General features: G+C 64.2%; 54 protein-coding genes and 1 riboswitch (1 of these 55 only partly in view). Of the genes, 34 read left to right on the plus strand and 20 right to left on the minus strand.

All coding sequences use genetic code 11. From position 1 onward, the window contains the following. Positions 1-213: 213 nt before the first annotated feature. From groL to FJ936_RS17235, 3 genes are all read right to left on the minus strand, one after another. The gene (groL, locus tag FJ936_RS17225) at positions 214-1,869 is read right to left on the minus strand and encodes a chaperonin GroEL (protein WP_015318388.1); all 1,656 of its coding nucleotides are present in this window, start codon (positions 1,867-1,869) and stop codon (positions 214-216) included. 65 nt (positions 1,870-1,934) lie between these two features. After that, positions 1,935-2,231: a co-chaperone GroES gene (gene groES, locus FJ936_RS17230; RefSeq protein ID WP_006203049.1), complete on the minus strand. Its 297-nt coding sequence runs from the start codon at positions 2,229-2,231 to the stop codon at positions 1,935-1,937. 164 nt (positions 2,232-2,395) lie between these two features. Then, positions 2,396-3,406: a class I SAM-dependent methyltransferase gene (locus FJ936_RS17235; RefSeq protein ID WP_246680487.1), complete on the minus strand. Its 1,011-nt coding sequence runs from the start codon at positions 3,404-3,406 to the stop codon at positions 2,396-2,398. Here FJ936_RS17235 and FJ936_RS17240 point away from each other — a divergent pair. Then, positions 3,365-4,132 (plus strand): hypothetical protein, encoded by a 768-nt coding sequence (locus FJ936_RS17240; RefSeq protein ID WP_246680488.1) that lies wholly within the window; start codon positions 3,365-3,367, stop codon positions 4,130-4,132. The genes FJ936_RS17235 and FJ936_RS17240 overlap by 42 nt on opposite strands. A gap of 18 nt (positions 4,133-4,150) precedes the next feature. On the opposite strand, the gene FJ936_RS17245 is transcribed toward FJ936_RS17240, so the two are convergent. After that, positions 4,151-4,777, minus strand: coding sequence for a TetR family transcriptional regulator (locus FJ936_RS17245; RefSeq protein WP_140717615.1), 627 nt, complete (start codon positions 4,775-4,777; stop codon positions 4,151-4,153). Between the two features lie 124 nt (positions 4,778-4,901). On the opposite strand from FJ936_RS17245, the gene FJ936_RS17250 reads away from it, so the two are divergent. The 4 genes from FJ936_RS17250 to FJ936_RS17265 all read left to right on the plus strand — a co-directional run bounded on the left by FJ936_RS17250 (position 4,902) and on the right by FJ936_RS17265 (position 9,565). After that, positions 4,902-6,089, plus strand: a complete 1,188-nt coding sequence (locus FJ936_RS17250; protein ID WP_140793615.1) for an MFS transporter — start codon at positions 4,902-4,904, stop codon at positions 6,087-6,089. Between the two features lie 5 nt (positions 6,090-6,094). Then, positions 6,095-7,396: a D-arabinono-1,4-lactone oxidase gene (locus FJ936_RS17255; RefSeq protein WP_140793613.1), complete on the plus strand. Its 1,302-nt coding sequence runs from the start codon at positions 6,095-6,097 to the stop codon at positions 7,394-7,396. Beyond that, the gene (locus tag FJ936_RS17260) at positions 7,393-8,538 is read left to right on the plus strand and encodes an alanine racemase (RefSeq protein ID WP_140617149.1); all 1,146 of its coding nucleotides are present in this window, start codon (positions 7,393-7,395) and stop codon (positions 8,536-8,538) included. Before FJ936_RS17255 ends, FJ936_RS17260 begins: the two co-directional genes overlap by 4 nt. A 76-nt stretch (positions 8,539-8,614) precedes the next feature. Beyond that, positions 8,615-9,565 carry a helix-turn-helix domain-containing GNAT family N-acetyltransferase gene (locus FJ936_RS17265; protein ID WP_140793611.1) on the plus strand — a complete coding sequence of 317 codons (951 nt, stop codon included), beginning with the start codon at positions 8,615-8,617 and terminating at the stop codon, positions 9,563-9,565. A 7-nt stretch (positions 9,566-9,572) separates the two neighbouring features. Here FJ936_RS17265 and FJ936_RS17270 read toward each other — a convergent pair whose 3' ends face one another. The 6 genes from FJ936_RS17270 to FJ936_RS17295 form a co-directional block, all read right to left on the minus strand. Further along, the gene (locus FJ936_RS17270; RefSeq protein WP_141906821.1) at positions 9,573-10,406 is read right to left on the minus strand and encodes an AraC family transcriptional regulator; all 834 of its coding nucleotides are present in this window, start codon (positions 10,404-10,406) and stop codon (positions 9,573-9,575) included. Positions 10,407-10,576: 170 nt separating this feature from the next. Continuing rightward, positions 10,577-11,629: an ABC transporter permease gene (locus tag FJ936_RS17275; protein WP_140793607.1), complete on the minus strand. Its 1,053-nt coding sequence runs from the start codon at positions 11,627-11,629 to the stop codon at positions 10,577-10,579. Next, positions 11,626-12,423 (minus strand): ATP-binding cassette domain-containing protein, encoded by a 798-nt coding sequence (locus FJ936_RS17280; RefSeq protein WP_140793605.1) that lies wholly within the window; start codon positions 12,421-12,423, stop codon positions 11,626-11,628. The genes FJ936_RS17275 and FJ936_RS17280 overlap by 4 nt, the downstream gene beginning before the upstream one ends. Before the next feature lie 86 nt (positions 12,424-12,509). Beyond that, a complete protein-coding gene (locus FJ936_RS17285) occupies positions 12,510-13,523 on the minus strand; it encodes a substrate-binding domain-containing protein (protein ID WP_141906822.1) in 1,014 nt (337 codons plus the stop codon). Positions 13,524-13,620: 97 nt separating this feature from the next. After that, a complete protein-coding gene (locus FJ936_RS17290) occupies positions 13,621-14,526 on the minus strand; it encodes a sugar phosphate isomerase/epimerase (protein WP_210245825.1) in 906 nt (301 codons plus the stop codon). A gap of 2 nt (positions 14,527-14,528) precedes the next feature. Next, a complete protein-coding gene (locus FJ936_RS17295) occupies positions 14,529-15,560 on the minus strand; it encodes a Gfo/Idh/MocA family oxidoreductase (protein ID WP_141906824.1) in 1,032 nt (343 codons plus the stop codon). 169 nt (positions 15,561-15,729) lie between these two features. Between FJ936_RS17295 and FJ936_RS17300 the strand changes: the two genes are divergently transcribed. The 8 genes from FJ936_RS17300 (at position 15,730) to FJ936_RS17335 (ending at position 24,002) form a co-directional block, all read left to right on the plus strand. Then, entirely contained in the window at positions 15,730-16,755 is a 1,026-nt protein-coding gene (locus tag FJ936_RS17300) for a LacI family DNA-binding transcriptional regulator (protein WP_141906825.1), read from the plus strand. Between the two features lie 64 nt (positions 16,756-16,819). Beyond that, positions 16,820-17,027: riboswitch (cobalamin riboswitch) on the plus strand. A 140-nt stretch (positions 17,028-17,167) separates the two neighbouring features. Beyond that, positions 17,168-17,536 (plus strand): DUF1636 family protein, encoded by a 369-nt coding sequence (locus FJ936_RS17305; protein ID WP_246680489.1) that lies wholly within the window; start codon positions 17,168-17,170, stop codon positions 17,534-17,536. After that, complete coding sequence (locus FJ936_RS17310; protein ID WP_141906826.1) at positions 17,533-18,321, plus strand: ABC transporter ATP-binding protein; 789 nt, start codon at positions 17,533-17,535, stop codon at positions 18,319-18,321. The genes FJ936_RS17305 and FJ936_RS17310 overlap by 4 nt, the downstream gene beginning before the upstream one ends. Positions 18,322-18,366: 45 nt before the next feature. Beyond that, the gene (locus FJ936_RS17315; protein ID WP_141906827.1) at positions 18,367-19,314 is read left to right on the plus strand and encodes an ABC transporter substrate-binding protein; all 948 of its coding nucleotides are present in this window, start codon (positions 18,367-18,369) and stop codon (positions 19,312-19,314) included. Beyond that, entirely contained in the window at positions 19,314-20,363 is a 1,050-nt protein-coding gene (locus tag FJ936_RS17320; protein ID WP_246680490.1) for an iron ABC transporter permease, read from the plus strand. Before FJ936_RS17315 ends, FJ936_RS17320 begins: the two co-directional genes overlap by 1 nt. A gap of 156 nt (positions 20,364-20,519) precedes the next feature. Next, a complete protein-coding gene (locus FJ936_RS17325) occupies positions 20,520-20,999 on the plus strand; it encodes a MarR family transcriptional regulator (protein WP_141906828.1) in 480 nt (159 codons plus the stop codon). Then, complete coding sequence (locus FJ936_RS17330) at positions 20,996-22,174, plus strand: HlyD family secretion protein (protein ID WP_141906829.1); 1,179 nt, start codon at positions 20,996-20,998, stop codon at positions 22,172-22,174. The genes FJ936_RS17325 and FJ936_RS17330 overlap by 4 nt, the downstream gene beginning before the upstream one ends. Before the next feature lie 295 nt (positions 22,175-22,469). Beyond that, on the plus strand, positions 22,470-24,002 hold the full coding sequence (locus FJ936_RS17335) for a DHA2 family efflux MFS transporter permease subunit (RefSeq protein WP_140617140.1): 1,533 nt from the start codon (positions 22,470-22,472) through the stop codon (positions 24,000-24,002). A gap of 47 nt (positions 24,003-24,049) precedes the next feature. On the opposite strand, the gene FJ936_RS17340 is transcribed toward FJ936_RS17335, so the two are convergent. Together FJ936_RS17340 and FJ936_RS17345 are read right to left on the minus strand one after the other, a co-directional pair. Next, positions 24,050-24,580 (minus strand): CAP domain-containing protein, encoded by a 531-nt coding sequence (locus FJ936_RS17340; protein ID WP_181763147.1) that lies wholly within the window; start codon positions 24,578-24,580, stop codon positions 24,050-24,052. 70 nt (positions 24,581-24,650) lie between these two features. Then, on the minus strand, positions 24,651-25,874 hold the full coding sequence (locus FJ936_RS17345; protein ID WP_141906864.1) for a pilus assembly protein TadG-related protein: 1,224 nt from the start codon (positions 25,872-25,874) through the stop codon (positions 24,651-24,653). A gap of 250 nt (positions 25,875-26,124) precedes the next feature. On the opposite strand from FJ936_RS17345, the gene FJ936_RS17350 reads away from it, so the two are divergent. Next, a complete protein-coding gene (locus FJ936_RS17350; protein ID WP_141906830.1) occupies positions 26,125-26,949 on the plus strand; it encodes a DUF2189 domain-containing protein in 825 nt (274 codons plus the stop codon). A 3-nt stretch (positions 26,950-26,952) separates the two neighbouring features. On the opposite strand, the gene FJ936_RS17355 is transcribed toward FJ936_RS17350, so the two are convergent. Next, positions 26,953-27,585, minus strand: coding sequence for a LysE family translocator (locus tag FJ936_RS17355; RefSeq protein ID WP_141906831.1), 633 nt, complete (start codon positions 27,583-27,585; stop codon positions 26,953-26,955). A gap of 124 nt (positions 27,586-27,709) precedes the next feature. Next, positions 27,710-29,695: a TadE/TadG family type IV pilus assembly protein gene (locus FJ936_RS17360; protein WP_181763148.1), complete on the minus strand. Its 1,986-nt coding sequence runs from the start codon at positions 29,693-29,695 to the stop codon at positions 27,710-27,712. A 258-nt stretch (positions 29,696-29,953) separates the two neighbouring features. Here FJ936_RS17360 and FJ936_RS17365 point away from each other — a divergent pair, with 258 nt between their 5' ends. Both FJ936_RS17365 and FJ936_RS17370 read left to right on the plus strand, forming a co-directional pair. Continuing rightward, positions 29,954-30,814 (plus strand): TIGR01459 family HAD-type hydrolase, encoded by an 861-nt coding sequence (locus FJ936_RS17365; RefSeq protein WP_140720939.1) that lies wholly within the window; start codon positions 29,954-29,956, stop codon positions 30,812-30,814. A gap of 6 nt (positions 30,815-30,820) precedes the next feature. Continuing rightward, positions 30,821-31,801 (plus strand): bifunctional riboflavin kinase/FAD synthetase, encoded by a 981-nt coding sequence (locus FJ936_RS17370; protein ID WP_015318364.1) that lies wholly within the window; start codon positions 30,821-30,823, stop codon positions 31,799-31,801. A gap of 29 nt (positions 31,802-31,830) precedes the next feature. Here the strand turns inward: FJ936_RS17370 and FJ936_RS17375 are convergent, their stop codons facing one another. Continuing rightward, positions 31,831-32,385, minus strand: coding sequence for an HdeD family acid-resistance protein (locus FJ936_RS17375; protein ID WP_015318363.1), 555 nt, complete (start codon positions 32,383-32,385; stop codon positions 31,831-31,833). 188 nt (positions 32,386-32,573) lie between these two features. On the opposite strand from FJ936_RS17375, the gene FJ936_RS17380 reads away from it, so the two are divergent. The 3 genes from FJ936_RS17380 to FJ936_RS17390 all read left to right on the plus strand — a co-directional run bounded on the left by FJ936_RS17380 (position 32,574) and on the right by FJ936_RS17390 (position 37,531). Then, positions 32,574-33,386, plus strand: a complete 813-nt coding sequence (locus tag FJ936_RS17380; protein ID WP_140792034.1) for a MipA/OmpV family protein — start codon at positions 32,574-32,576, stop codon at positions 33,384-33,386. Positions 33,387-33,669: 283 nt separating this feature from the next. Continuing rightward, complete coding sequence (gene ileS / locus FJ936_RS17385) at positions 33,670-36,654, plus strand: isoleucine--tRNA ligase (protein ID WP_140792035.1); 2,985 nt, start codon at positions 33,670-33,672, stop codon at positions 36,652-36,654. Between the two features lie 205 nt (positions 36,655-36,859). Further along, a complete protein-coding gene (locus FJ936_RS17390) occupies positions 36,860-37,531 on the plus strand; it encodes a hypothetical protein (protein ID WP_015318360.1) in 672 nt (223 codons plus the stop codon). Positions 37,532-37,565: 34 nt separating this feature from the next. Here the strand turns inward: FJ936_RS17390 and FJ936_RS17395 are convergent, their stop codons facing one another. Continuing rightward, entirely contained in the window at positions 37,566-38,015 is a 450-nt protein-coding gene (locus tag FJ936_RS17395) for a nucleoside deaminase (RefSeq protein ID WP_041163474.1), read from the minus strand. 180 nt (positions 38,016-38,195) lie between these two features. Between FJ936_RS17395 and FJ936_RS17400 the strand changes: the two genes are divergently transcribed. The 5 genes from FJ936_RS17400 to FJ936_RS17420 all read left to right on the plus strand — a co-directional run bounded on the left by FJ936_RS17400 (position 38,196) and on the right by FJ936_RS17420 (position 44,536). Continuing rightward, the gene (locus FJ936_RS17400) at positions 38,196-40,208 is read left to right on the plus strand and encodes a pseudouridine synthase (RefSeq protein ID WP_140792037.1); all 2,013 of its coding nucleotides are present in this window, start codon (positions 38,196-38,198) and stop codon (positions 40,206-40,208) included. Further along, positions 40,205-40,759, plus strand: coding sequence for a 16S rRNA (guanine(966)-N(2))-methyltransferase RsmD (gene rsmD / locus FJ936_RS17405; protein WP_015318357.1), 555 nt, complete (start codon positions 40,205-40,207; stop codon positions 40,757-40,759). Before FJ936_RS17400 ends, rsmD begins: the two co-directional genes overlap by 4 nt. Before the next feature lie 119 nt (positions 40,760-40,878). Further along, positions 40,879-42,267: a pitrilysin family protein gene (locus FJ936_RS17410; protein ID WP_015318356.1), complete on the plus strand. Its 1,389-nt coding sequence runs from the start codon at positions 40,879-40,881 to the stop codon at positions 42,265-42,267. 2 nt (positions 42,268-42,269) lie between these two features. Then, positions 42,270-43,667: a pitrilysin family protein gene (locus FJ936_RS17415; protein ID WP_181171420.1), complete on the plus strand. Its 1,398-nt coding sequence runs from the start codon at positions 42,270-42,272 to the stop codon at positions 43,665-43,667. Further along, complete coding sequence (locus FJ936_RS17420) at positions 43,664-44,536, plus strand: patatin-like phospholipase family protein (RefSeq protein WP_015318354.1); 873 nt, start codon at positions 43,664-43,666, stop codon at positions 44,534-44,536. Before FJ936_RS17415 ends, FJ936_RS17420 begins: the two co-directional genes overlap by 4 nt. An 83-nt stretch (positions 44,537-44,619) precedes the next feature. On the opposite strand, the gene efp is transcribed toward FJ936_RS17420, so the two are convergent. Then, positions 44,620-45,189, minus strand: a complete 570-nt coding sequence (gene efp / locus FJ936_RS17425) for an elongation factor P (protein WP_015318353.1) — start codon at positions 45,187-45,189, stop codon at positions 44,620-44,622. 114 nt (positions 45,190-45,303) lie between these two features. Between efp and epmA the strand changes: the two genes are divergently transcribed. Then, positions 45,304-46,350, plus strand: a complete 1,047-nt coding sequence (epmA, locus tag FJ936_RS17430; protein WP_140792041.1) for an EF-P lysine aminoacylase EpmA — start codon at positions 45,304-45,306, stop codon at positions 46,348-46,350. Between the two features lie 24 nt (positions 46,351-46,374). Here epmA and FJ936_RS17435 read toward each other — a convergent pair whose 3' ends face one another. Continuing rightward, on the minus strand, positions 46,375-46,791 hold the full coding sequence (locus tag FJ936_RS17435; protein ID WP_015318351.1) for a VOC family protein: 417 nt from the start codon (positions 46,789-46,791) through the stop codon (positions 46,375-46,377). A 175-nt stretch (positions 46,792-46,966) separates the two neighbouring features. Here FJ936_RS17435 and FJ936_RS17440 point away from each other — a divergent pair, with 175 nt between their 5' ends. The 6 genes from FJ936_RS17440 (at position 46,967) to lpxK (ending at position 52,559) form a co-directional block, all read left to right on the plus strand. Further along, a complete protein-coding gene (locus FJ936_RS17440; protein ID WP_140792043.1) occupies positions 46,967-48,310 on the plus strand; it encodes a TldD/PmbA family protein in 1,344 nt (447 codons plus the stop codon). Continuing rightward, positions 48,297-49,100 (plus strand): 3'(2'),5'-bisphosphate nucleotidase CysQ, encoded by an 804-nt coding sequence (locus FJ936_RS17445; protein ID WP_140792045.1) that lies wholly within the window; start codon positions 48,297-48,299, stop codon positions 49,098-49,100. Before FJ936_RS17440 ends, FJ936_RS17445 begins: the two co-directional genes overlap by 14 nt. Before the next feature lie 76 nt (positions 49,101-49,176). Further along, positions 49,177-49,422: a DUF4170 domain-containing protein gene (locus FJ936_RS17450; protein ID WP_140661886.1), complete on the plus strand. Its 246-nt coding sequence runs from the start codon at positions 49,177-49,179 to the stop codon at positions 49,420-49,422. A gap of 5 nt (positions 49,423-49,427) precedes the next feature. Next, positions 49,428-50,219, plus strand: a complete 792-nt coding sequence (locus FJ936_RS17455; RefSeq protein WP_015318347.1) for a lysophospholipid acyltransferase family protein — start codon at positions 49,428-49,430, stop codon at positions 50,217-50,219. Next, a complete protein-coding gene (gene waaA, locus FJ936_RS17460) occupies positions 50,216-51,532 on the plus strand; it encodes a lipid IV(A) 3-deoxy-D-manno-octulosonic acid transferase (RefSeq protein ID WP_015318346.1) in 1,317 nt (438 codons plus the stop codon). Before FJ936_RS17455 ends, waaA begins: the two co-directional genes overlap by 4 nt. 1 nt (position 51,533) lies before the next feature. After that, positions 51,534-52,559 carry a tetraacyldisaccharide 4'-kinase gene (gene lpxK, locus FJ936_RS17465; protein WP_140720912.1) on the plus strand — a complete coding sequence of 342 codons (1,026 nt, stop codon included), beginning with the start codon at positions 51,534-51,536 and terminating at the stop codon, positions 52,557-52,559. Positions 52,560-52,655: 96 nt separating this feature from the next. Here the strand turns inward: lpxK and FJ936_RS17470 are convergent, their stop codons facing one another. Beyond that, positions 52,656-52,889 carry a DUF2093 domain-containing protein gene (locus FJ936_RS17470; RefSeq protein ID WP_140617125.1) on the minus strand — a complete coding sequence of 78 codons (234 nt, stop codon included), beginning with the start codon at positions 52,887-52,889 and terminating at the stop codon, positions 52,656-52,658. Between the two features lie 114 nt (positions 52,890-53,003). On the opposite strand from FJ936_RS17470, the gene FJ936_RS17475 reads away from it, so the two are divergent. Continuing rightward, the gene (locus FJ936_RS17475; protein WP_140792047.1) at positions 53,004-53,606 is read left to right on the plus strand and encodes a hypothetical protein; all 603 of its coding nucleotides are present in this window, start codon (positions 53,004-53,006) and stop codon (positions 53,604-53,606) included. 59 nt (positions 53,607-53,665) lie between these two features. On the opposite strand, the gene FJ936_RS17480 is transcribed toward FJ936_RS17475, so the two are convergent. Next, positions 53,666-54,592 carry a LysR substrate-binding domain-containing protein gene (locus FJ936_RS17480; RefSeq protein WP_140792049.1) on the minus strand — a complete coding sequence of 309 codons (927 nt, stop codon included), beginning with the start codon at positions 54,590-54,592 and terminating at the stop codon, positions 53,666-53,668. A 90-nt stretch (positions 54,593-54,682) separates the two neighbouring features. Between FJ936_RS17480 and FJ936_RS17485 the strand changes: the two genes are divergently transcribed. Beyond that, positions 54,683-55,576, plus strand: coding sequence for a DMT family transporter (locus tag FJ936_RS17485; RefSeq protein WP_140792051.1), 894 nt, complete (start codon positions 54,683-54,685; stop codon positions 55,574-55,576). A gap of 480 nt (positions 55,577-56,056) precedes the next feature. Continuing rightward, positions 56,057-56,058, plus strand: a 2-nt sliver of a protein-coding gene (locus FJ936_RS30710) for a hypothetical protein (protein WP_210245826.1). 241 nt of this gene lie beyond the right edge of the window; only 2 of the gene's 243 nt are visible here; its start codon straddles the right edge of the window (only 2 of its three bases are visible, at positions 56,057-56,058); the stop codon falls past the right edge of the window.

Raw genomic sequence — 56,058 nt, forward strand, 5'->3', positions numbered from 1 at the left:
ACTCAAGCCCGCTTGCGGGCTTGAGCAACTTGGATTCATGGGCGTGCTTTATGGACTTCTTAGAAGTCCATGCCGCCACTCAAGCCCGCTTGCGGGCTTGAGCAACTTGGATTCATGGGCTTGCTTTATGGACTTCTTAGAAGTCCATGCCGCCACTCAAGCCCGCTTGCGGGCTTGAGCAACTTGGATTCATGGGCGTGCTTTATGGACTTCTTAGAAGTCCATGCCGCCCATGCCGCCCATGCCGCCGCCGCCCATGCCGCCAGGCATGCCGCCGCCAGCCGAATCCTTCTTCGGAGCTTCGGCGATCATGGCTTCGGTGGTGACGAGCAGGCCGGCGACCGAGGCCGCGTCCTGGAGGGCCGTGCGCACGACCTTGACCGGATCGACGATACCCATGACGATCATGTCGCCATATTCGCCGGTCTGGGCGTTGTAGCCGAAGGTCGCGCCCTTGTTCTCAAGGATCTTGCCGGCAACGATCGAGGCTTCCGCACCAGCGTTGGCCGCGATCTGGCGGGCCGGAGCCTGCAGCGCACGACGCACGATGTTGATGCCGGCGGCCTGGTCGGCGTTGACGCCGGTCACCTTGATGTTGGCCGAAGCGCGCAGCAGGGCGACGCCACCGCCAGCAACGATGCCTTCTTCCACGGCCGCGCGGGTCGCGTTGAGGGCGTCATCGACGCGGTCCTTCTTTTCCTTGACTTCGACTTCCGTCGCACCGCCGACGCGGATCACCGCAACGCCGCCGGCGAGCTTCGCCAGACGTTCCTGCAGCTTCTCCTTGTCGTAGTCCGAGGTGGTCTCCTCGATCTGCTGCTTGATCTGGGCGACGCGGCCCTGGATCTCGGCTTTCTTGCCGGCGCCGTCGACGATGGTGGTGTTCTCCTTGGAGATCGACACCTTCTTGGCGCGGCCGAGCATGTTGAGGCCGACATTCTCGAGCTTGATGCCGAGGTCTTCCGAAATGACCTGGCCACCGGTCAGGATGGCGATGTCTTCCAGCATGGCCTTGCGGCGATCACCGAAGCCCGGCGCCTTGACGGCGGCGATCTTCAGGCCACCACGCAGCTTGTTGACGACCAGCGTGGCGAGCGCCTCGCCTTCGACGTCTTCCGAGATGATGAGCAGCGGCTTCGAGGTCTGCACGACGGCTTCGAGGACCGGCAGCATCGCCTGCAGGTTGGAGAGCTTCTTCTCGTGCAGGAGGATGTAGACGTCCTCCAGCTCGGCAACCATCTTGTCGGCGTTGGTCACGAAGTAGGGCGAGAGATAGCCGCGGTCGAACTGCATGCCTTCGACGACTTCGAGTTCGGTCTCGGCGGTCTTGGCTTCCTCAACCGTGATGACGCCTTCGTTGCCGACCTTCTGCATCGCTTCCGCGATCATCTTGCCGACCGACTCGTCGCCATTGGCCGAGATCGTGCCGACCTGGGCAACTTCCTCGGAGGTCTTGATCTTCTTGGCGGCCTTGCCGAGAGCAGCGACCACTTCGGTGACGGCCAGATCGATGCCGCGCTTCAGGTCCATCGGGTTCATGCCGGCCGCAACCGACTTGTGGCCTTCCTGGACGATCGACTGCGCCAAAACGGTCGCGGTCGTGGTGCCGTCGCCGGCGATGTCGTTGGTCTTCGAAGCAACTTCGCGGACCATCTGCGCGCCCATGTTCTCGAACTTATCTTCAAGCTCGATTTCCTTGGCGACGGTGACGCCGTCCTTGGTGATGCGCGGGGCGCCGAACGACTTGTCGATGACGACGTTGCGGCCCTTGGGACCGAGCGTGACCTTCACCGCGTCGGCGAGGATGTTGACGCCGCGCAGCATGCGCTCACGGGCATCGCGAGAGAATTTTACGTCTTTGGCAGCCATGTTTTAGCTCCTGGCAGGGGCTCGGATAGAGCCCGAAAAATTCAAGTTGAGGGTGAGGCCGATAATCAGCCGATGATGCCCATGATGTCGGATTCCTTCATGATCAGAAGGTCTTCGCCATTGAGCTTGACTTCGGTGCCCGACCACTTGCCGAACAGGATGCGGTCGCCGGCCTTGACGTCCAGCGGGACCAGCTTGCCAGCTTCGTCACGAGCGCCGGAGCCGACGGCGATGATCTCGCCTTCCTGCGGCTTTTCCTTCGCCGTATCCGGGATGATGATCCCGCCAGCGGTCTTGGATTCGGATTCGACCCGGCGAACGACCACGCGGTCATGAAGCGGGCGGAACTTCGACTTTGCCATTTTTTCTTCCTCGATGAGAACGGTGAGAAACAGTTCCTCCGTCCGGCGGCGCCGGACACATAGTTAGCACTCACCAAAGGCGAGTGCTAACGTGGCGCTGAAATAGGCCGCCGACCTGCCAGAGTCAAGGCGCGCGGAGCGCCTCTTGGTAGGATGGCGATGACTTATCGAAGCTTGGCCGAACCGAGCACCAGGAGCGGACAACGTTCCGCCAGGGGATAACTGCCGCTTGGCACGACGCGCACCTGGTCGAACCAACCGCGCGCCTCATCCTCCAGCATGGCCAGCGTCGCGAAGCTGTACTTCGTTTCGGAGCCCGCATAGACGTCGATCGTGTTGATGGATGCCATGCTCCATCCGGTGCATGCGGCAAGGGCCTCCCGATTCGGAAACAGCTTGTCGAATGCCGCACGGATTGCTTGCACATCGACGCTGCTGTCGCAGTCGCCGGTCGTGCACGCCATGGCTATCCGCCATTTGAGCGCGTGGAAATTCTCGATTCCGCCGGCCAGGACCAGAGCTTCGATGCCGCGCAGGTCATCCGCGGTTTCCGGCCGAGCGAACACGCGGATCGCCGCACGCCGGCCAGGCTTTAGCACCCTTGCGATTTCACCGAACAGCGAACCGCGCGCGGCCTTGGTGTCGACCGCCGACAGGCAGCCGTCGCCGATGACCGCGTCGAAACATTCCCGCTCGACCGGGAGGTCAAGCCAGTTGCCGGCCATCGCCCTTCGCGAGATGTTGTCGCCGGCCCATACGCCGGAAATCATGGCAGCCGATTGATCGATCGCCAGCATCGATCTGCCTAGAACCGCCAGTTCAGGTGTCACCCCAAGCAGAAGGACATCGGCATTTCCGAGATCGAGTTCGCGCTCGAATATGCCGACGGTTTCCGGCGTCGGCCGGAGCGGGGCGTCCAGGAGCTTCCAGTGCCGATGATAACTATCCCAATGATTCGTCATGCAGACCCGTTGGAGCCCAGGAAAGTCTGGCATTGATTGATTAGAGCCGCTTAATGGAAGTGGGGATGGAAGCCAAGGGGTTAGCTGGTGGCGCGCATCATTGTCATAACGCATGAGCATGACCGGTTCCTCGGTCGCGGCGGCCTTCTGCTGCGCCGGAATAGCCGTTACATGCTTTTCGATATTCTGGAGGACCTGAAGAGGCGGGGCCATTCGGTCCGGATTCAGCCTGGCCTCTCCGTACAATCCAGCGCCGATGTCGCGGTTCTGCACGTCGATGCGACAACGACGCCGGCAGATTATCTCGACTATGCGCGGCGTTTTCCCTTATGCCTCAATGTCGGGGCCGCCGACATATCGAAACGGCGGGTAAGCGGAGCGCTTCTGGCCGAGGGCGACGGCTGGCTGGGCCCGGTCATCGTCAAAAGCAATCTCAACAACCAGGGCATTCCGGAGACACGGCTCAATCGGCGGTCGAGGCGTGCCGGCCAACCGGCATCCTTTGCGCACGTGCCAGCCATGCCGTCCTACGAGGTCTACCAATCCCGGGACGACGTTCCCGATGGCGTCCTCGATCGCGATGATCTGGTCGTGGAAAAGTTCATCCCGGAAAAAGAACCTGACGGCTTTGCGGTGCGCTTCTGGGTGTTTTGCGGAGAGCGCGAGCGCTGCACCCGCTACGTCTCGCCAAACAGCCTGGTCAAGGCATCGGAAACGATCCGGCGCGAGCCCGCCGCTGTTCCCGACGAACTGCGCGAACGGCGGCGTGAACTCGGCTTCGACTATGGGAAATTCGATTTCGTCATGCATGAGGGCAGGGCTGTTCTCCTCGATGCCAACAAGACGCCCGGCCGCCCGCAGAACCTGGTGAAGATGTTCGCGGCCGGCGCTTCCGACCTGGCCGATGGTTTCGAAGGCCTCATCCGCCGGGCGAGATAGGTCCCCGGTTGCCGGTCGCTAAAGAAACAGCCGCAACTGGGTGTGGATGATCGATCGGTAATCCTCGATGGTCCGGCGGCTTTCCACTTCGCCTTGCGCAAGCGCCAGGCGCACAACGCCGCCGGCGAGCTGGAAGATCAGCAGAACCATGCGTTCGAATTGCTCGTGCTTTTCCGGCTCGAGCAAGGCGATGACGTGGTCGCAGAACATCTTGGCCTGATGCCGGGTTTCGGCGATGTCGAGGTTCTTGAGCGCCTTGTCGGCCTGGATGGCGTTCTGCAGATCCTGGATGGCCGGATCGCCGGCGACCCGGCTGAGGTAGTCGTCAAGCAGCCGGTCGGACGCGGCGATGACGTCCTTGGCTTCGCGGACATCGGCGACGATCGCCGTCAATCGCGACCGGCTGACCTCCGAGAACCGCTCATAGAGCATCGCCAGGATCGCCGACTTGTTGGGGAAGTAGTGGTAGACGGTGGCGATCGGCCCGCCCGCCAGCATGCCGACCTCCTTCATGGTGACGGCGTCGATGCCTTTCTCGCCGATCAGCCGCATGGTGGTCGACAGGATGGCGTCGATGCGCTCGCGGCTGCGCTCCTGCTTGGGCCTGCGCCTGGGCTCGGTGATCGTTCGACTTGCTTGCGTCATGCACCGATCTTTCGCACGAGTTCCCAAATTCCGGTTGACAAGAAATATGATCAAGTATCAGTTTCTGGAATGCTGACAGACTGTCAGCTTTTTTGCTGTGCGGCAAGGACGTTGGGAGGCGCCTATGGCTTCGACAAGCGCTGATCTTCAGGGCGAAGGCGACTGGCTGGTCGGCAATCCCAGCGGCGGGCAGCTCGCCTCGGCCCTGTGGATCGGGTCGGTCGGCCTGCTCATTCTCGGTCTGCAGCCCGTCCTGCTCGGCGCCCTCTATACCGAGGGCCATGTCAGCGGCGACGAACTGGCGCTGGTCGCCACCGCCGAGATGATCGCCATCGCCATCGGTTCGGCGATCGTCGCGATGCTGCTTTCCGCCCACAACATGCGGTGGAAAAGTGCCGTCCTCCTGCAGCTCTTGGCGCTGGCCAATGTGTGGACCGCCTATGCCGCCGGCGCCCACACGCTGATGGCGGCCCGCGCGCTGGCCGGCCTTGCCGAAGGCGGCCTTGTCGCGGTCGCCACCGAACTGATTGCCCGTTCGCGGCGCGCCGAACGCATCGGCGGCTATTTCGTCACCATGCAGACCCTGGCGCAATGCGCACTTGCCCTGGTGCTGGCGCTCTATGTCATTCCAGCCGCCGGGTCGGCTGGCGGCTTCCTCGTTCTTGCCGTCGTCTGCGTCGCGTCGCTGGTGGTCGCCTTTGCTGTCCCTGCCGATTATGCCGATCTGCCGAAGGACGAAAACCTCGCCAATGTGCTGACGGTTCCCTCGATCACCGCGCTGTTGTCGGTCTTCTGCTACTTCATGTTCTTCGGCGCCGTATGGGCCTTTCTGGAGCCGCTTGGCGCCCAATTCGGCATCGATGACCGCACCGTCGGGCTGATCGTCTCGGCCAGCCTCGCGGCGCAGGTGCTGGGCGCGATGACGGCGACCGTGTTCGAGGCGCGCATCGACTATCGCCTTGCCATCGCGGCGATCGGCCTCGCCGCGCTTGTCGCCTCGCTCGTGCTTGCCAGCGGGCCCGGCCTCACGATGTTCTGGGTCGTCGCCCTGATCATGGGTTTTATCCTGCTGTTCATCGTGCCCTACCAGATCCGGCTGGCGATCACCGCCGACGAGACCCGCACCGCCGTGCTGCTGGTGCCGGCCGCCCAGCTTTTCGGCCTGGCGATCGGACCGGTCGCGGCGTCGCTGCTCATCGACGGCAAGGAGTTTCGCCCGGTTCCCGAGTTCGCCGCCGCAAGTGCTGTCGCCAGCGTGGCGTTGCTCGGCCTGTTTGTCCTGGCGGCGCGGCGTCGCCGCGCGATTGCGTGAGCCCCATGTCGAACAGCTGGAGCAACTGGTCCGGCTTTGTCACCGCCGAGCCGCGGCTGCTTGCCAGTCCGGCCGATGCCGGCGAACTCGGCGATCTCATTCGCACCGCACCCGGCCCGGTCCGCGTCGTCGGCGCCGGTCACTCCTTCACGCCATTGGTGAAGTCCCAAGGCACCATCCTGTCGCTGGAGAAGCTGGAAGGGCTGGTCGCGCATGACGCGAAAAAACATCAGGCGTGCGTGCGGGCGGGGACGCGGCTTGGTCCGCTCATGCACATGCTGCAAGGCATCGGCCAGGGCCTGCCCAATATGGGCGACATCGACCGCCAGGCGATAGGCGGCGCGTTGGGCACGGCCACCCATGGCTCGGGGCCCACGCTGGGCGCCTATCACACACAGCTGGAAACGGTGCAGATCGTCGACGGGCTTGGCAAGGTCCGCGACTTCAAGCGGGAAGGGGATCAGGAAACGATCCATGCGGTCGGCGTTGCGCTTGGCGCCTTCGGTGTGCTTAGCGAAGTGACGTTGAACAACATCGCGACCTACCGGCTGCGGCGCCGCAAATGGGTGCTGCCGATAGCCGACATGCTGCGCGATTTCGAAAAGATGATGAGCGAGCACCGGTCGGCCGAATTCTACTACATCCCATTTTCAGGCTACGCGCAGTTCATCGCCAGCGACTTCAGCACCGAGGCGACCACCCCGCGCCCCACCGACGATGACGAGGGCTCGCTGCGCACGCTGCGCCGCCTGCGCACCGGGCTTGCCTGGCTGCCGTCGCTGCGCCGCAGGCTGATCCTGGGCGCGGTCGCCAAGGTGCCGGCCGAGGATTACGTGCAGGACTGGCTCAACGTCTATGCCAGCGACCGGCAGACCAGGTTCAACGAAATGGAATATCACCTTCCGTTCGAGGAGGGGCCGAAGGCGCTGGCCGAGATCATCGAACTGACCGAGAAGCATTTTCCGGAAGTTTATTTTCCGATGGAAGTGCGGTCGGTGGCATCGGACGAATTCTGGCTCTCGCCTTTCCACAAAAGGCTCACCTGTTCCATCGCCATTCACCATGACGCGGCGAACGATCCGTTGCCGTTCATGCGCGCGGCCGAGCCGATCTTCCGCGGATATGGCGGCAGGCCGCACTGGGGCAAGATGCACAGCCTGAAAGCGGCCGACCTGAAAAAGCTCTATCCGCGCTGGGACGATGCGATGGCGGTGCGCCGCGACATCGATCCGCAAAACCGCTTCGTCTCACCCTATATGGCCGACCTGTTCGGCATCGAACCCAGTTCTTTCGGCATCCAGCCATGAAGGCGTATTTCGCCACGCTTTCGGATGCGCTGAGAGAGGCGGGCATTTTCCAACCCTGCCTGCTGCTCGACCTCGATCGGCTGGATGGCAACATTGCCCTGGTGAAGAAGCGGCTTGACCCCAGTCTTGCCGTCCGTTTGGTCGACAAGTCGCTCGCTTGCCTGCCGCTGCTCTCCCATATCGGCAAGGCGCTTGGAACCCACCGCCTCATGACCTTCCATCCGCCGATCACCGAGGCGGTGCTGAAGGCGTTCCCGGATGCGGATCTGCTGTACGGCAAACCGATGCCGGTTGGCGCGGCCAGGGCGGTGCTTTGCAGAGGCGACGTGGCTTGGTCGCGGGTCTGCTGGCTGATCGATACACAGGAGAGACTGGCGGAATATGGCGCGCTCGCCGACGAACTCGGCGCCGAATTGCGCATCGCTTTCGAAATCGATGTCGGACTGCATCGCGGCGGCTTTGCCGAACCGGCGGCCCTGTCGCGGGCGCTGAATGCGCTGCCTACCCACAAAGGGCTGCGCTGCGAAGGCGTCATGGCCTATGAGGCGCATGCGCCGCACATACCCGGCCTGTTCGGTGGACCGGCCAAGGCGTTGGCGCAAGCCTCCGAACAGGCCGCCGCTTTCGTCGCGCGCCTCGGCGCCGACCAGCGCCATGTCCTGAACATTGGCGGCAGCAAGACCGCGCTGCTTCATCATGGCGGCATTGCCAATGAAGTGTCGATGGGCTCGGCCTTCGTGCTGCCCGTCGATTTCGACACGCCCGGCCTTGAGGGCTTCCAGCCGGCGGCCTTCATCGCGACGCCAATCCTGAAAGTGGTCGAGCCGATGCTGCCTGGCCCGCCGGCGGTCTCGCGCCTGCTGCAGGCGCTGGGCCGGTTTCCGCGCAAGGGCTGCTATCTCTATGGCGGCAAGTGGATGGCCGAACCGGTGTTTCCCGAACGCATGACGACAAACGGCCTGCTTGGCCTGTCTTCCAACCAGCAATTCATGGGTCTGCCCGCCCAGGCCGTCGTCAGGCCCGGTGACTATGCGTTCCTGCGGCCCACGCAGAGCGAGGCCGTGCTGCAGCACTTCGGACCGATCGCGGTGCTTTCCGGTGGCAGGATCGTCGACCGCTGGCCGGTGTTGCCGATGATGTAAGCATCTCGGGCGCCTTCGTTGATAGTTGACTCCGTCAAGTAAATGATCGATCCTGTGCCAGCAGGAGATGACTCGAATGACAATCCGCCATCAGCCAGACAAGGCTGCGCCCAACAAGGGCCTGATCGATGCGGTGCGGGCGTTCAACCGCTTCTACACCCGCCAGATCGGACTGCTCGATGAAGGGCTGCTGAAGAGCGCCTTCTCGCTGACCGAGGCACGCGTGCTCTACGAACTGGCGCATCGTGACGGACTGACCGCGACCGATCTCGGGCGCGATCTCGGTCTCGACGCCGGCTATGTCAGCCGTTTGCTGAAGAAGTTCGAGCGCCTTCACCTCATCTCCAGGGCCACGCTGGCTTCGGACGCTCGGCAATCGTCGATCGCGCTGACGCCGGCGGGCAGGAACGCCTTCGCGCCGCTGAACCAGGGTTCGCACGACCAGGTCGCGGCGCTGCTCGATCGTCTGCCTGCGTCGGAACAGGAGCGTCTGGTCAAGTCCATGCGCACGGTGCAGCGTCTGCTGGATGACGATGCCGAGCCCAAAATCCCTTATCTGCTGCGGCCGCCGCAGGTCGGCGACATTGGCTGGATCATCCGCCGGCAAGGCATGCTCTACGCGCAGGATTATGGCTGGGACGAAACCTATGAGGCGCTGGTCGCCGAAATCCTCGCGGCGTTCGTAAAATCCTACGATCCGAAATGGGAGCGCGGCTGGATCGCCGAGCGCGAAGGCGAGGTCGTCGGCTCGGTCTTCGTCGTGCGCAAGTCGGATCAGGTGGCCAAGCTCAGGCTGCTCTATGTCGAACCTTCGGCGCGGGGCCTCGGCATCGGCAAGCGCCTGGTCGAGGAATGCATCGGCTTTGCCCGCGCCAGAGGGTACAGGACGCTGACCCTATGGACCAACGACATTCTGACCGCCGCCCGGCACATCTACCAGACGGCCGGTTTCAGGCTGATCGAGGAAGAGCCTCACCATTCCTTCGGCAAGGATCTGGTCGGCCAGAACTGGGAACTGGAGCTGTAGCAGCGCGTCATGCCTTGACGGGCACCCAGATCTCCAGCCCGCCATTGCCGGTGTGGGCATCGAATTCAGGCCCGTAGCGCTCGAATTCCGGCGCATCGGCAACCTCATGGCCGGATGCCGGCAGCCAGCTGTTCCAGATCGTATTGATCGTTCGCCGGATGGTCGAGATGTGTTCGCGATGCGTGAAAACGGCGTATCTCTGCGCCGGCACCCGCACCCGTTGGAACTCCTTCGGCAGATCGGCGAAGTCGCGCACCTCGACGCCGACGACATAATCGAAATTGCCGGCATCGTCGCCATTGAGGCAGACGCCGTAGAAAACGCCGGCCACTTGCCCGGGGATGTGGCCGATATGGGGAGCGAAGCGCTGCCATTGCATTGGAATGCCGGCGCTGGACTCACAACTGTAGCGCTCGCCCAGTCCGGCGATGAGGAATGGCCGGCTGGTCTCGAAGCGCGGTGGTTCAAGTGTGGTCAAAAGCGAATTGTCCATCAGGATGGGCTCCACGAGGTCGAGGGTCTCAGTCGAACCTTGCGCGCGCACCAGTTCCGGCGTGGTGCCGAACTGGTCGCGGAAGGCCCGGGTGAATGCCTCATGCGAGTGGTAGCCGGCGTCGAGCGCGACGCACAGGATGTCGGGCGCCCCGCCGGCGAGCCTCCGTGCCGCCTCGGTCAGCCGGCGCGAGCGCATATAACCCATGACGGAGCGGCCGGTGGCGGCGCCGAAGGCGCGCGTCACATGAAAGCGCGACACGCCGCTGCTTTGGGCAACGTCGTCGAGCGTAACAGCCTCCGGCAGGTGGCTTTCGACAAACCATAGCGCCTTCTCGGTCGGGTTCATGTGTTCCTCGCATGTGGCGTCCTCACTCTGGCGCCTCGTTGCCCGGCCAGCTTGATCGAAATTGCGCATCGCGCAAATAGGCGATCGGGCCCGCGCGGTGTCGTCCGCGCGGCCCGTCGTCTATCGTTGGCTCGGATGACCGGCAAATCGCCGTTGAACGGCCGACTGGTTCAGCGGTAGCGCGCCTGATTCCATTTGTGGCCAAGCAGCGAAAGGATGATGATCAGCCCGTTGAAGAACTGGACGTAGAAGCCGCTGAGCCCAGCCGCCACGACGCCGGTTTGGATGAACGACACCGTGACGGCGCCGATCGCGCCGCCGGCCACTGTGCCGATGCCACCCCAGGTCGGCGTGCCGCCGACGAACACCGAGGCCAGCACCGGCAAGAGATAACCGTCGCCGGCGGTTGGCCACCAGGTGAAGTTGATCATTACCGAAAACGTGCCGGCGATCGCGGCCCCGATGCTGACGAAGACGAACACTTTCACCCGCACGCGCTTGACGTCGATGCCCATCTGCTGGGCACTGTCGGGATTGTCACCGACAACCTTCACCTGCGCGCCGAAGCGGTGGCGGTTATATAGCATCGCCGAAAGGACGACGAAGGCGATGGCCCAGAAGATCTGCACCGGAATGCCCAGGACCTGACTGGAGAAGATCCTGTAGGCCCAGCTGTCGGCAAGGCTGGTCAGCGAAGTCGATCTGCCCTCATTGATGATCTGGATCAGGCCGCGCAGCAGGAAATTCATGCCGAGCGTGGCGATCAGCGACGACAGCCCGCCATAGACCACCAGCGACCCGACGAGGAAGCCGAGCAGCGTGCCGGTGACCAGCGCCGCCGCAATGCCGAGGAACGGATCGTAGCCCGCCTGCACCACCAGCGCGAAGACCCAGGAGGCAAAACCCATCGTCGCCGGAAACGACAGGTCGATCTCGCCGCAGGTGACGACGAAGACCAGCGGCACGACCACGAACAGCGCCACGGGAAGCGTGGTGAGCACGGCGCTGTAGAGATACCAGGTTGTGAAGACCGTCGGGTTGGCGATCACGAAGACCGCCATCATGACGACGAACACGCCGAGCGTGCCAAGCGACGCGCGGTTGTCAAGGATGAAGCCGCGCATCCAGTGATCGGACGGGTGCTTCCACTCGTTCTGGGAACTGCCTTGGCGGGAAATGCCGGCCGACGGCTCGTGCAGATCGGGCTCCATGGTCTTGCTCATCGTGCTCTCTGCTCCGCGTCGCCGGTGTCTTGCAGCCCGGCCAACCCGCCCGGATGCGCGACGTCTTCCATGAAGTTGATGAGGTCTTCGGCCGACTTGACCTCGCTGCGATCGGCGGTGAGCGCGACCTTGCCGCGATCCAGCACCACGAAGCGATCGGCGATGTCGAAGACATGATGGATGTTATGGCCGATGAACAGGATCGAGCGGCCGCTCGCCCGCACCTGGCGCACGAAATGGAAGACCTTGGCGGTCTCGGTCAGAGACAGCGCCGTCGTCGGCTCGTCGAGGACGATCAGTTCCGCCTGCTTGTAGATGGCGCGCGCGATCGCCACGCCCTGGCGTTCACCGCCCGAAAGCTGGCCGACGATCGAATGCGGCGTGAACACTTTCGAGGTGAAGCCGATCTCGCGCATCAGCCGGCTCGCTTCCTCGATTTCCTTGCCGACCTTCAGCCAGCCGAAAGGGCCGGTGAGTTCGCGGCCCATGAAGATGTTGCGGACGATCGTCTGCTGCACGGCCAGTGCCCGGTCCTGGAACACCGTTTCGATGCCGGCCTCGCGCGAACGTGCCGCATTCCATCCGGTCACCGGCTTGCCGCGGATGAGAATCTCGCCGCTGGTCGGCTTGACCACACCGGAGAGGATCTTGATCAGCGTCGACTTGCCGGCGCCGTTGTCGCCGATGAGGCCGACCACCTCGCCGCGATCGACGCTGAGATTGACCCCGCCAAGTGCGTAGACATGGCCGTAGGACTTAGCGATATCGCGCAGTTCTATGAGACGTTCGGCCATCGCATCCTCGCTTGATTGTCTGGCGCCAGCCTTCTCGCCAGCGGCCCCGCCGGCCGGGGCCTGATCCCGGCCGGCGGCTTGGGAGGTCAGCGCAGCGCCTGCTTGGCGAGTTCTGCGACGATCTCGTAATTTTCGGGCGTGACGAAACCGGCGCCGGTGTCGACATTCATAGGGGCCAGACCCAGCACCACCTGCTGGCACAGGCTGAGGATCGGCAGATAGCCCTGCAGGAATGGCTGCTGGTCGGCCGTCAATTGTACCCAGCCGCCCTTGAAGCCCTCGACGATCTGCGGGCTGGTGTCGAAGCCGAAGTTGAAGATGTCGCCAGGCTTTCTGCCAGCTGCCTGCATGTAGGTGGCGACATTGCCGAGCATCTGTCCGCCGGGATAGCCGACGGCCTTGACATCAGGATTGTTGAGCAGCGCTGCCGTAAGCACCGGTATCGCCAGATTGGGGTCGGAAGCCCATTCGCCGCTCGGCGGCGACGACAGCTGGATGACTTCGACGCCCGCCTCCTTCAAGGCCGCCACCGTGCCGCGCTCGCGTGCGCCGCGGCTCTCGTTCTCGAACGGGCCGATCATGATCGCCTTGTCGCCGGCCTTCAGCTTACCGAGCTTGAACGCTTCGGCGCCAAGTGCGCGGCCCTGCTGTTCCTGCTGCGCGCCGATATAGCCGCCACCGAACGCCGCCGTCACCTTCGGCACCGGGACGTTCTGGTACATCATCTTGATGCCCTCCTTATGCGCCTCGTCGGCGAGCGGCATGATCGCGGCGTCGCCCGGATGGCCCATCATGGCGATGCCCTGGGGCTTGACCGCGACCGCTTCGCGCAATTGCTGCACCATCTTCTCCGCGTCCCACTGGGAGAAGATGTAGTCGACCTTGGGGCCGAGATCGGCCGCCGCCTGCTTGGCGCCATTGTAGACGATGGTGCCGAAGGCGTCGCCCTCGGCGCCGCCGACGAAGAAGCGGATGTGGACGTCCTTGCACCATTGGGCGTCGAGCGCCTGCGCCGGCAAGGTGAAGATTGCGGCGGTAAGCGCCGTGGCCGCCGCCACGACGGTCGTGCGCAGAATTGTCGTCCTGATCGCGATGCTCATGCACGTTCCTCCCATTGTTTTCCTCGTCAGCCGAGGGGCCTTTGAACGATTGCTTTGGCGATGCCACTTGCGGCCGGCTCCTCCCGCCGACCGATCCTCACGCCGGATTTGGCAGGTAGCTCGCACCTCCCCGGCATAGTTTGAGATACTCCAGGGCGCGTGCCTGCCCCGTGATCTCGAGGTCGCCGCGATAGACCGGGTCGTGCCAGCCTTCGATGTCGATGGCGCCCTTGTACCCGGCCAGCCTCAGTTCACTGATCACCCGGGTCCAGTCGCTGTCGCCGAAGCCGGGCGTGCGCATCTGCACGAAAGGCAGGCGGCCGAACACGCCGTTCTCGCGGATGACGTCCCAGCGCACCGTGGCGTCCTTGCCGTGGACATGAAAGATGCGATGCGCCCATTTGCGGATCTGCGGCATCGGATCGATCAGGTAGACGAGTTGGTGGCAGGGCTCCCATTCGAGACCGAGATTGTCGTTGGGCAATTCGTTGAACATCAGCTCCCAGGCATCCGGATTGTGGGCGATGTTCCAGTCCCCGCCGGCCCAATTGCCGTCCATGGCGCAATTCTCGAAGGCGATGCGCACGCCCTTGTCGGCGGCGCGTCTGGCCAGTTCGCCCCAGACCTCGCGATAGCGCGGCAGGCTGTCGGTCAGCGGTTTCCCGCGGATGCGGCCGGTGAAGCCGCTGACCAGCGTGGTGCCGAACAGATGGGCGTTGTCGATCACCGTTTTCCAGGCCTCGAGCACGCCGCGGTCGGTGTCGCCGCTCTCGAGCGGATTGCCGAACACGCCGATCGAACTGACGGTCACGTCGGCACCGCCGATCGCCTCTTCAATCTCTCCGGCGAGCCGCGGCAGATCCTTGCCGCCGAGCGTCTGCCAGAAAAAGGGCTGGATGCTCTCGAAGCCGAGCGGCAGGATTTGCCTGATATAGGCGGCCGGGTCTTCGAGATTGGCCCGCACCATGGTGCCGATCCTGATGTCGAGAAGCGGGTTCGGCATGGTCATCCTTCCTGCGATGCGATGTTCACGCGACGACCGGTCTCGGCGCTCTCGATCGCCGCGAAGACCATGGCCAGGCTCTTGATGTTGTCCGAGCCCCGTGTCTCCGGCTCGGTGCCGGTTTCCACGGCTTGCACGAAGTCGGCAATGACGCCGAGATGCCCGCCGATACGGTCGGACGGATCGAGGGGAGGCACCGTCACCAGCCCGACCTTGTCGATCAGGCCTTCGCGCTCCGGCAGCACGACTTCCGCCTTCACCTCGTCATGGCCGTCCCAGATCAGGCTGCCGCGCTCACCGACGATACGCCAGCTGCCCTCCCAACTGGTGCGAAAGCCGTCGGCGCACCAGCTGCCCCGATAGGTGAACATCCTGTTTCGGCCGAGCCCGAAAGTGGCGCTTGCCGACGACCCTTGCCGATACCAGGAATTGGCCGGCTCCCATTCCTGGCAATAGACATCGGCCGGTTCGCCATTGACCATGTAGCGAGCGGCATCGAAGGTGTGGATCGCCATGTCGAGCAACAGCACGTGACGCATCTCTTCGCGGAAACCGCCAAAGTGCGGCGCGACGAAAAAATCCGCGTGGATGCTGGTCGGCGCGCCGATGGCGCCTGAATCCAGAAAGCGGCGGATGCGCCGGACATTGGCGACATAACGGCGGTTCTGAACGACGGCGTGGACGCGGCCGGCGCGCCGCGCGGCGTCGACGATGGCGCGGGCGTTGGCCGGACTGTCGGCGAGGGGCTTTTCCGTCAGCAGGTGACAGTGATGGGCAAAGGCCGAATTGGCCACCTCGCGGCGGGCGGCCGGAACGACCACGTCGAACACCGCATCGGCTTTGGTCTGATCCAGAATGACGTCGAGATCGGTGCCGATCGCGGCCCCGGCAAGGTCGTATTCGCGGGCTCGCTGGCGTGCCCTGTCGGCGTCGAGGTCGACGAGACCGGCAATCCTGATTTCAGGGGACTGACGGGCGGCCTCGAGCCACGTTTTGCTCATGGCTCCGCACCCGACCAGGACGACGTGCAGCATCCGGCGCTCCTCCGCCAACCCCTCCCGGTTGGCATTCACGGCCTTTCCGTAAACGTTTACGATGACACACCCGAAGGCGTAGAATGTCAACCGGATTTGTGGGCCGTTCGTCTGAGTGGCCTTGGCCGCGAGGTCCGCTAATGTTAGCGGGAACGGAAGGGGATTGGTCTTGGCATCCAGCATTCACGATCTTGCGCGTCATTTGAATATTTCGATCGGCACGGTGTCGCGCGCGCTCAATGGGCGCGCCGATGTCAATGCCGAGACGCGGCAGCGCGTGCTCGATGCGGCCCGCCTACTCAACTATTCACCCAACCAGTCGGGCAGGAACCTGCGCCGGGGCACCACCCATGCCGTCGCGTTCATGCTGCAGCCCCACCCGGGCGATCAGCAATATGGCGAGCCGTTTTTCATTCCTTTCCTGAGCGGGCTGCAAGCGGCGCTGGCCGAGCACGGGCTCGACCTGATCATCGTCATGGGCGCGCCCGCCGATTATCAGCAGGAGCGCCTGCGACGGGTCGTCGAGACACGCCGCGCCGATGCCGTGCTGCTGGCCTGGACCCGGCGTGAGGACGATCGCATCGACTATCTCAGCAGGGTCGGCTTTCCCTTTGCGACGCTCGGCCGAAGCCAGTCCGGTGACGAGACCTATCCCTCGCTCGACCTCGATTTCGAGAAGGCGGGCGCCGACGCAGTCGACCGCCTTGTTGCACGCGGCCACCGCCGCATCGCAGCCATCCGGCCGTCGCTCGACCTCAACTTCGGCTATCTGTTTCTTGATGGCTATCGCAAGGCGCTGCGGCGGCACGGCATCGACATCGATCCCGAGCTGATAGCCGACGGCTTCATCAACGAAGCCGGCGGCTACGCGGTGACGCCGCAAATCATGCGCTCGAAGGATCCGCCGACAGCGATCATCTTCAACAATGACGCGATGGCGCTCGGCGGCTGCAAGGCGCTTGCCGAGATGGGGATCATGCCCGGTCAGGGCATCGCGGTGATGGTCATCGTCGATACGCCGCTCTGCCGCTATTTCTCCCCGGCGCTGACCGCTTTCCGCCCGGCATTGGAGCCGATGGGACGGCGGCTCGGCGAAATCCTGCTCGCCTCGCTGCCCGCTTTCGCCGGGCCCACGGGGCCGCAGACCATAAGGGAGGTCTGGCCGCTGGAACTGGTCGCGCGCGACAGCGATTGACCATATGTCTGTATTGTTATAACAGAACAGAGACTGCCGCCTTGCCTCGCCGCCGCGCGCGGCCTAGGCTGCGACTCGTGATGGTCCCCAAGCCGAAAGGCGAGGGGTGAAAAGGGAACGCGGTGAGACCGATTTTGGGTCGAGGCCGCGGCTGCCCCCGCAACTGTAAACGGCGAGCAAGATCCGGAATGCCACTGGCCGGCAAGGCTGGGAAGGCAGGATTGCGCGCAGACCCGTGAGCCAGGAGACCTGCCATCACTGAGTTGACCGGACGGGGTGTGCCGGGAGGAAACGTGGACATCGGTCTTGTCGGCCGATCGGCCAACATCCTTCCGTCGCCAGTTTTGAAAGTGACGGGACGTTGGACGGCGCAATCGATCGTATACACCCCGAGCCTAAACACCAGATCATCGTGTGCACCCTTTGCCGCGAGAGGGGGACCGGCGTCAGGTCGGGCGAAGATTTGTGCGCCGAATTGCGCTCCCGCCTCTCGGCTCATCACGAGCCTGGCGTGGCGCATGGTTTCGCGGTCGAGGGCGTGGCTTGCATGGCGGGTTGCGCGCGCCCCTTGGCGGTGGCTTTCCAGGCGTTAGGCAAGGCAGCCTATCTCTTCGGGTCGATCGACGCGCAGGCCGACGTTGCCGATCTGGTGCGATTTGCCAGGCTCTACGCTTCGCTTGCCGACGGCTGGTGCAATTCCGGACAACGTCCTCCGCGCCTGGCCGGCAAGACGCTGGCCCGCATCCCTGGACCCGGCACGCTGGCGGATGGCAGTCGATGACGACGCCGCTTCTCGAGACCCGCGGCCTGGGTGCGATGGCGAATGGCCGGCACCTGGTCCATGCGGTCAGCCTTTCGGTGGCATCAGGCGACCGTCTTGCCATCATCGGCCCCAACGGCGCCGGCAAGACCACGCTGCTGCGCATGCTGTCCGGCATGCTTCGGCCGAGCTTCGGAGAGGTGAAGCTCGGCGGGCGGCGCCTGGACAGGATTTCGCCCGCCGAGCGAGCCCTGCATATCGCCGTCGTGGGCCAGACCGATCAGCCGGATCCACGGCTCGCGGTGATCGACTATGTCGAGCTTGGCCGCGTCCCGCACGCCGGCCTGAGGCGCCGCGGCGAGGAACGCGACATTGTCGTGGAGGCGCTGCGCCGGACCGGTCTCCTGCCGCTGCTTGGCCGCACGATTGGTTCGCTGTCTGGTGGTGAACGCCAGCGTGCCCAGCTTGCACGCGCCATCGCGCAGCAGCCTAAAATCCTGTTCCTCGACGAGCCGACCAACCACCTCGACCCGCGCGCTCGCGCGGAACTGCTCGACCTGGTGGCCGGCTTCGGCATGACCGTGATCGCGGTGCTGCACGACCTGACGCTGGTGGCACCGTTCGCGACCAGGGTCGCGGTGATGAACGAGGCCCGGCTGCTGGCACTGGCGCCGCCGCACGAGGCGCTGACGCAGCAGCTGATCCGCGAGATTTTCGGCGTCGACGTGTTTCGCCTGCGCCATCCCACCGAAGACCGCGAGCTGACGGTGTTCGATCATCCGAACCGCGCCGCACCACCGTCCTGATCAAACCTGCCCTCCATCCGACACAGCTCAACCAAGGAGCAATCCGTGAAACGCCTTGCCTTGTCCCTCGTCTTCTCGCTGCTGGCCTCGACGGCCTTTGCCTTCCCCGTGACGGTCGACAGCTGCGGCAAGCCACTGACCTTCGACGCGCCGCCGAAGCGGGCCGTCATCCATGATCTCAACATGGCCGAGATGGCCTTCGCGCTTAAGCTGCAGCCCTCGATCGTCGGCCTGACGGGTATCACCGGATGGTACAAGGTCGGCCCCGAATTCAAGGCCGAACAGGGGTCAATTCCCGAACTGGCGCCGAAATATCCGACGCTGGAGAATCTCGTCGCCGTCGAGCCCGACTTCTTCTTCGCCGGCTGGTACTACGGCATGAAGCCCGGCGGTGACGTGACCCCCGACACGCTCGCGCCGCACGGCATCAAGACGCTGGTGCTGACCGAAAGCTGCGTCCATCTTGACAAGAGCCGCCCGGCCGCCTCCATGGACCTGCTCTATGGCGACGTCGAAAAGCTGGGCAAGATCTTCGGTAAGGAGGCAGAAGCGAAGACGCTCGTCTCCGGCTGGAAAGCGCAACTCGCCGACATCACCGCCAAGGTCGGCAGCGTCAAGGGAACACGGGTGTTCCTGTACGATTCCGGCGAGGACAAACCGTTTACCGCGGGAAAGTTCGCCATCCCCAACGCCATGATATCGGCAGCCGGCGGCGACAACGTCATGGCCGACATGGATACGAGTTGGGGCAACACGGATTGGGAGACGGTGGCGGCACGCAATCCGCAATTCCTCATCCTGCTCGATTATCAGGACGGTGGCGGCTACAGGAAATTGCTCGAGTTCCTCAAGGCGCACCCGGCGATGAAAGAGACGGACGCGGTCAGGAACGAGTGCTTCGTCGCACTTCGTTATGCCGAGCTGACGCCAGGACCGGCCAACATCGAAGCCATCGGCAAGATCGCCAGGGCGATGCATCCGGAAGCGTTCTGATGGATCCTGCCCGAGAGCACAAACCCGGCGCGCTTTCCGGACACAAGACCTTCGCGCTGGTCATGACGGCGGGTGCGGTGGCGCTCGTCGCTCTCGCGCTGCTGTCGATCGCTTATGGCTCGACGCTGATACCTCTGACCGATGTCGTCGCGGCACTTGGCCGTGCCGTCGGGCTGGACGAGCCTGAGATATCGGGCCCGGTCGGCAAGATCGTCGTCGACCTGCGGCTGCCGCGCACGATCCTGGCGATCTGTGTCGGCGGCGGGCTCGGTATCGTCGGCGCGCTTTTGCAGACGGTGACCCGCAACGATCTTGCCGACCCCTTCCTGTTCGGACTGTCGTCGGGAGCCGCTGCCGGCGCGGTTTCCGTCATCACCATCTTTGGCGACAGCTTCGGCATCTGGACCTTGCCGGTGGCTGCGTTCACCGGCGGCATACTCGCCGCCTCCATCGTGCTTTTGCTGGTCGCGCGGGTGAGGGGGCAAGGGCCGGAACGGCTGATCCTCGCCGGCCTTGCCGTCTCTTTCATGTTCACGGCCCTGACCAATTATCTGGTCTTTGCCGGCGACCAGCGTGCGGCCCATTCAGTGCTGTTCTGGACCATGGGCGGGCTCGGGCTGGCGCGCTGGGACAATGTATGGCTGGCCGCGGTCGGCGCCGGCACCATCGCGGCCTACGGGCTATGGAATCATCGCAGGCTGGACGCCTTCCTGGCTGGTGAAAGCGCTGCCGAAAGTCTTGGCGTGCCGGTGGCGCGCATGCGCAGGTCGACATTCCTCGTGGCCGCCTTCTCGACGGCAATCCTCGTCTCGGTTGCCGGCGTCATCGGCTTTGTCGGACTGATGATCCCGCATCTGTCGCGGCCGCTGGCCGGTCCCTTGCATCTGCGCCTGATCGCAAGCAGCGCGCTGTTCGGGGCTGTGCTCCTTCTGGCAAGCGATCTTCTGGCCCGGACCTTGCTGCCGCCGCAGGAACTGCCGATCGGCATCATCACCAGCTCGCTCGGCGCGTTCTTCGTCGTTACCATGGTTGTCCGAAACCGCCTTTGACAAAGGCATCCATGCCTTTCAGGCGTTGGTGCGGACGGGTGCGGCGTTCACCCGGCGCTAACCAGGATCGAGTTGCAGGTCCGCCATACGCATTTGCCGGCTTTCATACCGAAGTGGCATCTTGAATAGTAAGCACGCTTATTATATGTATCGCTCATGGTTTCAGATGGCATCGATAGATTGGGATTTTTGATCCACGACGTGCAACGCCTGATGCGCAAGCGCTTCGAGGCGCGCGCCAGCGGGCTCGGCCTATCTTCGGCGCAATGGCGGCTTCTGGTCCGCGTTGCCAAGGAGGCGGGCGTTGCACAGGCGCGGCTCGCCGAACTGCTCGAAATCGAGCCGATCAGCGTTTCACGCCTGGTCGACCGGATGGAGGAGGGCGGCTGGATCGAACGTCGCTCCGACGCGACCGACCGGCGTGTGCGCATGATCTTCCCGACCGAGAAGGCGAATGCGGCCTATGCGGACGTCAAGAGCCTTGCTGGCGAGGTCTATGAGGAATCGCTCAGCGGCGTTTCGACGGAAGACCGGCGCGTCCTGATCCGGGCGCTGGATGTAATCGTACAAAATCTGACGGACAGCGAAGCTTCGTCGCTTGAAAAGATCAAGAGTGCGGAAGGTGCGGCAGCATGAACGCAGTAGCCAAGGTAGAAGAAAACGCTCCCAAGGTGGAGATGGAAGCGCCGGTCAAGCCGGCATCAGCCCCGGTCGCGGTCGCTCCTCCCGTGCAACCCGCGCCGGCGCCGAAGAAGAAGCGCCGCATCGGCCGCTTCTTCTTGATGTTCGCCTTGCCGGCGGCATTGATCATCGGCGGCGGCTATGTCTGGGTGACGGGCGGCCGCTACCAGGAAACGGAAAACGCCAATCTGCAGCAGGCCAAGGTGTCGATCGCCTCTGACACGGCCGGTCGTATCGTCCAGGTCGCCATATCGGACAACCAGACGGTCAAGCAGGGCGATCTCCTGTTCGCCATCGACCCCGAGCCCTACCGGATCGCGCTCGCCCAGGCGGACGCCGCGGTCGCTACCGCGCGCCTCAATGTCGAGCAGTTGCGCGCGGCCTATAGCCAGGCGCAGTCGCAGCAGAAGTCCGCTGCCAGCGAGGTCGACTATGCGCAGTCGCAATTCGATCGCGCCGCCGATCTTGCCCAGAAGGGCATCAACGCCAAGTCATCGCTGGATCAGGCCAAGAACGATCTCGACAAAGCCAGGCAGCAACTGGCTGTTGCCGAGCAAGGCATCATCAGCGCCAAGGCGGCACTCGGCGGCAACCCCGACATCGAAACCGACAAGCATCCGACGGTGATGTCGGCGCTCGCGGCGCGCGACAAGGCTGCCTATGATCTGGAGCAGACCACCGTGAAGGCGCCTGCCGATGGTGTCGTCTATCAAGCCGCGTCCTTCAAGGTCGGCCAGTATGTCGGCTCCGGCACACCGTTGTTCGCGCTGGTCGAGACCGGCGACACCTGGGTCGACGCCAATTTCAAGGAAACCCAACTGACCAACATGAAGCCGGGCCAGAAGGCGGAGATCGTGGTCGATACCTATCCGGGCAGGACCTTCAAGGCGACGGTCAGGGCTATCGGTGCCGGCACCGGCGCGGACTTCTCGCTGCTGCCCGCCCAGAACGCCACCGGCAACTGGGTCAAGGTCACCCAGCGCATCCCGGTGCGCCTGGAACTGACCGACCCCGACGCCAAGATGGCGCTGCGCACCGGCATGAGCGCCTCGGTTACGGTCGATACGGGCGTCGCGCGTGGCTGGCCGTCGATCTTCGGTCGCGCTACGGCCGGCGAGCCCGCGAAGTAGGCAGAAGCCCGCGGGGAGGTGAATGCGAGTTGAAGGATTGGTCTGACGGGAGGGGTGGGAGGATCAGCGTTTGGGCCGAGCCGCGTGGCAGCCGTCCAAAATCTGAAATCTTCGACACGGACCTGTCGGTCCTCAGGTTTCCGGGCGGCAGGCATCCGCTCATCAGAGACTTTCAGTCGATGTAACCCCCACATCGATAATCGCGTCCCACCGCGACGAAGGTCTCTCAACGGAAGGCTTTGCCGCCCGGAAACCCGTTGTACACGTTTCTGTTACCTTCTGGAAGTTCTGCGCCATGAGCACGTCCGAACCATTCAAAGAAGTGCCGCATCGTGGCCTGATCACGGTCGCGCTCATGCTGGCGACGGTCATGCAGGCGCTCGACACCACCATCGCCAACGTCGCGCTGCCGACCATGACCGGCGATCTCGGCGCCTCGCCCGACAACATCAACTGGGTGCTGACCTCCTACATCGTCGCCGCCGCCATCATGACGCCTGTCACCGGCTGGCTCGCCGACCGTTTCGGCCGCAAGGAGCTGTTCCTGACGGCGGTGGTCGGCTTCACCATCTTCTCGATGTTGTGCGGCCTGGCGTGGAGCCTGGAAACCATCGTGCTTTTCCGGCTGATGCAAGGTGTGTTCGGCGCCGCGATCGTGCCGCTGTCGCAGACCTTCCTGCTCGACATCAACCCCAAGGAGCGCCATGGTCAGGCGATGGCCATATGGGGCGCCGGCATCATGCTGGGACCGATCCTCGGCCCCACGCTCGGCGGCTGGCTGACCGAGAATTTCAACTGGCGCTGGGTGTTCTTCATCAACCTGCCGGTCGGCATCGTCGCCTTTCTTGGCATGGCGGCCTATCTGCCGGCGGTCGCCCGGCGGGTGCGCAGCTTCGATTTCTTCGGCTTTGCCATGATATCGCTCGGCGTCGGCGCCCTGCAGCTGATGCTCGATCGCGGTGGCGAGGTCGACTGGTTTTCCTCGGTCGAGATCTGGATCGAGCTCGGTCTTTCGCTCACCGGCTTCTGGGTGTTCATCATCCACACGATGACATCGGAACATCCTTTCATCGATCCGAAGATTTTCCTCGATCGCAATTTCGTCACCGGGCTGGCGTTCATCTTCGTCATGGGCGTGCTGATCCTGGCCTCGATGTCGCTGCTGCCGCCGATGCTGTCGACCATCTTCGGCTATCCGACGGTCACCATCGGCATCGTCATCGGGCCGCGCGGTGTCGGCACCATGATTTCGATGCTCGTCGTCGGGCGCATCATGGGCAAGGTCGATGCCAGGATTCTCGTCGTCATCGGTTTCCTCCTGACCGCGCAGTCGCTCTACACCATGGCAAGCTTCACCCCGCAGATGGATAACTGGCTGATCCTCAGTTCCGGTGTGATCCAGGGCCTGGGCATGGGAATGGTGTTCGTGCCGCTGTCGACGGTTGCCTTCGCCACGCTCGACGCCCGCTACCGCACCGATGCAACCTCGCTGTTCAGCCTGGTGCGAAATCTTGGCTCGTCGATCGGCGTGTCGGTCGTGACCGTGCTGCTGGTGCGCAACACGCAGATCAACCACGCCGAGCTTTCAACCTTCATCAACCCGTTCAATCCCAATCTCTGGGCGGTCTCGCCGGCGGCGGCCGGCGGCGACCCGACGGCACTGTCGCAGGTCGACCGCATGGTCAATCTGCAGGCGATGATGATCTCCTACGTCAACGACTTCAAAATCCTGATGATCATGACGCTGGCCGCCATCCCGTTCGTCTTCCTGCTGCGCAAGCCGAAAACAGCGCCGGCCGGCGGCGCGCCTGCCGCTCATATGGACTGATGTAGCGGCTGCTCGTCAGCGGATGTCCGATGCCGGCGATGTCTTTGCTACCTGCCGAGCACCAGCGACCAGTAGCGCAGGTTGGGGTCGCGGCCGTCACGGACATAGGCAAGTCCGAAGCGGCTGAAGTCCGGATCGAGTATGTTGCGCCGGTGTCCCTGCGAATGCATCCAGATATCGAACAGCTTCTGTTGGTCGAAGCGGCCGGCCGCGATGTTCTCGGCCGCTGCACCGTGTACGCCATTGTCCCTCATGCGCGAGGCGAAATCCTTGCCCCAGCCGGTGGTGTGGCTCATGTTTTCACGCTGCGCCATGTAGCCGGCCTGCTGCAATGCTGCTTGCTCCAACTGCGCGTCCGGGGTCAGCGGGTCGCGCCCGGCCGTGGCACGCAGGCTTGCCAGCGTGCCGGTTGCCGAGGAGGAAACCCCGGCGCCTTGCCCTGTCGGCAGCGAGACGGTGCTGCAGGCGGCAAGCCCAAGCAAGGCCGCCAGGCCAGCCGCCTTGAGCCCAGCCGCCTTGAGCCAGCTGCGCCTGTTCAAGTTCGCGATCTGGTCGCAATCGATTTTTGAAGTGGTCATGCGTGCCTGACTCGGTCGCGATCATGGCTTTTGCCGGGCAGGCGGTTAAAAATCTCGATCGAAGCGGCCCCTAGTTCACAAGCGTGATGAGGCGGCTGGAGTACATCTCTCGATTTCCGAACACCGCCGTGCAGTCGGTCTTGATGGAAGAGTTGCCTGTCATCTGCACGGTCAAGCCAACAAGCCTCAGGCAGTCCCCCTGACCGCTCATGTCCGAATTGCCGGCAAACGAAACGGCCGCGTCAGGCGCATAGACGAATCCGCTGATCACGGAATTTGCGCCGCCATTCAGGGTCAAGGCCGAAATGTTCCCGCGGCTCTGGAAGATGGTGATGCCGGCGTAAGGCCCGCTGGTGGGCGGGGAAAGGTTCACCTTTTCATTGGCGTTTATGATGATCTGTGCCCCTTCCGTGAGGAATATGGTTACGCCCTGGCCGCTCAGGCTGCCATTCCCGCCCGGCTTCAGGGTGACGCCGCGCAAGATGTAGACGCCCGGGTTGAAGGTGATGTTTCCTGACAATGTCTTGTCGCAATAGGTGCTGGGCGACAGCGTGTAGGTTTTGCCGTTCGGCACCGGCAGGCAAAGTGTGTAGGGGGGAGGGACGATGTCGGCCAGGGGATCGAAGGACGCATATTGATGTTCGAGCGGCGTGCCGCAGGTGAGATTGGCAGCGGGCGGAGAAAGCCCGGAAGTGCCACCGACGGCCGATACGCAGCCCGCCGAGACCTGCGCGGAACCGCCCCTGCTGACGGCATCGGACGCGTCCGAGTTTGCCGCGATCACGCAGTTGCTCATGGCGACATCGGTCGAGCCTTGCAGGCTCACCGCCGCCGACGCATGCGGATCGAGCGCCAGCACGCAGGCCTGGGCGCCCGGGTGCATCTTGACCGTCGCCGACCGGTGAGCTGGCCAGGGGGCAGCGCCGTTGATGAAGCTCGGACGGTTGATGCCGGACGAGAGCGAGATGTAATAGGCGCTCGGATCGCCGCTGGCGGTGGCCGAAAAGGCGGAAACGCTGTCTGAATATTCCTGCTGGTCGGCAATGCTCAAATTGGCTGCGAAGAATGTCAGCCCAAGCCCCTGGACATCGTTCGCGCTCATGCTGGGCAGGTATTTGGTGCCGACGGCAAGGCCAGCCGCGTCCAGCGAGTTCTGCAGTTGCGCGGCGTCATCGCTCGTGCCCGTCAGGTCGAGGGTGCCGGCGACGACAGCCATTATCGGCAGCAAGGCTACGGCGGTCGCCATGGCGAAATTGCCGCGTTCACAAGACCAGAAGCCCTTCAATGTGAACATCGCCCCTCGCCAACGTTTGTAAAGCTCAGGTGATACGCTGTGGGTCTCTACGAGTAATTTAAGCAATAGCTAAAATGCATGGATTCTAAAATGAACTCAGTGGTTCGCCAGACGATGACCGCTCAGCAAACCTTATGAGACGCGGCGACAATCCCGGGAAGATCGGCTATCATGCGAGCGTTCTTCAAGTGGCAGCTACGGGCAGCCACCCTAGGCGGTGACCGCCCCCCGAGAAAAACGGAGGAAGGTTATGGCCGGCTTTCATGTCATGGCGGACGCGTACGGGATGCATGTGCAACCAGCGGTCCGCCGAATTTCCACGGCGGACCTCTGGGACGCGCTCAGGCTTGGCGCCGAGGACTTCTGGGCCAAGCCCTCGCATTACGTGTTTCTGTGCCTGATCTATCCGGTCGCCGGTCTGATCCTGACGCAGTGGACGTCCGGCTCCAATGCCATCCAGCTCGTCTATCCCTTGATGTCGGGCTTTGCCCTGGTCGGGCCGTTCGCGGCGATCGGACTGTATGAGATCAGCCGCCGGCGCGAGCTCGGCATGAACACCAACTGGCGGCATGCGCTCGATGTTCGCCTTTCATCGGCGCTGCCCTCGATAGCGGTTATCGGAATCATGCTGTTCGCGCTGTTCCTGTTGTGGCTGTTCACGGCGCAGTCGATCTACACCAGCCTTTTCGGCGGCGAGCCGCCGGCTTCGGTCGGGGCCTTCCTGCGCGATGTGCTGACGACCAGCAAGGGCTGGAGGCTGATCCTTCTCGGCAACGCGGCCGGCCTGGTCTTCGCGGTGGTCGTGCTGGCGACCACGGTCATTGCCTTCCCGCTTTTGCTCGATCGGGATGTCGGCGCCGTTTCGGCGATAGAGACCTCGGCGCGCGCGGTCATGGCAAATCCGCTGCAGATGGCGCTATGGGGCCTCATCGTCGCGGTGCTGCTGGTGATCGGCTCGATCCCGCTGTTTGCCGGTCTGGCCGTCGTCATGCCGATCCTCGGCCACGCGACCTGGCATCTCTACCGCAAGGTGGTCGAGCCAGCCCAGATCCGGCCGCCGCGCCGGCCGATGTGAGCTTCAGCGCTGCGCGTCGGTCGCCATCTTCAGCGCCAGCGCCGTCAGCACGGTTCCCATCATCCAGCGCTGAATGACCAGCCACAGCGGGCGTCCGGCGAGGAAGGTGGCGATCGAGCCGGCCGTCAGCGCGATGACGGCGTTGACGCTGAGGCTGATCGATATCTGCGTCGCGCCCAGCACCAGAAGCTGCGACAGGACATGGCCCTTGCCAGGGCTGATGAACTGCGGCAGCAGCGACAGATAGAGAACGGCCACCTTGGGATTGAGCAGATTGGTCATCAATCCCATGGCGAACAGCTTGCGCGGCCGGTCCTTCGGCAGGTCGCGCACCTGGAATGGCGAGCGTCCGCCCGGTTTCACGGCCTGCCAGGCCAGCCACAAGAGGTAGAGTACGCCGGCAAAGCGCAGCATATCATAGGCATAAGGCACCGCGATCAGCAGCGCCGTGATGCCGAACGCGGCCGACAGCACGTAGAACAGGAATCCGACCGCAACCCCGCCAAGCGAGATCAGTCCGGCCTTCGGCCCTTGCGACAGTGAGCGCGAGATCAGATAGATCATGTTCGGACCCGGCGTCAGCACCATGCCGAGGCAGACCAGCGCGAAGGCGAGATGGTTGGCGGTATCGGGCATTGTTCGTTCCCCAGCCTGCCGCGATGGATGAGAGACCATGCGAGCGGCCAATCTGTGCCTGTCACGGCAGGCGCCCGCAAGGGCTTGACGGCGCCGGGCGTTGCGCCAGGGGAAGGAACTCGGGTTAGCCGACCACACGCAGGTTCGACAGCTCGTTGCCGATTTCCTTGAAATCGTTTGCCAGGCTGGCGCCGGTCGCATTCCAGAACAGCTTCGCCGGTTTGCTCGGATCCGTCGCATCCTTGCGGAAGCGTGAATTCGACGAGCAGGACCTCAGCGCATCGATCGCCAGCTTGTCGCTGGCCTTGGTCGTCGACAGGTCGAGCGCCACCGTCATCACCATGATGTTGGCTGCCTTGGCGTTGTTGCAGAGCGTGGCCATCTGCTCGTTGAGGGCATTGGTGTAGTTGCCGTTCGAATAGTCGAACTGACCGATGGCGCTCGATGTGCCCATGAACAGGCGTCCGACCGAGGTGCCGTTGTAGCCGGGGTTGAGGTAGCCGAAGGAGGCGTAGGTCGATTTCGAATTGGCGGGGTCGGAATAGCCCAGCGAGGATGGCGTATAATAGGTGTTGGCGCCGTCGGTCAGCACGATCACCACCTTGTCGTTGCCTCTTTCGGTTTCCGGGCGCCCTTGCGTGAACGGCTCTCCGCTCGAGACCACCCGCCAGCCCCAGGCCATGCCCTCGGGAACATTGGTGCCGCCATTCGGCTGCATCAGGTCGATCGCCGCCTTGATCGAGGTGAGCCCGTCGGCGACGCTGACATCGGTCAGCGGCGTGATCGGGTTGGTGGTGCAGCTGTAATTCGGCCCGTTGCCGGCAGGCAGTGCCGGCGCATCGATCGGCCGCGGCTGGAAATATTTGGCCATGTTGCGCAGCCGCGATTGGCCGCTGCTGCTTGATGGATCGTCGTTCCACCAGCTGTTGATGGCACCATAAGTTACCGGTGCGGCCTCGTCGGGGTCCTGGGTGAGTCTCCAGTGATTGCCGGGTTCGTCGGGCGCGAACATCGGCACGAACATCGTTGCCGGATCGCCGACCCCGACGCCGGTGTTGGCCGAGCCACCGGACGGCGTGGCGTCGTTGATATTGTAAGGGTAGGGCCGTGCCTCGACGCAGCCTTGCCAACTGGCGAACGGACCGTAGGAATCGACATAGTCATATTCGTTGTGGCTGCTTTTGCAGGTGTTGTTCGAATTGTATGCGTCGCAGACCACGCGCTTGCTATTGACGACACGCTCGTGGTTGGTGACGACCTTCATGTCGCGATAAAGCGAAAACCGGGTCAGCATCTGGCCTTCCTCGGTTCCCCAGCCGGTGCCGCGCTTGTACCAGATGCCGTTGGTCTGCTGGGCGTATTTGTTGGCGCCGTTCAGCGTCGACCAGTCGAAATTCTCGTTCGATACCGGCGACAGACCCTCGGTGTCCATCCACGAGGCGTTGCCGTTGCCGGGGCCGACATTGACGGAGGCGGCAAAGGGCACGAGGCCGAATTGCACCGGCCTGTCGACCTGCTTGATCATCGCGGCCTGCTGGGCAAGCGTGTCGACCAGTTGCTTGGCCGCTGTTTTGAGCAGATCGATGCGCTTTTGTCCTGAGCCGGTGCCGGGCGTGACCATCGATCCGGAATTGTCGAGCACCAGGGCAACCTCCAGCGTGTTCTTCAGCCGGACTTGCGAGGTGACGTTGAAGCTGAGCCTCTGGTTGGCATCGGTCGCCGATTTGCCGACGAACTGGGCGAAGGCGGGGTAGAAATAGGGTTTGTAATTAAGTTGGGCGGTCATGGTCAGCAGGCCGCCGCCACTGGTGTTGCTCGGCAAGGTGACGTTGAGCGTCGCGCTGGCGGGATCGATGTCGTTCAAATTGGCGTTGAAAAAGTCGAGCGCGTAGGCTCTCAGCTGATCGTCGGTGGCGCCTTCCGTCAGCCGGCGGGCCGTGGCGAAGTTGGCGGCGTCGAGCGCGTTCATCACCATCTGCTTTTCACGGTTCATTTCCGTGAAATCGACCGCGATCGCCAGGCCGCCCATCAGCGGCACCATCGCCACAGCCGTCATGAGAGCATAGTTGCCGCGCCTGTCGCGGCGGAACTGACGCCAGATTTCAAACATGCTTGCAGCGGCCCCCGCCGACGGATTCTCGGCCGGCGCCAGCTTTCCACAAAACGCTGAAGGACGGGTTTGGGAAACCGCTCTATTGCTTGGTCGGCGCTTCACCAACCGCTAACCAATCAAGGCCGCGGCTTGCGCCGCAATTCGCGCCGATCAAGGCGAAAGCTGGTGACAGCATGGGCCGGTTCGGATAATTCGAACCGGCCGCGGGGAACCGTCGGCCGCTGTAACCGCAACGATCATACTGAAGGAAACGGCATGGCGGATTCGCCTGAAATCGTCGGCTCGCTCGAAGACGTCTCGAAAGCCTATTCGGCAATTCTTTGCGATGTCTGGGGGGTGGTGCACAATGGCGAATGGCATTTTCCGGCTGCCGCGGCTGCGCTGGCAGCGGCAAGGGCGGACGGCACTCCTGTCGTTCTGATCACCAATTCGCCGCGCCGCAGCGCCGATGTCGTGGCGCAGATGAGCGTGATCGGCGTTCCGCCATCAGCCTATGACCGTGTGGTGACCTCGGGCGACGTGACCCGTGATCTGATCGCGGAGGGCCCGCGCAAGGTCTTCCACATCGGCGCCGACCGCGATCTGACCCTTTATGACGGCCTCGATGTCGAACTCGTCGAGGAGTTCGAGGCCACCGGTGTGGTGTGCACCGGACTGTTCGACGACGAGGTCGAAAAACCTGACGACTATACGGAACTGCTGCGCCGGTTGCGCGCCAGGAACCTGCCGTTCATCTGCGCCAATCCCGATATCATGGTGGAACGCGGCGAACGGATCATCTGGTGCGCCGGCGCGCTCGCGCGCGACTACGCGCAGCTCGGCGGTCGCACGCTGATCGCCGGAAAACCCTATGCGCCGATTTACGAGGTCGCGATGAAGGAGGTGGCCGAGATCCTCGGCCGGTCGGTTGAGCGTTCGCGAATACTGGCAATCGGCGACGGCATGATGACCGACGTCAAGGGCGCTGCCGACAATGGTTTCGACGTCCTCTATGTCTCTGGCGGCATTCATGCCCGCGACTATGGCGATCCATCCCGGCCGGATCCGGCAAAGCTCGGGCTCTTCCTGGAGCGGCACGGCTATCGTCCGGTGGCCGTGATCGCAAGACTGCAGTAGGTGGCAATGGTCGCGTTCCAGCATCTTACGACAACCGCGCCGCTGCCCGCCGATCTGCGAGGGGGCGTGGTCGCGATCGGCAATTTCGATGGCGTCCACCGCGGCCATCAATCCGTGCTCGAACGGGCATTGGCGGAGGCCGTGCGGCGTGGCGTACCGGCCCTGGTGCTGACCTTTGAACCGCACCCGCGAACGGTTTTCAGGCCTGATCTGCCGCTTTTCGTGCTGACGCCGCCGCCGATGAAGGCGCACCTCCTGTCGCTGCTGGGCTTTGCCGCGCTCGTCGAACAGCCGTTCACGCGCGACTTCGCCTCGCTGTCGGCGGAAGCCTTCGTCACCGATGTGCTGGAGAGGGCGCTGGGCATTACCCACGCCGTGACCGGTTTCGATTTCCATTTCGGCAAGGACCGCCAGGGCGGGCCGGCTTATCTGATGGCTGCCGGCGAGCGCCACGGCTTCGGTGTTACCCTCGTCGACGCCTTTCGCGACGAAGGCGCCGAGGTGGTTTCGTCGAGCCGCATCCGTGCCTTGCTTTGCAAGGGCGAGGTGGCCGAGGCCGCCGGTCTGCTTGGCTATCGCTTTACGGTGGAAAGCGAGGTTGTCGGCGGCCAGCAGCTCGGGCGAACGCTCGGCTTTCCCACAGCCAATATGAGGCTTCCGGCGGAAGCCACGCTCAAGGAAGGGATCTACGCCGTCCGCTTCCGTCGCGCGGACGGTACGCTGCACGACGGCGTCGCCAGCTTTGGCCGCCGCCCGACGGTCGACGACAATGGCGCGCCGCTCCTGGAAACCTTCGTCTTCGACTTTTCCGGCGATCTCTATGGCGAGACTTGCGAGGTGTCGTTCTTCGGCTTCCTGCGCAGCGAGATCAAGTTCGACGGGCTCGACGCACTGGTCGTGCAGATGAAGCGCGATGAAGTCGAGGCCCGCGCGCTGCTTGGCGGCGTCAAGCCGCTCTCCGGCCTGGACGCCGCGGTGGCGTTCTGAAGCATGATCCCGAAAGGGGAAACGAGTTCCTATTTCTTCAACGCAAGACCGACGGCGATGAAGGTCCAGCCCTGGAAGATCAGGTCGATCGCCAGGAACAGTCCGAGCACCCACAGGCTGTTGACCGGCCAGCCCATGGCGATGATCAGGCCCGCGAGCACGCTGATGACGCCCGCCGCGACAATCCAGCCCCAGCCGCGCTCCGGACGGTGGCTGTAGCCGACCCAGGCCCGCAGCGCGCCGGAAGCTACGAGCGCGATGGCCAGCAGGAAGGTCAGCACCGCCGAGGCGAGCAGCGGATTGTCGAAAGCGAAGAACCCTGCGACCGCATAAAGCAGTCCGCTGAGCAGCCAGTAGAAGAAGCGGCCCCAGGTCTTGACCCCGAAAGCATGCATGATCTCGATGATGCCGGCCACCAGCATCAGCCATCCGACAACGTAGACGGAAGCCACCGTGGCGATGAACAGATTGCCGAAGGCTACACCGCCGAGGATCAGCAGCACCACGCCCAGACCGACGAACCATCCCCATTTGTCACGCGTCCGGCCGATCGCGTTCTTCAGAGTATCGCCGTGCAAGGTCATGTCGCCACCTCCATAGAGGACCGCCAGCATGCAGGGAGGTTACCCTCGGCGCCGACCCGCGTCCAGCCGATGGCGGGCGCGATGGTGCAGGCAATGCGCGCTGGATGTCTCGCCCTTAAATCAAATTTTACCAAAGCCTCGTCAAAGCTGTCGCCGCAGGGCAGCTGTATCGTGTTAGTGGAGTGACCATGAGTCAGGTCGGGAAGATTTCTGTAGCCGTGGCTACTGTCGTGCTCGCCATGTCAGGCGCGGCCGAAGCCGGTGATGGCGCTTTCGGCTGGCTGTCCGGCGACTGGTATCTGACGGTCGGCGCGACCGGCCTGGTGGCGCCCAATTTCGAAGGCGGCAAGAAATACATGCTGAGCGCCCAGCCCATCGTTTCGCTGGGCAAGGCCGGCCCTGCTGCTCGCTTCACCTCACGCAACGACAATATTTCGCTGGCGCTTGTCGACGACGGCGGCGTCCGTGCAGGCCTGACCGGCAAGTTCCTGTTCTCGCGCGACGACGGCGATGCCGACGAGCTCAGGGGGCTCGACCCGGTCCGCTGGGGCGGCGAGGTCGGCGGCTTCTTCGAATTCTATCCGACGGACTGGATGCGCGCGCGTGCCGAATTGCGGCATGGCATCCGAGCCCATAACGGCTTTGTCGCTGACATCGCCGCCGATGCATTCTACGATGTGACGCCAACCGTCAGGATTTCAGGTGGTCCGCGCGTGTCGTTCGCCTCGGCGAACTATTTCGATGCCTATTACGGTGTCAACGCGCAGGAAGCCGTGGCCTCGGGTCTGAGCCAGTACAATCCCGGCGGCGGCCTGAAATCCGTCGGCCTCGGTGGCGCGGTGACCTGGAAGGTGACCGATCCGATGACTGCCAGCCTGTTTGGCGAATATTCGCGCCTGGAGGGTCCGGCCGCCGATTCCAGCCTGGTCAGGGAGCGTGGCGACCGCAACCAGTTCATGGTCGGCGTGTCGACCACCTACCGCTTCGACTTCAAGATGTAAGCGAATCGAACGAGACGCTTTATTCCTGCGCTCTTCTCCGCTAAAAGCCCAGCAATGACGAGCTTTTTGCGCCTTCACGCGCCGACGATACGAATTACCAGCCCGGTGTTCCCAGCAGCCTGAAGGCTGTAGGAGCCGCCGGGAATATTGCGCGCGGCCTCTCGCGCTTTTCCAGATCATCAAAGCATGTCGCCCCGAGTGGGCCCCTTTTTGGGAACGGCATGCGTGTAAAATAGAGTTTCACGCCGCAAGCCACGTGGCCCGGCATGCACATGGCAGACCAATGACCGACGAAACCCAATCGACGATCGACTATTCGAAGACCCTTTATCTGCCGCAGACGGAGTTTCCGATGCGCGCCGGCCTGCCCGAGAAGGAGCCGGTGCTGGTCAAGCGCTGGCAGGACATGGACCTCTACCGCAAGCTGCGCGAGAGCGCGGCGGGGCGTACAAAATACGTGCTGCATGACGGCCCGCCCTACGCCAACGGCAACATCCATATCGGCCACGCGCTGAACAAGATCCTCAAGGACGTCATCACCCGCTCATTCCAGATGCGCGGTTATGACTCGAACTATGTGCCCGGCTGGGACTGTCACGGCCTGCCGATCGAATGGAAGATCGAGGAACAATACCGCGCCAAGGGCAAGAACAAGGACGAGGTGCCGGTCAACGAATTCCGCCAGGAATGCCGTGAATTCGCCGCGCACTGGATCTCGGTGCAGGGTGGAGAGTTCCAGCGTCTCGGTGTCATCGGCGACTTCAAGAACCCTTATACGACCATGGCCCTCCACGCCGAGTCGCGCATCGCCGGTGAATTGTTGAAGTTCGCCATGTCCGGCCAGCTCTACCGTGGTTCCAAGCCGGTGATGTGGAGCGTCGTCGAGCGGACTGCGCTCGCCGAGGCAGAGATCGAGTACCAGGACTACGAGTCAGACACGATCTGGGCGAAGTTTCCGGTGGCCAATCTCGTCGTCGCCAGTGTGGTGGACGGGCAGCCGGCGGAGCTCGATCCGGACCTGAGCGGTCGGTCGCTTGACCTGCTGGATGCTCATGTCGTCATCTGGACGACGACGCCGTGGACCATCCCGGGCAATCGCGCCGTTAGCTATTCGCCGCGTGTCGCCTACGGCCTCTACGAGGTGACGGCGGCCGAGAATGCGTTTGGCCCGCAGCCAGGCGAGAAGCTGATCTTTGCCGATGCGCTGGCAGAGGAAAGCCAGGCCAAGGCCAAGGTCACCTTGAAGCGTCTTCACGGCATCAGCGCCGAGCAGCTTGGAAATCTTGTGCTTTCGCATCCCTTCAAGGGCCTCGGTGGCGGCTATGAATTCCCGGTTGCGATGATTGCCGGCGACCATGTCACCGACGATGCCGGCACCGGCTTCGTGCACACCGCTCCCGGCCATGGCCGGGAGGACTTTGATGCCTGGATGGACGCCGCGCCCGCGCTGCGCCAACGTGGCATCGACACCGAAATCCCGTTCACCGTCGACGATGCCGGCTTCTTCACCAAGGACGCGCCGGGCCTCGGCCCTGACCGCGAAGGCGGAGCCGCGCGCGTGATCGACGACAATGGCAAGAAGGGCAACGCCAACCAGGCGGTCATCGATGAGCTGATCAAGCGCAATGCGCTGTTCGCGCGCGGCCGGCTGAAGCACAGCTACCCGCATTCATGGCGTTCGAAGAAGCCGGTCATCTTCCGCAACACGCCGCAATGGTTCGTCTACATGGACAAGGACCTCGGCGACGGCACCACGCTGCGGGGCCGCGCGCTGAAGGCCATCGACGAGACGCGCTTTGTCCCGGCCGCCGGCCAGAACCGCATTCGCGCCATGATCGAGGAGCGCCCGGACTGGGTGCTGTCGCGCCAGCGCGCCTGGGGCGTGCCGATCGCCGTCTTCGCCGACGAGGATGGCAATGTGCTGAAGGACGAGGCCGTCAACCGCCGTATCATGGACGCCTTCGAGGCGGAAGGCGCCGACGCCTGGTTCGCGCCCGGCGCCAAGGAGCGCTTCCTCGGCAATCACGATGCCTCCAAATGGAAGCAGGTGATGGACATTCTCGACGTCTGGTTCGATTCGGGTTCGACACATGTCTTCACTCTGGAAGACCGGCCCGACTTGAAGTGGCCGGCCGACGTCTATCTCGAAGGCTCCGACCAGCATCGCGGCTGGTTCCACTCCTCGCTGCTCGAAAGTTGCGGCACCAGGGGCAGGGCGCCGTATGACACCGTCGTCACGCATGGCTTCACCATGGACGAGGATGGGCGCAAGATGTCGAAATCGCTCGGCAACACGGTCGTGCCGCAGGATGTGATCAAGCAGTCCGGCGCCGATATCCTGCGGCTCTGGGTGGTGACGACCGACTATTGGGAAGACCAGCGCCTCGGCAAGAACGTGCTGCAGACCAACATCGACGCCTATCGCAAGCTGCGCAACACCATACGCTGGATGCTGGGCACGCTCGCCCATGACGATGGTGAGGTCGTTCCCCTGGAGACGATGCCGGAGCTTGAGCGGCTGATGCTGCACCGGCTGGCCGAACTCGACGAGGTGGTACGCCAGGGCTACGACGCCTTCGAGTTCAAGCGCATCACGCGCGCACTGCTCGATTTCATGGTGGTCGAGCTGTCGGCCTTCTATTTCGATATCCGCAAGGACGCGCTCTACTGCGACGGCCCGTCGAGCGTGAAGCGCAAGGCCTCGGTCCAGGTGGTGCGCCATCTCTTCGACTGCCTGGTGAAATGGCTGGCGCCGATGCTGCCCTTCACCATGGAGGAGGCGTGGCTGGAGCGTCATCCCGATGGGGTGTCGGTGCATCTCGACCAGTTCCCGCAAATCCCTGCGGGTTGGAGGAACGAGGCGCTGGCGGAGAAATGGCGCAAGGTCAGGCAGGTGCGCCGCGTCGTCACCGGCGCGCTCGAGATTGCGCGTGCCCAGAAGGTGATCGGCTCCTCGCTGGAGGCGGTCCCCGTGGTCACGATCAACGACGCGGCGCTCGAGGCGGCGATATCGGACGTCGACATGGCTGAAATGGCCATCACCAGCGATCTCGTCATTGCCCATGGCGAGGCGCCGCGAACCGCCTTCGCCCTCGACGATGTCAAGGGCGTTGCCGTGGTCGTCGAGAAAGCGGAGGATCGCGGCCTGGTCAAATGCGCGCGTTCCTGGCGCTACACCGCCGATGTCGGGCAGGATCCCGAGTTCCCGGATGTTTCGGCACGGGATGCCGCGGTGCTGCACGAATTGAAAGCGCTGGGAAGGCTCTAGTGCCTGTCGCCCAAAGAAGTGCACAAATGCCACGCCGCGCGGGTGCAAACCCGCCCGTGCGTTGCCCTTAACGAGTGGTTGAGGTAAACACGCGAAACTCCGGAAGACAAATTGTCGCCGGATTTCCGTCGCAAGTGCTTGCACGATGGGGACCGGACACAAGGCCGGTGCGATCGAGAGGTTGTCTAGAGTGGGACTTTTTGGCATGACCGAAAGATATAACGCGCGCCTTGCGCTGCTGGCGCCGCTTGTCGCATCGGGCCTCGCTTTGTCCGGCTGCATGGGCTCTCCGACCTACGGCACCGACAAGACCGCCGCCGAGCAGCTGGCCGGCGATCTTACAGGCGCCGTTTCCTTCGCGCCGAAGCGCAAGGACCCGATCGACTACAAGCCGCGTCCCACCCTGGTGAAGCCGGCACCTGGCCAGAAGGAAGCGCTGCCTGCCCCGCAGGAAAGCATTCAGACGGCAAACGCCGGTTGGCCCGAATCGCCCGAGCAGCGCCGCGCGCGCCTGCGCGCCGACGCCACCGCACACCAGAATGATCCGGCCTACCAGTCGGAGATCGTCGATGACGTGCAGACGGATCCGGCTTCGGTGAAAAGGGCGATGGAGGAATCAGGATCCAGCCACCCGCCGGCGTGGAAACCCGCCGATTCCGACAAGGGCCGCGCCGCCGAGATCCAGCGCCGCCTTGCCGAGAGCAAGCAGGGCGATCCGAACACGCGTAAATACCTCAGCGAGCCGCCATTGGCCTACCGTGTCGCCTCCGATGCCGCGCCGCAGAACGAACTCGGCGAAGACGAGTACAAGAAAGAACGCGCTCTCAAGGCAAAGGCCGAGGGCAAGAAGGGCGGCTGGTTCGACTGGTTGCAGTAAGAACAAGTCGCGCAGGTCTTGCGGCGGCCTTCGCTCAGTCTCGACGTCCCCTGAAAAAATCCTTCAGCAGCAGGCCTGCTTCGGTCTCGGCCATGCCCGGATAGATGTCGGGCGTGTGGTGGCAGGTCGGAGAGGCGAAGAAGCGCACGCCGTTGACGACGGCGCCGCCCTTTTCGTCGGCCGCACCAAAATAGAGACGGCGCAGCCTGGCGAAGGAGATTGCCCCGGCGCACATGGCGCAGGGCTCCAGCGTGACATAGAGATCGTGGCCGGTGAGCCGCTCGCTCGAGAGTTTGCCGCAGGCTTCACGGATCACCAGCATCTCGGCATGGGCCGTCGGGTCCGCAAGCTCGCGCGTGCGGTTGCCGGCACTGGCAATAACCGCGCCGCCATTGGCGATGACCGCGCCGACCGGCACTTCGCCACGCAAGGCTGCCGCTTCGGCCTCTTTTAGCGCCAGGGCCATGAAATCCGGCCTCTTCAAGGGGTTTGTCTTCCCATTATATCCTCGCCACCCGGCGGTGATCCTGTTATGGAGCGCATCAACCCGAAAAATCGGACTCGATTTTCGGAAATGATCTGCGCCAAATCAAAAGTGCTACAGCGTTCGTTGCGCGCCGAACGGATGCGCCACGCTGTAGCAGCGCAAACGGACAAAGGCCACATGGACGACAACGACAAGAAATCTCCGCGCAAAGCCGGCCCGGGCAGGAGTGGCCCGAAATCGGCAGCTGCACCTGGCCGCGGTGCCGGCAAGGGCGGGAAGCCGTCTTTTGCTGCAAAAAAACCTTATGCGCCACGTGGCGATCGGCCGATGGCCGCCGACGGCGACCGGCCGAAGCGGGACTTCAAGGGCGGCGACAGGCCATTCAGCAAGGGACCGCGCCCCGAAGGCAAGCCTTATGAAAAGCGCGAAGGCACGCGCAAGCCCTACGCGCCGCGCGGCGACCGCCCGATGGCAGCCGAAGGCGAACGCAAGCCTTATGAAAAGCGGGAGGGACCACGCAAGCCCTACGCGCCGCGCGGCGACCGCCCGATGGCAGCCGAAGGCGAACGCAAGCCTTATGAGAAGCGCGAGGGACCACGCAAGCCCTACGCGCCGCGTGGCGACCGTCCGGTTTCTGCATCGGCGGAGGGCGGTGAAAAGCGCTTCGACCGTCCCAAGCGTGATTTCGGAGATCGTCCGAAGCGGGATTTCGCTGACCGTCCAAAGCGTGACTTTGGCGGCGACAGACCCAAGCGTGATTTCGGTGATCGGCCGCAAGGCGCGTCTGGCGGGGGCTTCAAGCCGCGCTCGCGGCCTGCCGAAGCAACGGAAGAAGCCGGCGAGCGCATCGCCAAGCGGCTGGCACGCGCCGGGCTCGCCTCGCGCCGCGACGCCGAGGAGTTGATCGCCGCCGGCCGCGTCAAGGTCAATGGCAAGGTGCTGGCTTCGCCGGCGTTCAACGTCATGCCCAATGACATCATCCATCTCGATGGCATGGAAATCCCGCCGATCGAACGCACGCGCCTGTTCCTGTTCCACAAGCCGGCCGGCGTCGTCACCACCAACCGCGATCCGGAAGGCCGCAAGACCGTCTTCGACGTGCTGCCGGCCGAACTGCCGCGGCTGATGACCATCGGCCGCCTCGATATCAACACCGAAGGCCTGCTGCTGCTGACCAATGATGGCGGCCTGTCGCGCGTACTCGAACTGCCGGCCACTGGCTGGTTGCGCCGCTACCGCGTGCGCGTTCATGGCAAGGTCGAGGAAAGCGCGCTCGCCGGCCTGCGCGAGGGCATTGCCGTCGACGGCGTCTTCTACGGCGCCATCGAAGCCAGCTTGGATCGCGAGCAGGGCTCCAACGCCTGGCTGACGATCGGTCTGCGCGAGGGCAAGAACCGTGAGGTCAAGAACATCCTCGGCGCGCTCGGCCTCGACGTCACGCGGCTGATCCGCATCTCCTACGGTCCGTTCCAGCTCGAGGACCTCGCCGAGGGCCATGTTCTGGAGATCAAGGGCCGGGTGCTGCGCGACCAGCTCGGCGAGCGCCTGGTCGAGGAATCCGGCGCCAATTTCGAGGCCGAGATAACAAAACCGTTTTCCAACCAGCCGGTGCGGCGCACCGAAGTGCGTGAGGTCGAGCCCGAACGGCCGAAGTTTACGCGAGATGGCGAGCGCCGGCCGATCGGCGAGGGCGGGCTGATCAAGAACCGCAAACGCCGGGAAGGCAGCCGCGACGAGGCGCTCGGCAAACTGTCGACGAGCCCCGACAGGGGTGAGAGACCAGAAAAGAGCTTCGGCGATCGCGGTCCGCGACCGGAGCGCGGTGGCTTTGGCGATAAGCCGCGTGGAAGTTTTGGCGACAAGCCGCGCGGTGGATTCGGTGACAAGCCTCGCGGCGGCGGCAAGAAACCCGAGCGCGAGCAACGGCCGATCGAGCCGCCCGGCCAGCGCAAGGCCAATGTCTGGATGGCGCCGGGAGCCCGGCCGATCGGCAAGGGCAGGGCGGAGGCCGATGCGGCCAAGACGGCCGAGAACAAGGCACGCAAGGCCTCGTTCAAGCCGTCTTATGGCAAGCCCGCCGGCAAGCCAGGTGGCGCGAAACCGTTCGGCAAGCCGCGTGGCGAGCGTCCAGGAGGCGCCGGTGGCGGCGAGCGGCCGCGCGGCGGCCCCAAGGGCCCCCGGACAAGATGAGAATCGTCGGCGGTGAGTTTCGCGGGCGTCCGCTGGCGACGCCCCGCAGCAGCGCCATCCGCCCGACGACCGATCGCACCCGCGAGGCCGTCTTCAACGTTCTGGCGCATCGCTTTGCCGGGCAACTGGACGGCGCGCGCGTGCTCGACCTGTTCGCTGGCACCGGCGCGCTTGGCCTGGAAGCCCTGTCGCGCGGGGCATCCTATGGCGTCTTCATCGAGGAATCGGCCGAGGGCCGTGGTCTGATCCGCGACAATGTCGAAGCCTTCGGCCTGACCGGACGCACCAAGATCTTCCGCCGCGACGCAACCGGCCTTGGCGAGGCGGGCACGCTGGCGCCGTTCGGCCTGGTCTTTGCCGATCCGCCCTATGGCAAGGGCCTTGGCGAGCTAGCCCTGCGGTCGGCCCAGGCCGGCGGCTGGCTGCGGCCAGGCGCACTCTGTGTGGTCGAGGAGACGGCGGTGGTTCCCTTCGAGCCAGGCCCGGGCTTTTCCGTGCTTGATGAGCGCAACTATGGCGAGACCGTGATCCGCTTCATCGAAGCTGCCTGAGAGGCCTGCTTTCAGCCGTGGCCTCTTTGCCGCCGCCTTTGCCGGCAACATGACCAACAATTCACTTTGCTTGTCGCCAGCGCCTTGCCTATCGTCGCTGCATGAAACCGGAGCCATCGATGACATCAAGGACTGAATGGCTTCGGGCCACGCTGCTGGCGACGTCGCTGGCATTGTTCATGACCGCCCCCGTCCTGGCGGACGGCCCCGTATTGCCAAGCACAGTGCCGGCCGAGTTCAAGGTCACGGACTTCCTGCTCGACAACGGCATGGAAGTGGTCGTCATTCCCGATCACCGCGCGCCGATCGTCACCCACATGGTCTGGTACAAGATCGGCAGCGCCGACGAGCCGCCGGGCAAATCCGGCATCGCCCATTTCTTCGAGCATCTGATGTTCAAGGCCACGGCCCACCACGCGGCCGGCGAGTTCGACCGCGCCGTCTCCGACATTGGCGGCTCCAACAACGCCTTCACCTCCTACGACTACACCGCATTCCATGAGACGGTGGCACCGTCGGCGCTCGAGCTGATGATGAGCTTCGAAGCCGACCGCATGCGCAACCTCATCCTCACCGATGACGTCATCAAGACCGAGCGCGATGTCATCCTGGAGGAGCGCCGCTCGCGCATCGACAACAATCCGCAGGCCGTGCTCGACGAAGAGGTCGATGCCACGCTATGGCAGAACCAGCCCTATCGCATCCCAGTCATCGGCTGGATGCAGGAGATGGAGCAGCTGAACCGCACCGACGCGGTGGCGTTCTACAACAAATACTACCGGCCCAACAACGTCGTGCTGATCGTGACCGGCGATGTCGAACCGGACACGGTGAAGGCGCTGGCCGAGAAGACCTATGGCAAGGTGGCGCGCGGGCCGGACCTGCCGCCGCGCGTTCGCCCGGTCGAGCCGGAGCAGAACACCAGGCGCACGGTCACGCTTTCCGATGCTCGCGTCAGCGTGCCGAGTTTCTCGACGCAATGGGTGGTGCCATCCTACCATACCGCCAAGCCGGGCGAGGCCGAGGCGCTCGACCTGCTGGCCGAGATTCTCGGCGGCGGCAACCGCAGCCGGCTTTACCAAGCCCTTGTCGTCAAGCAGGGCATTGCTTCCGGCGCCGGTGCGTACTTCCAGGGCACCATGCTCGACGACACCAATTTCACTGTCTACGGCGCGCCGCGCGGTGACGCCAAGCTGGCCGACGTCGAAGCCGCGGTCGATGCGGAAGTGGCACGCATCGCCAGCGACGGCGTCACCCCGGACGAGCTCGAAAAAGCCAAGGACCGCTATGTCAGGTCGATGATCTTTGCTCGCGACAAGCAGGATTCCATGGCCAACATCTATGGCTCGACGCTTGCCACCGGCGGCAACGTCCAGGACGTGCAGCAATGGCCGGACCGCATCCGCAAGGTCACCACCGACGAGGTCAAGGCCGTTGCCGCGCGCTATCTGGTATTGGCCCGCTCGACGACCGGCTATCTCTTGCCGCAGCAACAGGCGGGGAATTGATGATGACGAACCAGTTTAGCGGCGCGTTGACGTCGCCCCGCCAGGCTCCCCCTTCTCCCCTCGCGCGAGAAGGGAAGGCCCTCCACGCCCTCGCAACCTTCTTCCTCTCCGTCCTCTTCCTGGTTCTGCCGGCACTTGCCGCCCGCGCCATGGAGATCCAGTCCGTTACCTCCTCGAAAGGCGTCACGGCCTGGCTGGTCGAGGACTATTCCGTGCCGGTGGTCGCCGTCCGCTTCGTCTTCGGCGGCGGCTCGACGCAAGATCCGGTGGGGAAGGAAGGTCTCGCCAACCTGATGACCGGCCTGTTCGACGAGGGTGCCGGCCCGCTCGACTCGGAAGCCTTCCAGATCAAGCTCGACGATGCCGGGGCGGAAATGAGCTTCGACGAGACCCGCGATGGCATCTACGGTTCCATGCGCATGCTGGCCGAACAGCGCGACGAAGCCTTCGACCTGTTGCGTCTGGCGGTCAATGAGCCGCGCTTCGACCAGGCGCCGATCGACCGCATCCGCGCGCAGGTCCTGTCCGGCATCATCGCCAACGAGAACGATCCCGACACGGTGGCGCAGAACCGGTGGGCGCGCGCCGTCTATGGCGACCACCCTTATTCGCGTTCCGACCAGGGCACCAGGCAGAGCATCGCCGCCGTCACGCAGGCCGATCTCGAGGCCCTGCACAAGGCGGTGTTCGCGCGCGGCGGCCTGCATGTCGCCGTGGTCGGGGCCATCGACCCCGAGACCCTGAAGAAGAAGCTCGACATGGTGTTCGGCGACTTGCCGCGGGACCAGGCGCTCGCTCCTGTAGCCGATATCGAGCCCAAGCTGGCGCAGCATATCGAGGTCAATTACGACCTGCCGCAGACATCGCTGCAGCTCGCCTGGCCGGGCGTGAAGCGCAAGGCGACGGATTTCTTCCCGGCGGTGCTGATGAATGAGATCCTCGGCGGTGGAACTTTCACCTCGCGCCTGTTCCAGGAGGTCCGCGAAAAGCGCGGGCTCGCCTACAGCGTCAATTCCTCTCTGGTCAACCAGGACCATGCCAATGCGCTGATCGTCACCACTGGGACGCGCTCCGATCGCGCGGCCGAGACGCTCGCTATCGTGCGCGACGTCGCCAAGCGCCTGGCCGAGGATGGCCCGACTGAGGCCGAACTGGCGGCGACCAAGAAATATCTGATCGGCGCCTATGCGATCAGCAATCTGGATTCGTCGAGTTCCATCGCCGCCACGCTTGTCGAGCTGCAGATTGACGATCTCGGCATCGACTACATGCAGCGCCGGGCCGGCTATATCAACGCGGTGACGATCGATCAGGTCAAGGCGGCGGCGAAGAAGCTGCTGACGACCGAGCCGACCGTCATGGTGGTCGGGCCGCCGCTGGCGGGAGCCGGCAAGGGATGAGCCCCACTTTCGGCATAGCGTTCGGCGGTGGCGGCGCGCGCGGTCTGGCGCATATCCATGTCATCGAGGCGCTGGACGAGCTCGGCATCAAGCCGGTGGCGATAGCCGGCTCGTCGATCGGCGCCATCATGGGTGCCGGCATGGCCTCGGGTATGACCGGCAAGGATATCCACGACTATGCCCGCTCGATCCTCGGCCGCCGCGCCGAGGTGGCGAGCCGCATGTGGCGGGCGCGGCCGGGCACGATCGCGGAAGCCATGCAAAATGGCATCCGCGTCAGCCAGTTCAATGTCGAGCGCATCCTGAAGGCGTTTCTGCCCGAGGCGATTCCCGAAACCTTCGCCGGATTGAAAATCCCGCTGAAGGTGACGGCAACCGACTATTTCGGCCACAAGCTCGCTGTGTTTGACGATGGCGACCTGCATTCCGCCCTTGCGGCCTCAGCCGCCATTCCTGCCGTCTTCCGTCCAGTGACGCGCGACGGCAGGCTGCTGATCGACGGCGGCATCTACAACCCCGTGCCCTTCGACCTGATCGAGAAGGATGCCGATATCATCATCGGCGTCGACGTGGTTGGCGCGCCGGAAGAGGCCGACCGCAAGCAGCCGACCTCCGTCGACCTGATGTTCGGCGCCACGCAATTGATGATGCAGTCGATCATCGCCAACAAGCTGAAACAGTGCCAGCCCGACATACTGGTCCGCCCGGCGGTGTCGAAATACCGCGTCCTCGATTTCCTGAAGATCGAGGCCCTGATGAGCGAGACGGTTGAAATCAAGGATCGGCTGAAGCGGGAGGTGGAGGTCGCAATTGAACGGCGTTCCGCCAAGGTCGAGGCAAAAAGGACAAGAACACCAGCCAGGTCGTGATCGCGGTCAGCGAGACTGCGAGGCTACTTTGTGCCGTGTCGGCGGGGCATCATGCCGAGGCGGCAACAATGCCTCCGCTTCGCTCAGTCCTTCGCCCGCTCCACATAGGACCCGTCCGCCGTCATCACCACGACGCGGGTGCCGGGCGCGATGTGCGGCGGCACGGTGGTGCGCACGCCATTGGAAAGCACGGCCGGCTTGTAGGAAGACGATGCCGTCTGGCCCTTGGTCGTCGGCTCGGTCTCGACCACTTCGAAGGTGGCGCGCTGCGGCAGCACCAGGGCGATCGCGATGCCGTTGAACTGTGACACCTGCACCGGCATGCCCTCCTTCAGATAGGGCGCCGCGTCGCCGACCACGGCTTCAGACACCGCCACCTGGTCGTAGGTTTCCGGGTTCATGAAGTGATAGCCTTCGCCATCGGCGTAAAGGAAGGTGTGCTCGCGCTCCTCGACATAGGCGCGCTCCACCTGTTCGGTGGTGCGGTAGCGCTCCGACACCTTCACCCCGTCGCCGATGCGGCGCATATCGAGCTGCGTCACGGGCGTGCCCTTGCCGGGGTGGATGTTTTCGGCGAAGAGGATCACATAAAGCTTGCCGTCCTTGTCGACGACATTGCCTTTGCGGAGCGAACTGGCGATGACTTTCACCACGGTTTTAAATCCTGCGAGAGTTGACTGGCGTTTGCCGGCTTGCGCGGCGCTGGATGGGGGCCTAGCGCATCTTGGCGCGAACCGCCAGCCCCCTCGGCGAACCGAAGCGCGCTGATGACCGCCGCGTCGCCCTGGTGGACGCCGCATGTCCATGCCGACCGCCGTCCGCGCCTGATGCTGCGCAGCGGGATGACGGCTGCCTTGCGCGACTGGTTCGCCCGCAACGACTTCATTGAGGTGGAGACGGCGGCGCTGCAGGTCTCGCCCGGCAACGAGGCGCATCTGGCGGCCTTCGCCACCGAAGCGGTCGGGCCGGATGGCGCCCGCTCGCCGCTTTATCTCCACACCTCGCCGGAATTCGCCTGCAAGAAACTGCTTGCGGCGGGGGAGCAGCGCATTTTCAGCCTGGGGGCCGTCTACCGCAACCGCGAGCGCGGTCCCTTGCATCATCCCGAATTCACCATGCTCGAATGGTATCGGGTGGGCGAGACCTATGAAAGCCTGATGCGCGACTGCGCCGATCTGCTGGCGCTGGCCGCGACACGGGCAGGGGCCACGCACTTCTCTTTCAGGGGCCGCGACTGCGATCCGTTTTCCGAACCGGAGCGGCTGACCGTGGCGGACGCCTTCAGCCGCCACGCCGGGATCGATCTGCTGGCCACGGTCGCGCCCGATGGCGGCACGGACCGGGACGCGCTGCATGCCGCTCTGATCCAGGCCGGTCTGCGCACCGCGCCTGACGACAGCTGGGCCGATTTGTTCAGCCGCGTGATGGTGGAAAAGATCGAACCCAATCTCGGCCTCGGCCGCGCGACCATTCTTTGCGAGTACCCGGTCGCCGAGGCGGCACTGGCGCGGCCGAGCCCGAGGGATCCGCGCGTCGCCGAACGCTTCGAGCTCTATTGCTGCGGCGTCGAGCTCGCCAACGGCTTTGGCGAACTGACCGACGCGGCCGAGCAGCGCCGGCGCTTCGTCATCGAGATGGACGAGAAAGAGCGCGTTTATGGTGAGCGCTACCCGCTGGACGAGGACTTCCTCGCCGCGTTGGCCATCATGCCGCAGGCCAGCGGCATCGCGCTCGGCTTCGATCGGCTGGTGATGCTGGCGACCGGCGCGCAGAAGATCGAGGACGTGATCTGGACTCCGGTCGCGGCATCTTGAAGACGGGCTGCCGCCCCTTTGATCTCAATGCGCGAATACCTGCTCCAGCGAGCGAAAGCCCTTGAATTCCAAAGCATTGCCCGAGGGATCCCGGATAAACAATGTCGCTTGTTCGCCGGGCTCGCCCTTGAAGCGGACCATCGGCCGCTCCAGCCAGTCTATGTCGTCGCGCGCTTCCAGCCGCGTCGCCAGGCGCTGCCAGTCGTCCATCAAGAGCACAGCGCCGAAATGCGGGATCGGCACCAAAATGCCGTCGACCTTGCCGTCGCTTGCAGCTCGCGCGGCCTGCGGCCGCAAATGCGCCGACATCTGGTGGCCGTAGAGGTCGAAATCGACCCAGGTCGCCGACGAGCGGCCGATCGCACAGCCCAGCACCTCGCCATAGAAAGTTCGGGTTTCATCGAGATCACGGACTGGAAAGGCAAGATGGAAAGGCGTCATGGCGAAGGCTCCAGATAGGCAAAAACCGCGACGTCCGCTCTTTGCGGGCGCTTCGATGGCGATTTGGTCGCAACATCCTGATTGCCCTTCTGCCATTGCACAAGCGGCAGTGGAACAATAGATGGTGCGGCAGCACCTGCCTTCCGGACAGGCTGAAGAAAACAGGATCAAGTGCATGACCGACAAGCTCGACGCCGCGAAATTGACGGACCGTGTCGCGGCCCTGGTCGAGGCCGCCAAACGCGCTGGCGCCGATGCCGCGGACGCCGTCGCGGTGCGTGGCCGCTCGACCGCTGTTTCGGTGCGGCTTGGCAAGGTCGAAAACACAGAGGCGTCCGAGGGCGACGACGTTTCGCTGCGGGTGTTCGTCGGCCAGCGTGTGGCCAGTGTATCGGCCACCGCAGCGTCCGACCCGAAGGCCCTTGCCGAGCGCGCCGTCGCCATGGCCAAAGTGTCCCCCGAGGATCCCTACCAGGGTCTTGCCGACCCCGCGCTGCTCGCCAGACAGACGCGCGATCTGGACCTGTTCGATGCAACCGAAGTGTCGGCGGACCAGTTGAAGGAGGCGGCCCTTGCGGCCGAGGCGGCGGCTCTCGCCGTCAACGGCGTAACCAATTCGGCCGGCAGCAATGCCAGCGCCGGGCTGGGCGGGCTGGTTCTGGCCACCTCGCACGGTTTTCTCGGCCAGTATGTCGCCTCGCGCTTTTCGCGCTCGGCCAGCGTGATCGCCGGCGAGGGCACCGGCATGGAACGCGACTACGAATTCTCCTCGCGCCAGCATTTTGCCGATCTCGACGCGGCCGAGGATATCGGCCGCCGGGCCGGCGAACGGGCCGTGCGTCGCCTTGGCGCGCGCAAGGCGGCGACCGGATCGGTCGACGTGGTGTTCGACCCGCGCGTCGCGCGCGGCATTGCCGGCCATATCGCCGGTGCCATCAACGGCGCTTCCGTCGCGCGAAAAACCTCGTTCCTGCGCGACATGATGGGCAAGCAGGTGGCCGCGTCCGCCATCACCGTTACTGACGAGCCGCTGCGGCGCCGTGGCCAGGCCTCGCGCCCGTTCGATGGCGAAGGCGTCGAGGGCGAGAAGCTCCTGATGATCGAAAAGGGCGTCCTCAATCACTGGTTCCTGTCGACATCGGCGGCCCGGGAGCTCGGCCTCGTCACCAACGGGCGCGGCGCGCGCGGCGGCTCCTCCGTCTCGCCGTCTTCCACCAATCTTGCCATCGAGCCAGGCGAAAGGTCGCCGGAAGATCTGATCGGCTCGCTCAAGAGCGGCTTCTACGTCACCGAAGTGTTTGGCCAGGGCGTAGACATGCTCACCGGCGAATACAGCCGCGGCGCCTCCGGCTTCTGGATCGAAAATGGGGCGCTTGCCTATCCGGTCGCCGAAGTCACCATCGCCTCGAACCTGAAGACGATGTTCCTCAACATGATGCCCGCGAATGACCTTGATCGCAATTTCGGCACCGCCGCCCCGACGCTCCTGATCGAAGGCATGACCCTTGCCGGAGCATGAGCTGACCACCGCCGGTGCCGATCTGGACCTGCCGCTGCTGCGCGACGCCGCCCGCGAGGCGGGTCTCATCGCCATGCGCTACTTCGGCAACAATCCGCAGGTCTGGATGAAGGGCGGCACCTCGCCGGTCAGCGAAGCCGATCATGCCGCCGATGCGTATCTGCGCCAGACGTTGCTTGCGGCACGGCCGGATTATGGCTGGCTGTCGGAAGAGACGGCCGACGACCCGGCGCGGCTTTCGGCGCGCCGCACCTTCGTTGTCGACCCGATCGACGGTACGCGCGGCTTCCTTGAAGGCCAGCGCGCCTGGTGCGTCAGCGTCGCCGTCGTCGAGAATGGCCGCACGCTCGCCGGCGTGCTCGAATGCCCGGCGATGGACGAAACCTATTCCGCGCTGCCAGGCCAGGGCGCATTCCGCAACGGCAAGCGCATTGCGGTGCGCAAGCCAGGCGACAAGCCCGAGATTTCCGGCCTGAAGCAGTTGATCGACCTGATGCCGGCCGGCTGGCAGAAGCGGCTGCAACGGGCGCCCTACAGCCCTTCGCTTGCCTACCGCCTGGCGATGATCGCCAACGGCACGCTCGACGGCACCTTCGTCAAGCCGAACGCGCATGACTGGGACATCGCCGCCGCCGACCTCATCCTGCGCGAGGCAGGTGGCCAACTGCTCGACCCGCATGGCCACGCGCCGTCCTATGCCGGCGAGGTGACCCGCCACGGTGCGCTCGCGGCCGGCAGCGGCGAACTGCTGGCCGTGCTGGTCGACGTCATTGCCGGGCTGGATGGCTGAAAGCGTTTTCGAAGGTTCCAAAGTCGGCGGCTTTGGTCTAGACCTGTCACAAACTCACGATATGTGAAGGACCGACATGGCCGCGGAAGACGGAAAGAAACAGCTTTTGCATCTGGTGTTCGGCGGCGAACTGAAGAAACTTGGCGGCACCGAGTTCCGCGATCTCGATGCGCTCGACATCGTCGGCGTCTATCCGGACTATCAATCCGCGCACACGGCGTGGAAGGCCAAGGCGCAGGCCAGCGTGGACAATGCTCATATGCGTTATTTCGTCGTTCATCTGCACCGTCTGCTGGATCCCGATAGCAAGGCCACCGGTTGACTTCGATGGAGCATGATCTGGCGAAAGAGCCAGCCGGCGAGGCCGCGCCCACGGGCAGGGGCCGCAGCCGCACGACCAAGGCCTTCTGGCGCAGGATTCGCGAACCGCTCGCGCAGTCGCGATTCGTCAAGAACGCCATTGCCAGCCTGCTCGCGCAGTTCGTGCGGCTGGTTCGCGCGACCAGCCCCCTGGTCGCCGGATCGGCGCGCTTTTCGGGCGGCGCCTATGCCGAGTTCGAGCCGGGGATCATTGCTCTGTGGCATGGCCAGCATCTTTTGACGCCGGCCTATTACCCCAAGCGCAAGCCGCTGGTTGCCATGGTGTCGCGTAGCGCCGATGCCGAGCTCAACGCCCTGATGCTGGAGAAATTCGGCATCGAGGCGGTGCGCGGTTCGGGCGGGCGCGACAATGCCAGGCATCTCGACAAGGGCGGGGCCAAGGCGCTCATCGCCCTCAAAAAGTCGCTCACATCAGGCAAGAACGTCGCCATGATCGCAGACATTCCCCACGGTACCCCGCGCGATGCAGGGCTCGGTATCGTTCTCCTGGCTCGCCTCTCCGGCCGGCCGCTGCTGCCCGTCGCCATCGCCACCAGCCGCCGCAAGGTGCTGGAAAAGAGCTGGGACAAGACCACCATCAACCTGCCCTTCGGCCGCTCCGCCGTGACCATCGGCACGCCGATCTTTGTGGCGGCGGATGCCGATGACGCCGAAATGGAACGCAAGCGCCAGGAAATCACCACCGCCCTCAATGCCGCGACCGCCGAGGCCTACCGCCTCGTGGATGGCCCGCGGTGAGCGGCCGCTGGGCCCGCACCATGTTGTCGGCATACCGTTTTGCCGGCGCGGCCGCCTATCCGTTGGTCGGGCCTTACGTCGCCTGGCGCACCTCGCGCGGCAAGGAAGACCGCAATCGCCGGCGCGAGCGCTACGGCGTCGCCGGACGGCCGCGCCCCGAGGGCCCGGTGATTTGGATCCATGCCGCGAGCGTCGGCGAGACCTTGGCCGTCGTGCCGCTTGTCGAAAGCATCCTCGACTATGGCGTCAACATCGTGCTGACGACCGGTACGGTCACCTCGGCCCAGGTCGTCGACGAGCGGCTCGGCGACCGCATCATTCACCAATATGTGCCACTCGATCTGAAGCCGGCGGTCAGCCGCTTCCTCGATCACTGGAAACCCGATCTGGCGATCATCGCCGAATCCGAGATATGGCCGATGACTATCCTCGAACTTGGTGCCCGCCACGTGCCGCAGGTGCTGGTCAATGGCCGGCTCTCCGATCGCTCCTTCATGTCTTGGAAGAAGCGGGCCAACATCGCCGAGGCCCTGTTCGAGAATCTGGCCCATGTCGTTGCCCAGTCCGACGTCGACGGCGAGCGTTTTCGGGCGCTCGGCGCCCGGCCGGTCACGGTGTCGGGCAATCTCAAGGTCGACACCAACCCGCCGCCGGTCGACTTGCGAGCGCTTGGCACATTGCAGCGGCAGATCGGCGATCGGCCGACCTGGGCGGCGATCTCGACCCATGATGGCGAGGAAGTGGTCGCCGCGGAAGTTCACGCGACGCTGCACAGGCGTCACCACGGCCTTTTGACGATCGTCGTTCCGCGCCATCCCGATCGGGCCGAAGCCCTTGCCGCGCAGATTTCCGGCATGGGCCTTAAAGTCGCGCGGCGCAGCAAGGGCGACCGTATCGGGGCCGATACCGATATCTTGCTTGGCGATACGATCGGCGAAATGGGCTTGTATCTCCGGTTGACCGAAATCGCTTTCGTCGGCCGCTCGCTGACCTCCGAAGGCGGCCAGAATCCGCTTGAGCCGGCCATGCTCGACACCGCCGTTCTCGCCGGGCGCAACGTGCAGAATTTTCGCGAGGCCTATCAGCGCCTGCTCGACAGCGGCGGCGCCAAGCTGGTGCGCGACCGCGACATGCTGGCCGGCGCCGTCAATTTCCTCCTGACCAACGAAGTGGCGCGCCACGAGATGATGGCGGCGGGGATCGCGACTGTCGAAGAGATGCGCGGCGCACTGGCACGCACGCTCAAATCGCTCGAACCCTATATCCAGCCGCTGGTGGTCAAGGCGCGCCTGAAGGGCGCCAACGGGCGTTAGAATGGCCTCCGAAGCACCGCCATTCTGGTGGGAAGAGCCGGACTGGAAGGTCCTGGCGCTGTCGCCGCTGTCGGCTGTCTACGCGCTGGTTGCCGGTCGCGGCATGCGGCGGGCCCGGCGCGAGAAGATCCAGGCGCCGGTTCTGTGTATCGGCAATTTCACCGTCGGCGGCACCGGCAAGACGCCGGTGGCGATCGCGCTCGCCCAACAGGCCAAGCGCATGCATCTGAAGCCCGGGTTCCTGTCGCGCGGCCATGGCGGTTCCTTCGCCGAGCCGCATGTCGTCGATGTCAGCCATGACAGCGCCAGGCATGTCGGCGACGAACCGCTGCTGCTGGCCGAACATGCCCCGGTGGCGGTGACGCCGAACCGTGCCGCTGGCGCCCGGCTGCTGCTGGAAAAACACGGTTGCGATTTCCTGATTATGGACGACGGCTTCCAGAGCGCGCGCATCCACATCGATTATGCACTGGTCGTGGTCGATGCCCGCTATGGGATCGGCAATGGCCGCGTCATCCCGGCCGGTCCGCTCAGGGCCAAGATCGTCGACCAGCTGGTCTTCACCAGCGGGCTGCTGAAGATGGGCGAGGGCACGGCCGCCGATGCCGTGGTCCGCCGAGCCGCGCGTGCCGGCCGGCCGATCTTCGAGGCCCACACGGAGCCGAGCAGCACGGCCGGGCTTGCCGGAAAGCGGTTCCTGGCCTTTGCCGGCATCGGTCATCCCGAAAAGTTCTTCGACACGGTGCGTGACGCCGGCGGCGAAGTGGTCCTGTCCAGGCCCTTTCCGGACCATCACTTCTACGCCGAGGACGAGCTTGCCGAACTGGCCGCGACGGCACGCGCCGAAGGCCTTGGCCTGATCACCACCGCCAAGGACGCCGCCCGGCTGCGTCACGGCGCCCCGCAGGACTTTCTCGACCGTCTTGACGTGCTGGAAATCGACACGGTGTTCGAGCTTGATCACGTGCCCGAACGCATCATCGAGGAAACGCTCGATGCCTGGCGGCAGCGCAAGCTGAGGAGATGAAGCTACTTCAGGAAAAAGTGCGTGGCGGTCTTCAGTCCGGAATTGCGTAAAACAATGAAGGAGAGCGGGTCAGATTCTATCAAACGCTGAGCCGCTCTAACTCCGTTTGCGCAACTCCGGATGCACCTCGATTTCGCGGCGCAGCGATGCGATGGCGTTCACGTAAGGCTCCTGCCTGGCGACGCTCCAGTATTTCAGCTCGTCCAACGGGATGTTTTCGCCCGTCACCGCGCAGCGCACGAACGAGCCCGGGCTGGTGACCTGGAAATCGCCATCGAGATAGCGGATGCGGGCTTCCTTGCCGCCCGGGCCTTCGAAACGGTTCATCATGCAACGGTACTTGAGTTCATCGGGATTCAATCGCCATAAATCGTGGGCAAGGTCAAGCTTGGCGCAATGCTCATATAATATTGCGGTATGGCACAATGGTTGTCAGGAAGCGCCATGAACATCGCCAATGCCAGTATGACGTCTTTGCTGAAAGAAGCGCTCATTCCCGGGCCGGTGCCTTCGCCCAGGGCCGATCCCGCGACCGCGGCTCTGGTCAAGGCGCTCGTCCAGCCGGCGGCGCCCGCGATGGTGCAATCGGCGCAGTTCGCTGCCCAGGCGCTGCAAGGCTCGCTACCGCGGCCGGCCGGTCAAACCTCACAACGCCTGTCCTCCCCCGAGATCGAGGATGCCTACCGGGCCGTCATGGAACCTGACGCCGCCACCCACCATGCATTGGCACGGGCCTCGACGGGTGGGGCAGGGACGGACACCGATCAGGCTTCGCGCGACTTCGCTCCGCCGCGGATAACGGCCAACGACAGCACCCCCAAACTCGCCGCGCCGCCGGCCCTATCCACATTCTCGCCGGCCGTCGCTTCGGCCGCGGTGCTGGTCGCGGCCAATGCCAACGCGCCGCAACCGCGCGGCGCCTCCATCCGTCCAGCGGGCCATGCTCCCCGATCCGAGCCAGTTCCGTCGTCGCTGTGGACGATATCGATCGTGGCGGCCATCGTCTCGGCCGCAACCACCACGATCGTGCTTTTGCTGTTCCGTTAAGCGAGTATCACGCGATTTCCAGCAGCGGCCGTCACGTATTCTCCGAGATGCGTCAGAGCCTAATCCTCATCCTGCAGGAAAGCTTCCAGCCTTGCCGAAGCAAGCCCGGCCTGTTCGGCAATGCGCCTGGCGAGATCCGCGGCGGCCGCGCGCGGCCGGCCCACCGGACGATCCAGCCAGTAGGAAACGGGATTGAGCACGGTGCGATCGTCAACGGCGACGAGGCGGCCGGACTGTATCTGGTGCTCGGTGAGCGGCGGCCGCGCCAGCGCGATGCCGAGGCCATGAGCCGCTGCATCGAGCACCAGATTGTAATCCTCGAAACGACGGTCTTGCGGGCGCGGCCGGTAGTCCATGTCCTGCGCGGCCAACCAGGCGCGCCAGCCCGAAGCGTCGGAATCGTTGATCAGCGGGAATTTGAGCAGCCGGGCTGGATCGCCGCTGCCGATCTCCCGTGCGAGGCCCGGCGAGGCGATCGGGAAGAGATATTCTTCGAACAGTTGCACCGAGACACGGCCCGGGATGCGGCCGCGACCGCAGCGCACCGACAGATCGATGCCTTCGTCGGCGAGATCGGCCTGGCGGTTGTCGACATCGAGCACGATGCGCAGGCGGGTGGGATCGTTCTCCAGCGCCGCCATGCGCGGCATCAGCCACAGGCCGCTCACCGAAGGAATGGAGGTCAGGCGCACCACCGCGGTGCCGCGCGGCTCCACCCACCGGTCGGAATTGACCGAGATCAGCGCGAAGGCTTCGGTGGTCCTGAGATGCAGGCGATTGCCTTCGTTGGTCAGCGTCACGCCGCGCGCGCCGCGCTCGAAAACCTTCAGGCCAAGCCAGTCCTCGAGTTTGGCGACCTGCCGGCTGACCGCGCCATGTGTGAGGTTGAGTTTTTCGGCGGCGGCCGAGAAGCTCCCCGTGCGCGCCGCCGCGTCGAAAGCGCGCAACGTCTCCAAGGGCAGCATACTGTTCGAGCTGTGATCCATGCTCACAGGTGACCCTCGATTTGGTCGTTTGTCAATTGACCTGGAAAGGCGTTTCCTGCTCCCGAGACCTGAAGAATCCGAGGCACTGGGATGAGCACGACGACAGGCACGTTGAATTCGACACAGCGGATGGACACCACGGCCGCCATTGCCGTGGCGCTGACGGTGATCGGCTGGGCCTCCGCCTTCCCGGCGATCCGGGCCGGGCTCGCCGCCTTTCAGCCGCTGGAGCTTGGCGCCCTACGCTTTGCCATCGCCGCCGTGCCGGCGGCGATCTTCCTTGCCGTCAGGCGTCCGGCTCTGCCCAGGATTGGCGATCTCTGGCGCTTCGCCTTTGGCGGCGCCATTTTCGTCGCGCTCTACACGGCGATGCTCAATTTCGGCGAACTGACGGTCTCGGCCGGAGCGGCGGGCTTCATCATCAATGTCAGTCCCATCTTTACGGCCATCATGGCAATGGCGCTGCTCGGCGAGCGCTTCTCCGGCCTGGCCTGGATCGGCACGGTCATCTCCTTCGCCGGCATCGGCATCATCGCCGTCGCCGACGGGCATGGCCTTCATTTCAATGCCGGCGCGCTGCTGGTACTTGGCTCGGCCCTCTGCTCGGCCGTCAACACCATCGTCCAGAAGCCGCTGTTTGCCCGTCATCATCCGCTGACGATCGCGGCGTCCAACATGGTGCTCGGCGCGCTCTGCCTGGCGCCCTTCCTGCCCACCGCTCTGCAGCAGGCCGCTGTCGCCAACACTGCCGGCCTCGGCGCCGTCATCTATCTCGGCATCGTGCCGAGCCTGATTGCCTATGCGGCGTGGGCAACCGCGCTGTCGCGCCTGCCGGCGGCGCGTGCCTCGAACTTCCTCTATCTGGTCTCGCCGATGTCGGCCCTGATCGGCTTCTTCTGGCTGGGCGAGGTGCCGACGCTGCTCGGCATCCTCGGCGGCGCGCTGGCGCTCGGCGGTGTCATCGTGGTGAATTTGAAACGCTGATTCAAAAGCTTGCGATCTTTCCCTGACTCGTGTCGGGAACCACCGATTTCATCACCAGTTGACGGCTGCCGCAAGGCAAGGCAACTGTCACTCGGTCTTGGCGGATGGTCGTCGCGGGCGCTGCGAGGTCGGGATGGGAAGACGTTTTATCTCAACGGTCGTTTGCTTGTTGCTGCTTAACGCGAAAGCCGTCGCGGGTTGGTACCACGTGGAAAACTACGAGGGTTTCCTCGGGCCGTCTCCCATCCATTTCTCCATACAGACATATGATAGCTTAGGCAGCGCGCCAAAGGTCGATGGAAGCTACTTCTACGACGCGAAGCAGAGCCCGATTGCGCTGTATGGCACGGTCAGCGGCACCAAGTTCGTGCTTTGCGAGATTTCAGACGACAAGGAATTCTATCGGATAATTGTGCAGGGGCCGAGACCCGCTGTCGATGCCACAAGCTGCCATTCTCCCTCGACCTCAATGGAAACGCTAT

This window comes from Mesorhizobium sp. B2-4-13, assembly GCF_006658535.1.
Lineage (GTDB): Bacteria > Pseudomonadota > Alphaproteobacteria > Rhizobiales > Rhizobiaceae > Mesorhizobium > Mesorhizobium australicum.

Excerpts from the sequence above, each read along its gene's own strand:
- FJ936_RS17255 (WP_140793613.1), top strand. The coding sequence starts at position 6,095 with ATGTCGAACAGCTGGAGCAACTGGTCCGGCTTTGTCACCGCCGAGCCG.
- FJ936_RS17310 (WP_141906826.1), top strand. The coding sequence starts at position 17,533 with ATGACGACGCCGCTTCTCGAGACCCGCGGCCTGGGTGCGATGGCGAAT.
- FJ936_RS17345 (WP_141906864.1), bottom strand. The coding sequence starts at position 25,874 with ATGTTCACATTGAAGGGCTTCTGGTCTTGTGAACGCGGCAATTTCGCC.
- FJ936_RS17480 (WP_140792049.1), bottom strand. The coding sequence starts at position 54,592 with ATGGATCACAGCTCGAACAGTATGCTGCCCTTGGAGACGTTGCGCGCT.
- FJ936_RS17470 (WP_140617125.1), bottom strand. The coding sequence starts at position 52,889 with ATGATGAACCGTTTCGAAGGCCCGGGCGGCAAGGAAGCCCGCATCCGC.
- FJ936_RS17320 (WP_246680490.1), top strand. The coding sequence starts at position 19,314 with ATGGATCCTGCCCGAGAGCACAAACCCGGCGCGCTTTCCGGACACAAG.
- FJ936_RS17235 (WP_246680487.1), bottom strand. The coding sequence starts at position 3,406 with ATGGCCCCGCCTCTTCAGGTCCTCCAGAATATCGAAAAGCATGTAACG.
- FJ936_RS17440 (WP_140792043.1), top strand. The coding sequence starts at position 46,967 with ATGACCGACAAGCTCGACGCCGCGAAATTGACGGACCGTGTCGCGGCC.
- FJ936_RS17455 (WP_015318347.1), top strand. The coding sequence starts at position 49,428 with ATGGAGCATGATCTGGCGAAAGAGCCAGCCGGCGAGGCCGCGCCCACG.
- epmA (WP_140792041.1), top strand. The coding sequence starts at position 45,304 with ATGACCGCCGCGTCGCCCTGGTGGACGCCGCATGTCCATGCCGACCGC.
- FJ936_RS17410 (WP_015318356.1), top strand. The coding sequence starts at position 40,879 with ATGACATCAAGGACTGAATGGCTTCGGGCCACGCTGCTGGCGACGTCG.
- FJ936_RS17270 (WP_141906821.1), bottom strand. The coding sequence starts at position 10,406 with ATGAACCCGACCGAGAAGGCGCTATGGTTTGTCGAAAGCCACCTGCCG.
- FJ936_RS17290 (WP_210245825.1), bottom strand. The coding sequence starts at position 14,526 with ATGCCGAACCCGCTTCTCGACATCAGGATCGGCACCATGGTGCGGGCC.
- FJ936_RS17275 (WP_140793607.1), bottom strand. The coding sequence starts at position 11,629 with ATGAGCAAGACCATGGAGCCCGATCTGCACGAGCCGTCGGCCGGCATT.
- FJ936_RS17340 (WP_181763147.1), bottom strand. The coding sequence starts at position 24,580 with ATGACCACTTCAAAAATCGATTGCGACCAGATCGCGAACTTGAACAGG.
- FJ936_RS17295 (WP_141906824.1), bottom strand. The coding sequence starts at position 15,560 with ATGCTGCACGTCGTCCTGGTCGGGTGCGGAGCCATGAGCAAAACGTGG.
- FJ936_RS17240 (WP_246680488.1), top strand. The coding sequence starts at position 3,365 with ATGCTTTTCGATATTCTGGAGGACCTGAAGAGGCGGGGCCATTCGGTC.
- FJ936_RS17250 (WP_140793615.1), top strand. The coding sequence starts at position 4,902 with ATGGCTTCGACAAGCGCTGATCTTCAGGGCGAAGGCGACTGGCTGGTC.
- FJ936_RS17280 (WP_140793605.1), bottom strand. The coding sequence starts at position 12,423 with ATGGCCGAACGTCTCATAGAACTGCGCGATATCGCTAAGTCCTACGGC.
- ileS (WP_140792035.1), top strand. The coding sequence starts at position 33,670 with ATGACCGACGAAACCCAATCGACGATCGACTATTCGAAGACCCTTTAT.
- FJ936_RS17260 (WP_140617149.1), top strand. The coding sequence starts at position 7,393 with ATGAAGGCGTATTTCGCCACGCTTTCGGATGCGCTGAGAGAGGCGGGC.
- groL (WP_015318388.1), bottom strand. The coding sequence starts at position 1,869 with ATGGCTGCCAAAGACGTAAAATTCTCTCGCGATGCCCGTGAGCGCATG.
- FJ936_RS17365 (WP_140720939.1), top strand. The coding sequence starts at position 29,954 with ATGGCGGATTCGCCTGAAATCGTCGGCTCGCTCGAAGACGTCTCGAAA.
- FJ936_RS17360 (WP_181763148.1), bottom strand. The coding sequence starts at position 29,695 with ATGTTTGAAATCTGGCGTCAGTTCCGCCGCGACAGGCGCGGCAACTAT.
- FJ936_RS17375 (WP_015318363.1), bottom strand. The coding sequence starts at position 32,385 with ATGACCTTGCACGGCGATACTCTGAAGAACGCGATCGGCCGGACGCGT.
- FJ936_RS17265 (WP_140793611.1), top strand. The coding sequence starts at position 8,615 with ATGACAATCCGCCATCAGCCAGACAAGGCTGCGCCCAACAAGGGCCTG.
- FJ936_RS17325 (WP_141906828.1), top strand. The coding sequence starts at position 20,520 with ATGGTTTCAGATGGCATCGATAGATTGGGATTTTTGATCCACGACGTG.
- FJ936_RS17355 (WP_141906831.1), bottom strand. The coding sequence starts at position 27,585 with ATGCCCGATACCGCCAACCATCTCGCCTTCGCGCTGGTCTGCCTCGGC.
- FJ936_RS17400 (WP_140792037.1), top strand. The coding sequence starts at position 38,196 with ATGGACGACAACGACAAGAAATCTCCGCGCAAAGCCGGCCCGGGCAGG.
- FJ936_RS17350 (WP_141906830.1), top strand. The coding sequence starts at position 26,125 with ATGGCCGGCTTTCATGTCATGGCGGACGCGTACGGGATGCATGTGCAA.
- FJ936_RS17390 (WP_015318360.1), top strand. The coding sequence starts at position 36,860 with ATGACCGAAAGATATAACGCGCGCCTTGCGCTGCTGGCGCCGCTTGTC.
- FJ936_RS17450 (WP_140661886.1), top strand. The coding sequence starts at position 49,177 with ATGGCCGCGGAAGACGGAAAGAAACAGCTTTTGCATCTGGTGTTCGGC.
- FJ936_RS17435 (WP_015318351.1), bottom strand. The coding sequence starts at position 46,791 with ATGACGCCTTTCCATCTTGCCTTTCCAGTCCGTGATCTCGATGAAACC.
- groES (WP_006203049.1), bottom strand. The coding sequence starts at position 2,231 with ATGGCAAAGTCGAAGTTCCGCCCGCTTCATGACCGCGTGGTCGTTCGC.
- rsmD (WP_015318357.1), top strand. The coding sequence starts at position 40,205 with ATGAGAATCGTCGGCGGTGAGTTTCGCGGGCGTCCGCTGGCGACGCCC.
- FJ936_RS17475 (WP_140792047.1), top strand. The coding sequence starts at position 53,004 with ATGAACATCGCCAATGCCAGTATGACGTCTTTGCTGAAAGAAGCGCTC.
- lpxK (WP_140720912.1), top strand. The coding sequence starts at position 51,534 with ATGGCCTCCGAAGCACCGCCATTCTGGTGGGAAGAGCCGGACTGGAAG.
- FJ936_RS17370 (WP_015318364.1), top strand. The coding sequence starts at position 30,821 with ATGGTCGCGTTCCAGCATCTTACGACAACCGCGCCGCTGCCCGCCGAT.
- FJ936_RS17380 (WP_140792034.1), top strand. The coding sequence starts at position 32,574 with ATGAGTCAGGTCGGGAAGATTTCTGTAGCCGTGGCTACTGTCGTGCTC.
- FJ936_RS17335 (WP_140617140.1), top strand. The coding sequence starts at position 22,470 with ATGAGCACGTCCGAACCATTCAAAGAAGTGCCGCATCGTGGCCTGATC.
- FJ936_RS17420 (WP_015318354.1), top strand. The coding sequence starts at position 43,664 with ATGAGCCCCACTTTCGGCATAGCGTTCGGCGGTGGCGGCGCGCGCGGT.
- FJ936_RS17485 (WP_140792051.1), top strand. The coding sequence starts at position 54,683 with ATGAGCACGACGACAGGCACGTTGAATTCGACACAGCGGATGGACACC.
- FJ936_RS17245 (WP_140717615.1), bottom strand. The coding sequence starts at position 4,777 with ATGACGCAAGCAAGTCGAACGATCACCGAGCCCAGGCGCAGGCCCAAG.
- FJ936_RS17285 (WP_141906822.1), bottom strand. The coding sequence starts at position 13,523 with ATGAGCATCGCGATCAGGACGACAATTCTGCGCACGACCGTCGTGGCG.
- FJ936_RS17415 (WP_181171420.1), top strand. The coding sequence starts at position 42,270 with ATGACGAACCAGTTTAGCGGCGCGTTGACGTCGCCCCGCCAGGCTCCC.
- FJ936_RS17330 (WP_141906829.1), top strand. The coding sequence starts at position 20,996 with ATGAACGCAGTAGCCAAGGTAGAAGAAAACGCTCCCAAGGTGGAGATG.